At 37.8% G+C, this 57671-nt stretch carries 62 protein-coding genes (1 of these 62 running past the window's edge); 58 read left to right on the forward strand and 4 right to left on the reverse strand.

Annotated features, from left to right (window positions below; all coding sequences use genetic code 11):
- The first annotated feature begins 51 nt into the window (after positions 1-51).
- The 30 genes from folE to B9N79_RS03235 all read left to right on the forward strand — a co-directional run bounded on the left by folE (position 52) and on the right by B9N79_RS03235 (position 24784).
- Positions 52-624 carry a GTP cyclohydrolase I FolE gene (gene folE / locus B9N79_RS03090; protein WP_040056722.1) on the forward strand — a complete coding sequence of 191 codons (573 nt, stop codon included), beginning with the start codon at positions 52-54 and terminating at the stop codon, positions 622-624.
- A gap of 21 nt (positions 625-645) precedes the next feature.
- Complete coding sequence (gene mtrB, locus B9N79_RS03095) at positions 646-870, forward strand: trp RNA-binding attenuation protein MtrB (protein WP_040056721.1); 225 nt, start codon at positions 646-648, stop codon at positions 868-870.
- Positions 871-1130: 260 nt separating this feature from the next.
- The gene (locus tag B9N79_RS03100; protein WP_048896870.1) at positions 1131-1937 is read left to right on the forward strand and encodes a heptaprenyl diphosphate synthase component 1; all 807 of its coding nucleotides are present in this window, start codon (positions 1131-1133) and stop codon (positions 1935-1937) included.
- Complete coding sequence (locus B9N79_RS03105) at positions 1924-2625, forward strand: demethylmenaquinone methyltransferase (protein ID WP_019391679.1); 702 nt, start codon at positions 1924-1926, stop codon at positions 2623-2625. Before B9N79_RS03100 ends, B9N79_RS03105 begins: the two co-directional genes overlap by 14 nt.
- A 46-nt stretch (positions 2626-2671) precedes the next feature.
- Complete coding sequence (gene hepT / locus B9N79_RS03110; RefSeq protein ID WP_019391680.1) at positions 2672-3634, forward strand: heptaprenyl diphosphate synthase component II; 963 nt, start codon at positions 2672-2674, stop codon at positions 3632-3634.
- A 96-nt stretch (positions 3635-3730) separates the two neighbouring features.
- Complete coding sequence (gene ndk / locus B9N79_RS03115) at positions 3731-4183, forward strand: nucleoside-diphosphate kinase (RefSeq protein ID WP_019391681.1); 453 nt, start codon at positions 3731-3733, stop codon at positions 4181-4183.
- Between the two features lie 70 nt (positions 4184-4253).
- Entirely contained in the window at positions 4254-5060 is an 807-nt protein-coding gene (locus tag B9N79_RS03120; RefSeq protein ID WP_040056720.1) for a CheR family methyltransferase, read from the forward strand.
- A 131-nt stretch (positions 5061-5191) separates the two neighbouring features.
- Positions 5192-6364 carry a chorismate synthase gene (aroC, locus tag B9N79_RS03125; RefSeq protein WP_019391682.1) on the forward strand — a complete coding sequence of 391 codons (1173 nt, stop codon included), beginning with the start codon at positions 5192-5194 and terminating at the stop codon, positions 6362-6364.
- Positions 6364-7437: a 3-dehydroquinate synthase gene (aroB, locus tag B9N79_RS03130; protein ID WP_040056719.1), complete on the forward strand. Its 1074-nt coding sequence runs from the start codon at positions 6364-6366 to the stop codon at positions 7435-7437. The genes aroC and aroB overlap by 1 nt, the downstream gene beginning before the upstream one ends.
- A 281-nt stretch (positions 7438-7718) precedes the next feature.
- A complete protein-coding gene (trpE, locus tag B9N79_RS03135) occupies positions 7719-9239 on the forward strand; it encodes an anthranilate synthase component I (protein ID WP_046217820.1) in 1521 nt (506 codons plus the stop codon).
- Positions 9232-10251: an anthranilate phosphoribosyltransferase gene (trpD, locus tag B9N79_RS03140; protein WP_046217819.1), complete on the forward strand. Its 1020-nt coding sequence runs from the start codon at positions 9232-9234 to the stop codon at positions 10249-10251. Before trpE ends, trpD begins: the two co-directional genes overlap by 8 nt.
- Entirely contained in the window at positions 10244-11011 is a 768-nt protein-coding gene (gene trpC / locus B9N79_RS03145) for an indole-3-glycerol phosphate synthase TrpC (RefSeq protein WP_046217818.1), read from the forward strand. The genes trpD and trpC overlap by 8 nt, the downstream gene beginning before the upstream one ends.
- Entirely contained in the window at positions 11001-11627 is a 627-nt protein-coding gene (locus B9N79_RS03150) for a phosphoribosylanthranilate isomerase (protein WP_046217817.1), read from the forward strand. The genes trpC and B9N79_RS03150 overlap by 11 nt, the downstream gene beginning before the upstream one ends.
- Positions 11617-12849 (forward strand): tryptophan synthase subunit beta, encoded by a 1233-nt coding sequence (gene trpB / locus B9N79_RS03155; RefSeq protein ID WP_040056716.1) that lies wholly within the window; start codon positions 11617-11619, stop codon positions 12847-12849. The genes B9N79_RS03150 and trpB overlap by 11 nt, the downstream gene beginning before the upstream one ends.
- Positions 12815-13633, forward strand: a complete 819-nt coding sequence (gene trpA / locus B9N79_RS03160) for a tryptophan synthase subunit alpha (RefSeq protein WP_019391689.1) — start codon at positions 12815-12817, stop codon at positions 13631-13633. Before trpB ends, trpA begins: the two co-directional genes overlap by 35 nt.
- Positions 13634-13638: 5 nt before the next feature.
- Positions 13639-14742, forward strand: a complete 1104-nt coding sequence (gene hisC / locus B9N79_RS03165; protein ID WP_040056715.1) for a histidinol-phosphate transaminase — start codon at positions 13639-13641, stop codon at positions 14740-14742.
- Positions 14743-14848: 106 nt separating this feature from the next.
- On the forward strand, positions 14849-15952 hold the full coding sequence (locus tag B9N79_RS03170) for a prephenate dehydrogenase (RefSeq protein ID WP_040056714.1): 1104 nt from the start codon (positions 14849-14851) through the stop codon (positions 15950-15952).
- Between the two features lie 28 nt (positions 15953-15980).
- Positions 15981-17267 (forward strand): 3-phosphoshikimate 1-carboxyvinyltransferase, encoded by a 1287-nt coding sequence (aroA, locus tag B9N79_RS03175; protein ID WP_040056713.1) that lies wholly within the window; start codon positions 15981-15983, stop codon positions 17265-17267.
- Positions 17268-17398: 131 nt separating this feature from the next.
- Positions 17399-18658 carry a tetratricopeptide repeat protein gene (locus B9N79_RS03180; protein WP_040056712.1) on the forward strand — a complete coding sequence of 420 codons (1260 nt, stop codon included), beginning with the start codon at positions 17399-17401 and terminating at the stop codon, positions 18656-18658.
- A gap of 141 nt (positions 18659-18799) precedes the next feature.
- Positions 18800-19348 carry a ReoY family proteolytic degradation factor gene (locus B9N79_RS03185; RefSeq protein WP_019391694.1) on the forward strand — a complete coding sequence of 183 codons (549 nt, stop codon included), beginning with the start codon at positions 18800-18802 and terminating at the stop codon, positions 19346-19348.
- An 85-nt stretch (positions 19349-19433) separates the two neighbouring features.
- Complete coding sequence (locus B9N79_RS03190; RefSeq protein WP_040056711.1) at positions 19434-19874, forward strand: DUF2487 family protein; 441 nt, start codon at positions 19434-19436, stop codon at positions 19872-19874.
- A gap of 128 nt (positions 19875-20002) precedes the next feature.
- Positions 20003-20515, forward strand: a complete 513-nt coding sequence (locus B9N79_RS03195) for a QcrA and Rieske domain-containing protein (protein WP_019391696.1) — start codon at positions 20003-20005, stop codon at positions 20513-20515.
- 3 nt (positions 20516-20518) lie between these two features.
- A complete protein-coding gene (gene qcrB / locus B9N79_RS03200) occupies positions 20519-21193 on the forward strand; it encodes a menaquinol-cytochrome c reductase cytochrome b subunit (protein WP_019391697.1) in 675 nt (224 codons plus the stop codon).
- A gap of 25 nt (positions 21194-21218) precedes the next feature.
- A complete protein-coding gene (locus tag B9N79_RS03205; RefSeq protein WP_019391698.1) occupies positions 21219-21992 on the forward strand; it encodes a menaquinol-cytochrome c reductase cytochrome b/c subunit in 774 nt (257 codons plus the stop codon).
- Between the two features lie 80 nt (positions 21993-22072).
- Positions 22073-22666 carry a lipoprotein heptaprenylglyceryl N-acetyltransferase LhaT gene (gene lhaT, locus B9N79_RS03210; RefSeq protein WP_046217816.1) on the forward strand — a complete coding sequence of 198 codons (594 nt, stop codon included), beginning with the start codon at positions 22073-22075 and terminating at the stop codon, positions 22664-22666.
- Between the two features lie 70 nt (positions 22667-22736).
- Positions 22737-23144 carry a YlbD family protein gene (ylbD, locus tag B9N79_RS03215; protein ID WP_019391700.1) on the forward strand — a complete coding sequence of 136 codons (408 nt, stop codon included), beginning with the start codon at positions 22737-22739 and terminating at the stop codon, positions 23142-23144.
- 18 nt (positions 23145-23162) lie between these two features.
- Positions 23163-23402 carry a YlbE-like family protein gene (locus tag B9N79_RS03220; protein ID WP_019391701.1) on the forward strand — a complete coding sequence of 80 codons (240 nt, stop codon included), beginning with the start codon at positions 23163-23165 and terminating at the stop codon, positions 23400-23402.
- Between the two features lie 56 nt (positions 23403-23458).
- On the forward strand, positions 23459-23815 hold the full coding sequence (locus B9N79_RS03225; protein WP_019391702.1) for a hypothetical protein: 357 nt from the start codon (positions 23459-23461) through the stop codon (positions 23813-23815).
- A gap of 161 nt (positions 23816-23976) precedes the next feature.
- Positions 23977-24420: a YlbF/YmcA family competence regulator gene (locus B9N79_RS03230; protein WP_019391703.1), complete on the forward strand. Its 444-nt coding sequence runs from the start codon at positions 23977-23979 to the stop codon at positions 24418-24420.
- Between the two features lie 91 nt (positions 24421-24511).
- Positions 24512-24784, forward strand: coding sequence for a YlbG family protein (locus tag B9N79_RS03235; protein ID WP_026009502.1), 273 nt, complete (start codon positions 24512-24514; stop codon positions 24782-24784).
- Between the two features lie 3 nt (positions 24785-24787).
- On the opposite strand, the gene B9N79_RS03240 is transcribed toward B9N79_RS03235, so the two are convergent.
- Positions 24788-25174 (reverse strand): DUF7147 family protein, encoded by a 387-nt coding sequence (locus tag B9N79_RS03240; RefSeq protein WP_019391705.1) that lies wholly within the window; start codon positions 25172-25174, stop codon positions 24788-24790.
- Positions 25175-25559: 385 nt separating this feature from the next.
- Between B9N79_RS03240 and rsmD the strand changes: the two genes are divergently transcribed.
- Both rsmD and coaD read left to right on the forward strand, forming a co-directional pair.
- Positions 25560-26111, forward strand: coding sequence for a 16S rRNA (guanine(966)-N(2))-methyltransferase RsmD (rsmD, locus tag B9N79_RS03250; protein WP_019391707.1), 552 nt, complete (start codon positions 25560-25562; stop codon positions 26109-26111).
- Between the two features lie 32 nt (positions 26112-26143).
- Positions 26144-26626 (forward strand): pantetheine-phosphate adenylyltransferase, encoded by a 483-nt coding sequence (gene coaD, locus B9N79_RS03255; RefSeq protein WP_019391708.1) that lies wholly within the window; start codon positions 26144-26146, stop codon positions 26624-26626.
- Positions 26627-26655: 29 nt separating this feature from the next.
- Here coaD and ylbJ read toward each other — a convergent pair whose 3' ends face one another.
- Positions 26656-27867 carry a sporulation integral membrane protein YlbJ gene (ylbJ, locus tag B9N79_RS03260; RefSeq protein ID WP_040056708.1) on the reverse strand — a complete coding sequence of 404 codons (1212 nt, stop codon included), beginning with the start codon at positions 27865-27867 and terminating at the stop codon, positions 26656-26658.
- A gap of 180 nt (positions 27868-28047) precedes the next feature.
- Here ylbJ and B9N79_RS03265 point away from each other — a divergent pair, with 180 nt between their 5' ends.
- Both B9N79_RS03265 and B9N79_RS03270 read left to right on the forward strand, forming a co-directional pair.
- Positions 28048-28842, forward strand: a complete 795-nt coding sequence (locus tag B9N79_RS03265; protein ID WP_019391710.1) for a patatin-like phospholipase family protein — start codon at positions 28048-28050, stop codon at positions 28840-28842.
- On the forward strand, positions 28832-29857 hold the full coding sequence (locus tag B9N79_RS03270; protein ID WP_019391711.1) for a SepM family pheromone-processing serine protease: 1026 nt from the start codon (positions 28832-28834) through the stop codon (positions 29855-29857). Before B9N79_RS03265 ends, B9N79_RS03270 begins: the two co-directional genes overlap by 11 nt.
- Before the next feature lie 42 nt (positions 29858-29899).
- Here the strand turns inward: B9N79_RS03270 and B9N79_RS03275 are convergent, their stop codons facing one another.
- Positions 29900-31105: a nucleotidyltransferase gene (locus tag B9N79_RS03275; protein WP_040056707.1), complete on the reverse strand. Its 1206-nt coding sequence runs from the start codon at positions 31103-31105 to the stop codon at positions 29900-29902.
- Positions 31106-31264: 159 nt separating this feature from the next.
- Here B9N79_RS03275 and B9N79_RS03280 point away from each other — a divergent pair, with 159 nt between their 5' ends.
- The 3 genes from B9N79_RS03280 to B9N79_RS03290 all read left to right on the forward strand — a co-directional run bounded on the left by B9N79_RS03280 (position 31265) and on the right by B9N79_RS03290 (position 32726).
- Entirely contained in the window at positions 31265-31780 is a 516-nt protein-coding gene (locus B9N79_RS03280) for a YceD family protein (RefSeq protein ID WP_019391713.1), read from the forward strand.
- A 68-nt stretch (positions 31781-31848) separates the two neighbouring features.
- On the forward strand, positions 31849-32019 hold the full coding sequence (gene rpmF / locus B9N79_RS03285; protein WP_019391714.1) for a 50S ribosomal protein L32: 171 nt from the start codon (positions 31849-31851) through the stop codon (positions 32017-32019).
- A gap of 140 nt (positions 32020-32159) precedes the next feature.
- Positions 32160-32726 (forward strand): RsfA family transcriptional regulator, encoded by a 567-nt coding sequence (locus B9N79_RS03290; RefSeq protein ID WP_019391715.1) that lies wholly within the window; start codon positions 32160-32162, stop codon positions 32724-32726.
- A gap of 48 nt (positions 32727-32774) precedes the next feature.
- On the opposite strand, the gene B9N79_RS03295 is transcribed toward B9N79_RS03290, so the two are convergent.
- Positions 32775-33248, reverse strand: coding sequence for an N-acetyltransferase (locus B9N79_RS03295; RefSeq protein ID WP_019391716.1), 474 nt, complete (start codon positions 33246-33248; stop codon positions 32775-32777).
- Between the two features lie 247 nt (positions 33249-33495).
- Between B9N79_RS03295 and B9N79_RS03300 the strand changes: the two genes are divergently transcribed.
- From B9N79_RS03300 to pgeF, 21 genes are all read left to right on the forward strand, one after another.
- Positions 33496-34377 (forward strand): 2-dehydropantoate 2-reductase, encoded by an 882-nt coding sequence (locus tag B9N79_RS03300; protein WP_085117706.1) that lies wholly within the window; start codon positions 33496-33498, stop codon positions 34375-34377.
- A 2-nt stretch (positions 34378-34379) separates the two neighbouring features.
- Positions 34380-34763: a DUF3397 domain-containing protein gene (locus tag B9N79_RS03305; protein WP_019391718.1), complete on the forward strand. Its 384-nt coding sequence runs from the start codon at positions 34380-34382 to the stop codon at positions 34761-34763.
- A gap of 81 nt (positions 34764-34844) precedes the next feature.
- Positions 34845-36455 carry a bacillithiol biosynthesis cysteine-adding enzyme BshC gene (gene bshC / locus B9N79_RS03310; RefSeq protein ID WP_019391719.1) on the forward strand — a complete coding sequence of 537 codons (1611 nt, stop codon included), beginning with the start codon at positions 34845-34847 and terminating at the stop codon, positions 36453-36455.
- A gap of 390 nt (positions 36456-36845) precedes the next feature.
- On the forward strand, positions 36846-37784 hold the full coding sequence (gene rsmH / locus B9N79_RS03315) for a 16S rRNA (cytosine(1402)-N(4))-methyltransferase RsmH (RefSeq protein WP_046217813.1): 939 nt from the start codon (positions 36846-36848) through the stop codon (positions 37782-37784).
- A 31-nt stretch (positions 37785-37815) separates the two neighbouring features.
- Positions 37816-38175 (forward strand): cell division protein FtsL, encoded by a 360-nt coding sequence (ftsL, locus tag B9N79_RS03320; RefSeq protein WP_046217812.1) that lies wholly within the window; start codon positions 37816-37818, stop codon positions 38173-38175.
- A complete protein-coding gene (locus B9N79_RS03325) occupies positions 38175-40394 on the forward strand; it encodes a penicillin-binding protein (RefSeq protein ID WP_040056704.1) in 2220 nt (739 codons plus the stop codon). The genes ftsL and B9N79_RS03325 overlap by 1 nt, the downstream gene beginning before the upstream one ends.
- 171 nt (positions 40395-40565) lie before the next feature.
- Positions 40566-42485 (forward strand): stage V sporulation protein D, encoded by a 1920-nt coding sequence (locus B9N79_RS03330; RefSeq protein WP_040056703.1) that lies wholly within the window; start codon positions 40566-40568, stop codon positions 42483-42485.
- Between the two features lie 203 nt (positions 42486-42688).
- Complete coding sequence (locus tag B9N79_RS03335) at positions 42689-44167, forward strand: UDP-N-acetylmuramoyl-L-alanyl-D-glutamate--2,6-diaminopimelate ligase (RefSeq protein ID WP_040056702.1); 1479 nt, start codon at positions 42689-42691, stop codon at positions 44165-44167.
- 40 nt (positions 44168-44207) lie between these two features.
- A complete protein-coding gene (gene mraY / locus B9N79_RS03340) occupies positions 44208-45182 on the forward strand; it encodes a phospho-N-acetylmuramoyl-pentapeptide-transferase (protein ID WP_040056701.1) in 975 nt (324 codons plus the stop codon).
- Positions 45183-46529 carry a UDP-N-acetylmuramoyl-L-alanine--D-glutamate ligase gene (murD, locus tag B9N79_RS03345; protein ID WP_040056700.1) on the forward strand — a complete coding sequence of 449 codons (1347 nt, stop codon included), beginning with the start codon at positions 45183-45185 and terminating at the stop codon, positions 46527-46529. It begins immediately after the preceding gene.
- 70 nt (positions 46530-46599) lie between these two features.
- The gene (gene spoVE / locus B9N79_RS03350; protein ID WP_040056699.1) at positions 46600-47700 is read left to right on the forward strand and encodes a stage V sporulation protein E; all 1101 of its coding nucleotides are present in this window, start codon (positions 46600-46602) and stop codon (positions 47698-47700) included.
- 197 nt (positions 47701-47897) lie between these two features.
- The gene (murG, locus tag B9N79_RS03355; protein ID WP_048896869.1) at positions 47898-48989 is read left to right on the forward strand and encodes an undecaprenyldiphospho-muramoylpentapeptide beta-N-acetylglucosaminyltransferase; all 1092 of its coding nucleotides are present in this window, start codon (positions 47898-47900) and stop codon (positions 48987-48989) included.
- Between the two features lie 99 nt (positions 48990-49088).
- Positions 49089-49991 (forward strand): UDP-N-acetylmuramate dehydrogenase, encoded by a 903-nt coding sequence (gene murB / locus B9N79_RS03360; protein ID WP_019391729.1) that lies wholly within the window; start codon positions 49089-49091, stop codon positions 49989-49991.
- A 310-nt stretch (positions 49992-50301) separates the two neighbouring features.
- A complete protein-coding gene (locus B9N79_RS03365; protein WP_048896868.1) occupies positions 50302-51090 on the forward strand; it encodes a cell division protein FtsQ/DivIB in 789 nt (262 codons plus the stop codon).
- A 417-nt stretch (positions 51091-51507) separates the two neighbouring features.
- Positions 51508-52830: a cell division protein FtsA gene (gene ftsA, locus B9N79_RS03370; RefSeq protein ID WP_040056696.1), complete on the forward strand. Its 1323-nt coding sequence runs from the start codon at positions 51508-51510 to the stop codon at positions 52828-52830.
- Between the two features lie 36 nt (positions 52831-52866).
- Positions 52867-54039, forward strand: a complete 1173-nt coding sequence (gene ftsZ, locus B9N79_RS03375; protein ID WP_019391732.1) for a cell division protein FtsZ — start codon at positions 52867-52869, stop codon at positions 54037-54039.
- Between the two features lie 183 nt (positions 54040-54222).
- Positions 54223-55134 (forward strand): sigma-E processing peptidase SpoIIGA, encoded by a 912-nt coding sequence (gene spoIIGA / locus B9N79_RS03380; protein WP_040056695.1) that lies wholly within the window; start codon positions 54223-54225, stop codon positions 55132-55134.
- A gap of 25 nt (positions 55135-55159) precedes the next feature.
- On the forward strand, positions 55160-55879 hold the full coding sequence (gene sigE / locus B9N79_RS03385) for an RNA polymerase sporulation sigma factor SigE (RefSeq protein WP_019391734.1): 720 nt from the start codon (positions 55160-55162) through the stop codon (positions 55877-55879).
- A 145-nt stretch (positions 55880-56024) separates the two neighbouring features.
- Complete coding sequence (gene sigG, locus B9N79_RS03390) at positions 56025-56846, forward strand: RNA polymerase sporulation sigma factor SigG (RefSeq protein WP_372450208.1); 822 nt, start codon at positions 56025-56027, stop codon at positions 56844-56846.
- 112 nt (positions 56847-56958) lie between these two features.
- Complete coding sequence (locus tag B9N79_RS03395; RefSeq protein ID WP_019391736.1) at positions 56959-57216, forward strand: YlmC/YmxH family sporulation protein; 258 nt, start codon at positions 56959-56961, stop codon at positions 57214-57216.
- A 91-nt stretch (positions 57217-57307) separates the two neighbouring features.
- Positions 57308-57671 carry the 5' end (the start) of a peptidoglycan editing factor PgeF gene (pgeF, locus tag B9N79_RS03400; protein WP_019391737.1) on the forward strand. Its footprint extends 467 nt past the window's final position, so 364 of the gene's 831 nt are visible here — the first part of the coding sequence; its start codon is at positions 57308-57310; its stop codon lies off the right edge, out of view.

A 57671-nucleotide genomic window follows, 5' to 3' on the forward strand; every position in this document is an offset into this window, starting at 1 on the left:
ATATGAATGACGACTGAACGTCATTGACCGAATATAATGGAGGCTAGTTTTATGTCAGAACAGAATGTTAACAAAGAACAAATTGAGCATGCGGTTCGGCTCATTTTAGAAGCAATTGGAGAAGATCCAAACAGAGAAGGACTACTTGATACACCAAAGCGCGTTGCGAAAATGTATGAAGAAGTTTTTTCTGGTCTAAAAGAAGATCCAAAAGAACATTTCAAAACAATTTTTGGTGAAGATCACGAAGAGCTTGTACTCGTCAAAGATATTCCGTTTTACTCTATGTGTGAACATCACCTTGTTCCTTTCTATGGAAAAGCCCATATCGCTTATATCCCGCGTGGGGGAAGAGTGACAGGTCTTAGCAAGCTTGCTCGCGCTGTTGAAGCGGTTGCGAAACGTCCTCAGCTTCAAGAACGTATCACATCAACAATTGCAAACTCAATTGTTGAATCATTAGATCCACACGGTGTTATGGTCGTTGTCGAAGCAGAACATATGTGCATGACGATGCGCGGTGTGAAGAAGCCAGGCTCAAAAACGGTTACTTCAGCTGTAAGAGGTATACTTGAATCAGATGCAGCTGCTCGTGCTGAAGTGCTATCATTAATTAAATCGTAAAGAGTGAGAGGAGCTAAGAGTATGTCAAAACCAACGGAATATATTGTTATTAAAGCAGAGGAAGATGGAGTAAACGTAATTGGATTAACAAGAGGATCTGATACGAGGTTTCATCATTCAGAAAAACTGGATAAAGGTGAAGTTATGATTGCTCAGTTTACAGAGCATACGTCAGCTATTAAAGTTCGCGGAAAAGCGATTATCCAGTCTCAACATGGAGAAGTGGAATCAGAGACGAAAAAGTAAGCTTATTATGATGTCTCAAGCAAGCGTAAATCTGTTTAAAAAAGTAGAATATTTCCTAGACTAGAATTAGGAATAAACGCAGAGATGAGCAGGAAGTTTCCTGCTTTTCTTTATATATACTATCTATTTTCTGAAAACGAGAACGTTTGAAAAGCATTGTGAAATTAACCGTTTTTTTACGAAAAACTTGTGTTATAATTGACGTTGTCTATTTTGAACGATTATGAAAAGAATAATGAATAATGAAAGGGAGACAAAGGGTGATTGATGTGTCCAACATCTTGGAATTTATAGAGGACGTAAAAGAGCAGCTTACAAATAAATTACAACATAAATACATGAAGAACATAATTTCAACTCCGAGCATTGATGAAGATAAGCTGTTGCTTTTATGTTCTTTTCTAGAGCCGTTTTCAACAGCGGAAAAGCCGTTGCATGCACATGCTGTGTCCGTTATGCTTGTGCAAATTGCATTGGACACCCATGACTTAGTCTCCACTCAAAAAATCCCTAGCGAAACTGCGCCTGAAAAAGAACGACAGCTAACAGTAATCGCTGGAGATTATTATAGCGGTTTGTACTATTTTCTGCTTTCTCAAGCAGGTGACATTATGTTTATTCAGCGTCTTGCTACAGCAATTAAAAAAACCAATATATCAAAGATGTTTTTATATAGAAATGAAGTCAAAACGCTAGAAGAGATGATTGATCACTTCACATTAATTGAAACTGCTGTGTTTACAGCTCTAACGGAATACTTTGAGCAGCCGAAATGGACAAAGCTCTTTTTAAATGTCTTATTAACAAAGCGCTTTTCATATGAGAAGCAATGCTTACTGAATGATGAAAAAACGCTTTTTACAGAAACGTTTAAAAAATATATGAAAAGAAATTCGATTAATAAGCGTGAAGGAATAGCAATGCTCGATTCCTATATAGAAACGAATCGAAACGCTCTTATTGATGGAGACGAGCTTACAAAAAGTGAGGAAATGAAAAAATATATAAAATCACTTTTAATTCATGAAACGAGTATGGGAAGAAGGGTAAACGATGCGAGAATCTAAAGAAGAACGCGTTCATAAAGTATTCGAAAACATCTCAGAACACTATGATCAGATGAACTCGGTCATTAGTTTTCGTCAGCATAAGTTGTGGCGAAAAGATACGATGAAACGCATGAATGTAAAAAAAGGATCTCGTTCTTTAGATGTTTGCTGTGGCACAGCGGATTGGACGCTTGCTATGGCTGAAGCTGTCGGAGAACAAGGGGAAGCAATAGGTCTTGATTTTAGTCAAAATATGCTTTCAATTGGTGAGAAGAAAGTAAAAGCTTCTCCGTATACTAATGTTTCTCTTATTCATGGTAACGCAATGGAGCTACCTTTTGAGGATAATAGCTTTGACTATGTCACAATCGGTTTTGGTCTCAGAAACGTTCCTGACTATTTACAAGTATTGAAAGAAATGCACCGTGTATTGAAGCCAGGGGGCAAAGCAGTTTGTTTAGAAACATCTCAGCCAACGTTAATTGGGTATCGCCAGCTTTATTATTTTTATTTTAAGCGAATTATGCCGCTCTTTGGAAAGCTGTTCGCTAAAAGCTACGAAGAATATTCATGGCTTCAAGAATCAGCAAAAGATTTTCCAGATCGTCGCGCCCTCAAGCGTTTATTTGAAGAAGCGGGTTTTGAGAAAATCAATGTCAAAGGGTATGCAGGCGGAGCTGCTGCAATGCATATGGGGATTAAATAACATCATCAACGCTATTTCGATGAAATTTGTTTAAAAGGTGAAAAGAATGAAATTACAAATGATATATGCCTTTTTACATGGAGATATTTCTCGAATTGAAAAAGAGCTAGAAGAAGCCATTGAAAAAGAAAACACGTCCATTATTTCAGAGGCTTCTCTTCAGCTTTTACAAGCAGGAGGAAAACGAATTCGTCCTGTTTTTGTATTGCTAGGAGCAAAGTTTGGCGACTATGATATCGAAAATATCAAGAATGTAGCTATGGCACTTGAACTTATTCATATGGCATCTCTTGTTCACGATGACGTTGTTGATGATTCAGACGTACGTCGCGGGCAGCCTACAATTAAAGCCAAATGGGATAATCGAATTGCAATGTATACAGGGGACTATATCCTTGGGCGCTCTTTGGAATTAATGACGAAGATCCCGAATGTTGAAGCTCATAAAGTGCTCTCACATGCTATTGTAGAAGTATGTTTAGGTGAGATTGAGCAAATTAAAGATAAGTATGATTTAGAGCAAAATGTTCGAACTTATTTTCGCCGCATTAAGCGAAAAACAGCTTTACTTATCGCTGTTAGCTGTCAGTTAGGAGCTATTGCAGCAGGAGCTGACAAAAGTATTCATGAACGCTTATACTGGTTTGGTTATTATGTTGGCATGTCTTTTCAAATTACGGACGATATTTTAGACTTTACTTCCTCCGAAAAACAGCTTGGAAAGCCGGCAGGAAGCGATTTACTCCAAGGAAACATTACGCTTCCTATGTTTTATGCTTTAGAAATGCCTGAAATGAAAGAACAGGTTGAAAAGCTTTTTGCAGGGGAACATGACCGCATTACAGCTATAATTGAGGATGTGAAAAGATCAGGATCCATTGAGAAAGCAACAAAAGTTAGCGACCTGTATCTTGATAAAGCATTATCCGTTCTTGATGAGCTTCCGCCAAGTAAAGCGAAAAACACATACAACCGAATTGCAAAATTTATTGGAAAAAGAAAATTCTAACAAACTCTCCACCCGACTGTTGTAAAAATTCTGAATTAGTGATATTATTCACTTGTGATGATTGCGTTTTCATAAAGTACATAAAGGGTGGAGATTATGGAAAAGACATTTATTATGGTAAAACCTGATGGAGTACAGCGTAATATTGTTGGCGATGTTGTTACACGTTTTGAAAAAAAGGGTTTCCAATTAGTTGGAGCAAAACTTATGCACGTGTCAGAAGACTTAGCTAAAGAACATTATAAAGAACATAAAGAGAAGCCGTTTTTTGGAGAACTTGTTGACTTTATTACATCTTCCCCTGTTTTTGCGATGGTTTGGGAAGGCGAAAATGCTGTAACAGTTGCTAGAAAGATGCTAGGAAAGACAAATCCTGCTGAAGCAGAGGTTGGCACAATTCGAGGAGACTACGGCTTGCAGGTTGCTAAAAATGTTGTTCATGGTTCAGATTCAAATGAAAGCGCTACACGAGAAATCTCGCTGTTTTTTGAAGAAAGCGAGCTTGTTAATTATACGAAACTAATAAATGATTGGGTGTATGAAGGCTAGCATTATGCTAGCTTTTTTTATATTCTAAGAGATATGAAGCTAATTTGGTAAAGAAGTAAGGATGAATAATGTGAATGATTACGAGCAGTTTATATCAAACATTAAAAAGAAAACAAGGATTGATTTATCACTATACAAAGAAGCCCAAATGAAAAGACGGCTAACATCCCTTTATCAGAAACGTCACGCTTCTTCTTTTATGGATTTTTATAGAGCATTATGCGAGAAAGACGAGCTTTTACAAGAGTTCCTCGATCGTTTTACACTCAATGTTTCTGAATTTTATCGAAATAGAAGCAAATGGATTGAACTGGAGGAGCAGATTTTAGTACCTATGCTTAAGAAAAAGCACTCCTTAAAAATTTGGTGTGCAGCATGTTCGACAGGTGAAGAGCCATATACAATGGCAATGATCTTAGCTCAGTTTTTACCATTAAAAAATATTCGTATTTTAGCAACAGACATTGATGACACAGTGTTAAAGAAAGCGAGAAAAGGTGTTTATGGAGAGAGAGAACTACAAGAACTCCCCTTACATATGAAAATAAAGTATTTTACGTATAGAGAAGGACTTTATTATCTTAGCGAAGACATTAAAAATACGGTTGTATTTAAAAAACATGATCTTCTTCAAGACCCTTTTCAGAATAACTATGATCTTATTGTTTGTCGAAATGTTTTTATTTATTTTACAGATGTAGCAAAGCATGCTCTATATGAAAAGATGAGTCAATCCTTAAAAAAAGGAGGAGTTTTGTTCGTTGGAAGCACTGAACAAATCTTTAATACGGGCTCTTATGGGTTAACGTGTTCCCTCCCCTTTTTTTTATCGAAAAGAATAGAGAAAAAAGACAGACTACAGCTTGAAAATCATTAATAATTTTAAATTGAAAATACTTTAGAGCTTAAAAGCGTTAAAGTTTACGTTCCACAATCCATTTTTTTGTGTTATAGTCATACACAACAGAAAATTTTTTATTAAACAAACATAATAGACGGAGGAGTAAGATGAGATACTTAACTGCTGGAGAGTCGCATGGACCCCAACTAACTACAATTCTAGAAGGAGTGCCTTCAAATCTTCCATTGAAGGCTGAAGATATCAATGAAGACTTAGCACGCCGTCAAAAAGGCTATGGCCGCGGACGAAGAATGCAGATTGAAACAGACGAAGTAGAGATTTTAAGTGGTGTTCGTCACGCTTCAACGCTAGGCTCTCCGATTACGCTTGTTGTTGAAAACAACGACTGGAAGCATTGGACTAAAATTATGGGTATTGAAGAAATTTCAGAAGAAGAGAAGGAAGAAGTAAAAAGAAAAATTACGCGTCCACGTCCAGGACATGCTGACCTTATTGGTGGAATGAAATATGGTCACCGTGATTTACGTAATGTTCTTGAACGTTCTTCTGCTCGTGAAACAACAGTACGTGTTGCAGCTGGAGCTGTAGCGAAAAAGATTTTAAGTGAATTAGGCATTAATGTTGCATCACACGTTCTAGAAATCGGCGGAGTTCGAGCAAATCCTCCTCAATATAAAAATTTAAACGAACTGAAAGATCGTACAAATGAATCTCCTGTGCGCTGCTTTGATCAAAGTGTAGAGCAGGAAATGATGAGCGCTATTGATAGTGCAAAAGAAAACGGAGACTCTATTGGTGGAATCGTTGAAGTAATTATTGAAGGTCTTCCGCCAGGTGTTGGAAGCTACGTTCAATACGATCGCAAACTGGATTCTAAAATTGCTGCAGCGATTGTTAGCATTAACGCATTTAAAGGCGTTGAGTTTGGAATTGGTTTCGAAGCAGCTCGTTTACCTGGAAGCAAAGTTCATGATGAAATTCTTTGGAATGAAGAAGAAGGATATACAAGAGGAAGCAACAACTTAGGTGGTCTAGAAGGTGGAATGACGACTGGAATGCCTCTTGTTGTACGCGGTGTAATGAAGCCAATCCCAACGCTTTATAAGCCATTGCAAAGCGTTGATATTGATACGAAAGAGCCTTTTTCAGCAAGCATTGAGCGTTCAGATAGCTGCGCAGTTCCAGCAGCAAGTGTTGTAGCAGAAGCTGTTGTAGCATGGGAAGTAGCAAATGCAATTGTAGAGCAATTTGGTCATGACCGTATGGATCTTATTAAAGAAAATATCGATCGCTTAAAAAGCTATGCAGGAGAATTTTAATGGAATCCTTGCAGATAAAAACAGCGTCTAAAAAGTATCCCGTTTATTTTGGTGAACGTATATTAGAAAACTTACACAGCGTCATTGAAGATGTATGCCCGTCAGTTTCTAACATCCTTGTTATCTCAGATGAAGCGGTTTATAAACATCATGGTAAGGCGCTGATGAAAGAGCTTCCTAATCAAGCTCTTTCGTATATTTTGCCAAGTGGAGAAGGAGCAAAATCGTTTGAGCATTTTTATAATGTTCAAACATTTGCTCTTGAACACGGTCTTGATCGTCAATCACTCATTATCGCATTTGGCGGTGGAGTTGTCGGTGACTTAGCTGGATTTGTTGCCGCAACATATATGCGTGGCATTCCGTTTATTCAAGTCCCAACAACACTGCTTGCACATGATAGCGCAGTTGGTGGAAAAGTAGCGATTAACCATGAGCTTGGCAAAAATATGATTGGTGCTTTTCATCAGCCAGAAGCCGTTTTTTATGATATTTCACTTTTAGAAACGCTAAGTGAAAAAGAATGGCGTTCAGGATTTGCAGAAGTAATCAAACATGCGCTTATTTATTCTACGACTTTCTATGATTGGTTGAAATCTAGTGTGTCTACTTTTGAAGATTTAAAAGGAGAAACGCTTATTCAGTCTATTAAAGAAGGGATAAATGTAAAAGCTGAAATTGTAGCTAACGATGAGAAAGAAACGGGTATTCGCGCCTTTTTGAATTTTGGTCATACGCTAGGGCATGCAATTGAAGCAGAGCTTGGATATGGGGAGATTACTCATGGAGAAGCTGTTGTGATTGGGATGTGCTTTGCTTTCGAAATTGGAAAAGAGCTTATTGATACAACATTTCCTCTTGAAGAATTTAAAGAGTGGCTACATAAGCTTGGATATCGTACAGATATTCCACAAGGATTGGATAAGAACAATCTTGTAACTAAGATGAAAGCTGATAAAAAGGCACAGCACGGCCAAATTAACATGGTTCTTTTAAAGCAAATTGGAGAACCTTTATTAATGAAAGTCGATGAGAAGACCATTTTATCTCTATTGTCTGAGACTTTAAAATAGAGTTTTAATGGTTGACAGCAAGTATTCTAGGTATTAGAATGTTCTGTAAGTTAGAGTTTTAGAGAGTATAAGGAAACATTGTAGAGCTGAGTATAAGTGAATATAAACTAGGTAGATGAGACGAGTGTAGAGAGAGCAGAGCAGAGGTTAGAAGAGTAGTAGTATATTAAAATGTCTATTTGCCTAAAGTCTTATTTGACTTTGGGCTTTTTTATTATCCCTCTTATCATCACCCACCTCACTGTTCTCATTCTTCACTTACGATATGGAGGAATGAGCATATGAATACTAATTTTACTTCTTTTTTGCAAGCATCATTAAATTATCGAACAATCCCAATTACAAAAACATTTTTAATGGATAACGTTATGCCAGTTGATCTTTTTCAATGTCTCGGAGAAGAAGCAATTTATTTGCTTGAGAGCAGCGATGAGGGCTCACCATGGGCGAACTATTCATTTATTGGTCTTAATCCTTTTTTATATTTAAAAGAACAAAACGGCACTTTCTTTTTAGAGCGCTCAGATGGCACAAAAGTAAGCAGTTCTACTTGTTTAAATGAAGCATTTGAATTAGCAAAAGAATATGTGAAAGCAAAGATTCCAGATATGCCGCTTCCATTTAAAGGAGGAGCCGTCGGATTCTTAAGCTATGACTCCCTATCTCTTTTTGAAAAGGTTCCTGTTCATAAAGAAAATGATTTAGGAATGCCTGCTGTTCATTTTTCTTTTTGTGAAACAATCGCTGCTTATGATCACAAAAATAAGAAGATGACGCTTATTCACTATCTTCAAACACATGAAGAGCAAGATGAAGAAAAGTTAAAAGAGCTATATGAGAACGGAGAAGCAAAAATTCGTTTCTATGTTGAAAAGCTTAGAAAGGACTGTCGCGTAGCGGAGCCAATCATTTTTTCAGCTGAGCGTAAAGAAGTTGATTTTAGCTCTGTCGAGTCTTCCTATACGAAAGAGAAGTTTGTAGAAGATGTTGAAAAATTAAAAGAATATATTCGGAGCGGCGATATTTTTCAAGGTGTTTTATCACAGCGCTTTAAATTGAAGACGGCTCTATCAGGATTGGAAATCTATCGCATTCTGCGTCTTGTTAATCCTTCACCATACTTGTTTTATATTAAGCTAGAAGATGCTGAAATTATCGGGAGTTCTCCAGAACGACTTATTCAAGTTGTGAACGGACACTTAGAAATTCACCCAATAGCAGGTACAAGGAGAAGAGGACGAACAGAAGAAGAAGAAGAAAAGTTGAAAAAAGAAATGCTTCAAGATGAGAAAGAGCGTGCAGAACACTATATGCTTGTTGACTTAGCACGAAACGACATTGGGCGCGTTGCTCGCTACGGAAGCGTTCAAACGCCAGTATTAATGGAAGTTGTTACATTCTCTCACGTTATGCACATGATTTCAAAAGTTACAGGAGAGCTTGATCGTAAATATTCCCCAATTCAAGCACTTCTTGCTGCCTTTCCAGCTGGAACAGTATCAGGAGCTCCAAAGGTTAGAGCTATGCAAATCCTCAATGAAATGGAGCCTGTTGCACGAAATGTGTACGCAGGAACAGTCGCTTACATTGATTTTGATGGAAACATTGATTCATGTATTGCGATTCGCACGATTGTCCTAAAAGACAAAAATGCATATGTTCAAGCAGGAGCTGGCGTTGTGTATGACTCAGTGCCTGATCTGGAGTATAAAGAAACTAAAAACAAAGCAAGCGCCCTTATTCATACGATTAACGTAGCTGAAGAAATCTACGGAAAAGAAGGAGTGAAGTTGCATGTTTAAAGAATACCTAAAAAAATGTCTAAACGGTGGGTTTTTAACAGAAAGCGAAGCACAGCTTGTGATGGATGGCATTATGAAAGGGAATGTATCACAAAGTCAAGTTGCTAGCTTTTTAACAATTTTAACGTATCGAGGCGAAACGGTTGAAGAAATAACAGGCTTTGTTCGTGCACTTCGTGAGAACATGCGTCCTTTTTCAACTTCTTTTCACGATGCTGTTGATACGTGCGGAACAGGAGGAGATGGAGCTTCTACCTTTAATATTTCAACAGCAAGCGCCATCGCAGCTTCCTCTCTGGGGGTGAAAGTAGCAAAGCATGGCAATAGAGCTGTTTCCTCTAAAAGCGGGAGTGCTGATGTGCTTGAGTATCTCGGTATTGATATTGGGTTAACAGAAGAAGAAGCAAAAGAAAAATTAGAACACTATAACATGGCTTTTTTATTCGCTCCTTTTTATCATCCGGCAATGAAAAATGTTGCTTCAACTCGTAAAGAGCTTGGATTTCGGACTGTATTTAATGCTTTAGGGCCAATGGCAAACCCTGCTAATTGTTTAAAACAAGTCATCGGGGTGTACTCTTTTGAACTTTCCCAAAAACTTGCCAAAGCGCTTCAAAAGCTTAATCCCCATCATGTTCTATTTGTAACAGGAAGGGATGGGCTTGATGAAATAAGCGCATGTGCGAAAACGGACATTGTCGAGCTAAAAGAAGGTCAAATTTCTACTTATACAGTTGAACCTGAAGATTTTGGGTTACAACGTGGAACTCAGGAGGAAATTGTTGTAGAAACAGCGGAAGAGAGCGCTCGATTAATTCAAGATATTTTTGCCGACAAAGCGCCGACAACGGCTGTAAATGCGGTTGTTTTAAATACAGCAGCAGCCCTCTATGTAAGTGGCAAAGCACTGTCTATCGAAGAGGGAGTACGTATTACAGAGGAAGCAATTAAAAGTAAAACCGTTCAACAACATTTTAGACATATGACAAAAGAGGTGAACCTTCATGCTTGAGAAAATTTTACAAACGAAACGAGAAGAGCTAAAAGAAATACAGTTAGGACAGCAAGAGGATGTTCAAAAGATTTCATTTTATCAAGCGTTACAAAATAAAGCACGTCCTGTCTCATTGATTGCTGAAGTGAAAAAAGCTTCTCCTTCAAAAGGATTGATTAAAGAAAGTTTTAATCCTGTTCAGATCGCAAAGCAATATGTGAAAGGAGGGGCAAATGCCTTATCTGTCTTAACAGATGAAACGTATTTTAAAGGTCATCATACGTATCTTACAAACATTAAGAAGGAAGTCTCCATTCCTGTTCTTCGAAAAGACTTTATTATCGACTCTCTTCAAGTAGAGCAAAGCGCTCGCATTGGAGCAGACGCTATTTTACTCATTGGTGAGGCGATGAGTCCAGAAAAACTGTATGAATTGTATTTACAAGCAAAAGAACTTCATTTAGATTGCTTAGTCGAAGTACATAGTAGGGAAGTACTTCAAGGCATTTTAACTATTTTCACACCAGAAATTATCGGAATTAACAACCGTAATTTGCACACCTTTCAAACAAAGCTTCAGCAAACAGAGGAAATCAGTCAGTTTGTTCCTAAAGAAAGCCTCATGGTAAGTGAAAGTGGGATTTTTACTTATAAAGATGTACAAACCGTAAAAAAAGCGGGCGCAAATGCCATTCTTGTAGGTGAATCATTAATGCGTCAAGAAGATCAAACTACAGCTATTTATGATTTATTTGGTGAAGAAGTTTATGAAAATTAAGTATTGTGGAGTTAAGAATGATAGAGAATGGAAGCTTGTAACAGAAAGCATGTGTGATTACGTTGGGTTTATTTTTACTTCTAAGAGTAAACGTTATGTCTCACCAGAAGATGTTGAAAAATGGGCTGTTTCTTCTAAAAAAAGAGTAGGTGTTTTCGTAAATGAACAGTTAAGCATAATCGAAAAAGTAGTGAAAAAAGCAAAACTTGATGTTGTGCAATGTCATGGAGAAGAAACGAAGGAAGACCTTTTTCGCATAAAAGAGGCAACAGGGAAAGAAATATGGAAAGCTTTACCTCATGATAGAGACACCGAAGAGAATATGATATTGTATAGCGAGGCTGTAGACGGATTTGTAATTGATGCAAAAGTAAAAGGTTCGTTTGGCGGAACAGGAACGACATTTGACTGGAGCGCTATTCCGAAATATACAAATAAAGCAGAGGATTTGCAAAAACTGTGCTTTATCGCGGGAGGAATCCGCCCGGGAAATATTGAAGATCTTTTAACATATAGCCCACAAGCTGTTGATATCTCAAGTGGGATTGAAGAGAACGGAAAAAAAACGAAAACATTGATGAGGGAATTAGAAAGGAAGATGCAGAATGAAATATAGCTACCCAGACAGTTTTGGCCGATTTGGAGAATATGGAGGGAAATATGTACCTGAAACATTAATGTACCCTCTGGAGCAACTTGAAGAAGCATTAGATAAAGCAATGGAAGATGAAAATTTCAAAGAAGAATATGCGAATTTGTTAAAAGAATATTCAGGTCGCCCAACGGCTCTTACGTATGCAGATCAAGTGACTAAAAAGCTTGGTGGAGCTAAAATCTATTTAAAGCGTGAGGATTTGAATCATACAGGAGCACATAAAATTAATAATGCGCTTGGTCAAGCACTGCTTGCAAAGTATATGGGGAAAACCAAGCTTATTGCGGAGACAGGTGCAGGACAGCACGGCGTTGCTACAGCAACCGTTGCAGCTAAGTTTGGTATGGAATGCAAAGTGTTCATGGGTGAGGAAGACATTGAACGTCAAAAGCTGAACGTATTCAGAATGAAGCTTCTTGGTGCAGAAGTTATTCCCGTTTCTTCAGGAACAAAGACCCTGAAAGATGCGACAAGTGAAGCCATCCGTTTCTGGGTTTCACATTGTGAAGACCACTTTTATTTACTTGGCTCTGCAACAGGACCACACCCTTATCCAAAAATGGTTCGTGACTTTCAGAAGATTATCGGTATTGAAGCGAAAAAGCAATTTACGGAAAAAGAAGGGCGTTTGCCTCATACTGTGATTGCGTGTGTTGGAGGCGGAAGCAATGCAATTGGAATGTTCTACGACTTTATCGGTGATGAAGACGTTAAATTAATTGGAGTTGAAGCAGGTGGAAAAGGGCTTGATTCAGGCCTTCACTCAGCTAAGATGGCTCGTGGAAGCAAAGGGGTTTTACACGGCACACTCACAAACTTACTGCAGGACGAGCATGGTCAGATTACAGAACCATATTCTATTTCAGCTGGGCTCGACTATCCTGGTGTTGGACCAGAACACGCACTGCTTTCAAGCATCAACAGAGTCGAATATAAAAGTGCAACAGATCGTGAAGCACTTGATGCATTTACACTTTTAACTAAAACAGAAGGCATTATGCCTGCTATTGAATCATCACATGCGCTTGCTGAAGCTTTCAGGCTTGCTCCTTTAAAATCAAAGGATGAAACAATTCTTGTATGTTTATCAGGCCGTGGTGACAAAGATGTAAATTCACTAATTCGTTTATTAGAGGAGGAAATGGACAATGAGCACGTTCAAAGAGAGACTACCAAAGCATAAAAAATTATTTATTCCCTTTATTACAGCAGGAGATCCTACAGAAGAAACGACAGTTGAGTTAGCATACAGTCTTCAGAAAGTAGGAGCTTCAGTGCTCGAACTTGGTGTTCCATACTCAGATCCTCTTGCAGATGGACCTGTGATTCAGGCAGCTTCAAGCAGAGCGTTAAAATCAGGAATGACTATTACAAAAGCGATCAAACTTGTATCAAAAATGAGAGAAAGAGGCGTTGAAATTCCGATTATCCTCTTTACCTATTTTAATCCTGTGTTACAATTGGGGTACAAAAACTTTTTCGCTTTAATGCGACAAAATCAAGTTGATGGTTTTCTTCTCCCAGATCTTCCATATGAAGAAAGTGAAGAGCTTCGTTCCCTATCAAAAGAGAATGAAGTAGCTCTTATTTCTATGGTTGCTCCAACATCCAAAGATCGCATTCAAAAAATCGCTGCATCTGCTGATGGATTTTTGTACTGTGTATCTTCTCTTGGTGTAACAGGTGTGAGAGATAAGCTTCCTGAAAATGTGCATGAATTCTTAGATGAAGTGAAACGATACGCAAAGGTCCCTGTAGCAGTTGGGTTTGGCATTTCTAAAGCTGACCAAGTGCAATTGCTTATTGATCATAGCGATGGAATTGTTATTGGAAGTGCACTTGTTCACAAAGTAGGAGAACTAGAAGATGCTTTAAAGGGGAGCAAAGAGGAGAAGAGAGAAGCCTTAACAACTATTGAGAATTATATTGAAGAGATTATCTCTCCTATATCACTTTGTGAGGTGTAAAAAGCGTGGAAGTCAAAAAACAGCTTCTTTCACTAACTCCTTATAAGCCGGGAAAACCGATTGAGGAAGTGAAAAAAGAATTTGGATTAGAGAAAGTTATTAAACTAGCATCAAATGAGAACCCGTATGGTTCTTCACCTAAAGCTGTTGAAGCTATTAAACAGGAAGCTTTAAAGTTAACGCTTTATCCAGATGGCTATGCGAGCGAGCTTCGTACAGCAGTAGCAAACTTCTTGAATGTTAAAGAAACAGAGATTTTGTTTGGAAATGGTTCAGATGAAGTAATTCAAATTCTTTGTCGTTCACTTTTAACAAAAGATACAAATACAGTGATGGCGACACCTACTTTTTCTCAATACAAGCATAATGCCGTAATTGAGGGAGCCGAAATTCGAGAAGTTCCCCTTGTTGACGGTCAGCATGATTTAGATAAAATGCTTGAATCTATTGATGATGAAACACGAATTGTGTGGATTTGCAGTCCAAATAATCCAACTGGAACGTATGTTAATAAAGATCGTCTGCACGTTTTTTTACAGCGCGTCCCAGAGACAACGCTTGTAGCCATTGATGAAGCATACTATGAGTATGCAACAGCATTGGACTATCCGGAAACTATTCCACTTTTAAGTCAGTATAAAAATTTAATTATCCTTCGTACGTTTTCAAAAGCTTACGGACTTGCGGCCCTTCGCGTCGGGTACGGAGTAGCGAATACGGAGCTTTTACAAAAGATCGAGCCTGCGCGCGAGCCTTTTAATACAAGTCGTTTAGCACAGGCAGCTGCTTGCGCTTCAATTGAAGATCAAACGTTTATCGAAGAATGCCGAAAGAAAAATACAAAGGGTCTTCAACAATATTATGACTTCTGTGAAGAGCACAAGCTTTCTTATTATCCTTCAGAAACCAACTTTATTTTGATTGATTTTAAACATTATGAAGGAGATGCTATTTTTAACTATCTTCTTCAAAAAGGTATTATCATTCGATCAGGAAATGCGCTTGGTTTCCCAACTTCTATTCGTATCACAGTTGGATCAGAAGAGGAGAATAAGGAAATCTTGGAACACCTTCATACGTTCTTACAAGAACATGCAGTGCAGAGCTAACGGATAAAGATGAAAATGAAAGGCCAAGATGAGGCACACATAGACGTGGGCTTCATCTTGGCTTAAAATATAGGGACAAAGTTTTAGTATTAATGAGGTGGAAAACGTGACAAGAAATATTGCTGTCATTGGACTAGGATTGATAGGTGGTTCACTTTCTTTAAACATAAGAGAAACGCAAGAAAACGTACATATGATTGGATATGATATAAACAAAGATCAGCTTCATCTTGCCAAATCATTAGGTGTTATTGATGAGGAAGCTTCTTCTATCGAGTGTGCATGTGAAAAAGCAGACATTATTATTATTGCGGTTCCTGTTACACATGCTGTTGCCTTATGTGAGAAACTAGCTTCTTTAAAACTGAAAAAAGGCGTTATTATTACAGATGTCGGAAGCACAAAAACAAAAATCGTTGAGACAGCGAACATTTTTGCACATCAAGACGTTCACTTTATTGGAGGACATCCAATGGCTGGATCTCACAAAAGCGGCGTAGCTGCTGCAAAGGTTCATTTGTTTGAAAATGCTTATTATATTTTAACTCCTTCTGAACATACGGCAGAGGAAAAGGTTAGCGAGCTTAAGCAGCTTCTTCAAGGAACAAAGTCACAGCTTATCGAAATGACGCCTTCTGAGCATGATAGAGTAGCAGGAGTTATTAGTCATTTCCCTCATATTATTGCGGCAAGCCTTGTTCATCAAGCTAAAAAATATAAAAAGCAAAATGAGTTAACCTCAAAGCTTGCGGCAGGAGGCTTCCGAGATATTACGCGTATCGCTTCAAGCAGTCCTGTTATGTGGCGAGATATTTTAATTCATAATCAACAATCAATGCTTGAACTTTTTGATGAGTGGGCATTAGAGATGGAAGAAATTAAAGAAATGGTACGTTCGCTTGATGCAGAAGGAATTTTTAATTATTTCGAAGAAGCTAAAAATTTCCGAGATGGCCTTCCTGTAAAAGAAAAAGGAGCAATTCCTTCTTTTTACGATTTGTATGTGGACGTGCCAGACTATCCAGGGATTATTTCAGAAGTAACAGGCTACTTAGCGGAAGAAAGAATCAGTATTACAAATCTACGCATTTTAGAAACACGTGAAGATATTTATGGAGTTCTTCGTCTTAGTCTTCAAAAAGAAGAAGATCGTGAAAAGGCTAGAATATGTTTAGAGAGTCATGGATATGGAACATTTATTCCATCTTAAAATAGAAAAAGGAGCAGGTGAATAAACAATGACGAAAGTGTTGGAAAGTCAGAAAGTAAGTTTAAAAGGGGAAATTGCCATTCCTGGTGATAAATCAATCTCGCACAGAGCCGTAATGTTCGGCTCTATTGCAGAAGGAAAAACAACCGTTCATAACTTTTTAGAAGGAGAAGATTGCCTAAGCACAATTGAATGTTTTCGAGCGATGGGTGTTGAAATTAACCGTACAGAAGATGTTGTGGAAATCAACGGACGCGGTTTTAATGGTTTAAAAGAACCAAGTCAGCTTCTTGATGTTGGAAACTCTGGCACAACAACAAGACTTATTCTTGGTCTTCTAGCTGGAACAGACTTTCACAGCTGCCTTATCGGAGACGACTCGATTGCTAAACGTCCAATGGCTCGTGTAACTGTTCCGCTTCGCTTAATGGGAGCAAAAATTGATGGACGTGAAAATGGTCAATATACGCCGCTTGCTGTGCGTGGACATGCATTAAAGGGGATTACATATGAATCGCCTGTTGCAAGTGCTCAAATTAAATCGGCTATTCTCTTAGCAGGCATTAATGCAGAAGGAAAAACAACGGTAAAAGAACCTCATAAATCACGTGATCATACAGAAAGAATGCTTGGCGCTTTTGGAGTAGAAGTGGAAAGCGATGAAACGAGTGCTTCTGTTGAAGGTGGACAAACGTTAAAAGGAACAACAGTAAACGTGCCTGGTGACATTTCTTCTGCTGCATTTTTCCTTGTTGCAGGAGCGATTGTACCAAACAGTCGTATTCGCCTCCAAAATGTTGGATTGAATCCAACCCGCACAGGTATTGTTGATGTATTAGATATGATGAATGTTAAATACAAAATTGAGGCGGAGCGTGTTGAAAGCGGAGAACCTGTTGGTGATTTCGTTGTAGAAACGTCTGATATTAAAGGAACAGAAATTAGTGGAGACTTAATTCCACGCCTTATTGATGAAATTCCGATTATTGCTCTTCTTGCAACACAAGCAGAAGGAGAGACAATTATTAAAGATGCAGCAGAGCTGCGTGTAAAAGAAACAGACCGTATTTCTACTGTTGCAACTGAACTAAATAAACTTGGAGCAGATATTACACCAACAGAAGACGGAATGATTATTAAAGGAGGCACTCCATTGCATGGAGGAAATATTGATAGTCATGGTGACCATCGCATTGGTATGATGCTTGCTGTTGCATCTCTTATTACTTCTTCGAAAGTAGAGCTGGAGCGTCCAGAAGCAATTAGCGTTTCATACCCAACTTTCTTTGAACATTTAGCAAAACTGTCACGCTAACAGGAGAGAACCATTTCTGGTTCTCTCTTTCTGTTGCTTAAAACCGAGTAGATTATTTGAAACATTTTTCATTGTCCTTTATCATGGAGTATACTAGATAAAAGTAAGAAGGATGTAAAAGGAGATTATATATGACAGAGCTTGAACAAGCTATAAAATATATTGAAAGCAATGAAGTTGAAAAAGGTTTAAAACTTATCAGCGAAATAAAAGATGTTGTTGCAGATGACGAGAAACTCCTCATTCTCGAATGTTTTCAACAGTGGGGTCTTATTGATGAAGCGCTTGCAATGGCAGACAAGCTGCTGGAGCTTTACCCAAACGAAGCAGAGCTTCTTGTTATTAAAGCAGAGCTTTATATTGATGTAGAACAGGAAGAGAAAGCACTTGAAACATTAGAGAAGATTTCGCACAGCCACCCGGTTTATGCTCAAGCATTACTTTTAATGGCTGATTTATATGAGATGCAAGGTCTTCCTGAAGTAGCAGAAGCTAAATTGCTTAATGCAAAAGAGCTTTTGCCTGATGAACCTGTCATCGACTTTGCGCTTGGCGAATTCTTTCTTAGTCAAGGAGAATTTAAAAATGCACAAAAGTACTATAAAAAACTGTTGAAGACAGAAGAGGACTTCAATGGAACAAACTTACACCACCGTTTAGCTGAATCACTTAGCGGTCTTGGTCAGTTTGAAGAAGCACTTCCACATTATGAGAAAGCACTTGAGAATAAGCTTGAAATTAATATTTTGTTTGAGTATGGGGTAACAGCTTATCAAGCAGGTCAGCATACAACAGCAATTGCAAGGCTAACAGAATTAAAAGAACTTGATCCGCAATATCATTCTGTATATCTTCCACTTGCTAAAGCATATGAGCAAGAAGAAATGTTAGCAGAAGCACTTCAAACAGCAAAAGAAGGAATAAAAGATGATGAATTCAATAAAGAGCTTTGGTTTTATAGTGGAAAGATTGCTCTTAAACTTCAAAACGAGGAATGGGCAGAGAAAGCTTTCCGTGAAGCTTTAGCTCTTGATCCAGGCTATTTAGAAGCCCTCTTAACTCTTGCCAAACTTCTTCTACATCAAGAACGATTTGAAGATGTTATTGAGCACTATGAACATGCAAAAGAGTTTGGAGAGGACGATCCTCATTTTGAATGGGACCTTGCTAAAGCGTACGAAGGTGCAGAAGAATACAAAAAAGCATTAAATGCTTACGAAGCTGCATATAGTTTCTTTAAAGAAGATATTTTATTTTTAGAAGACTACGGTATGTTTCTCATGGAGGAGGGAAAAAGAAGAGAAGCGCGCACAATGTTTGAAAAAATACTCTCAATTAACCCATCTGCAACAGACATACAAGAAATCTTATGGCAATTAGAAGATTTGTGAAGGGAAAAATCCTTATAGTGTTGAAATAATAGACAAAGCATTATACTACAATCACCCCGTTTTCTATCCTGTAGGAATGGGAATATAGAACGCAAAGGAGAAAATCTCTATTGGTAAAAAAGAGGAGGGAAGTGAAAGTAGATGGCGATCCCAGTATCTATAGATGAAAAGAAAGAATTTATTCGCTGGTTTTTAACAAATTATCAACTAAAAAGACGTGAGTGCGTTTGGATTTTAAATTATTTAATGAGCCATGATCAACTAATGAAGAAAGTTCATTTTGTAGAGAAAGCTCAGTTTTGTCCTCGAGGATTAATTATGTCAACACATTGTGTTGACGATCCGTCATTTCGATTCTATAAAGAGAACGTGATGACAACAGATGCGGAAAAATCATTTCATGATATTCGTTTGAACAGGGATGAAGATATTTACATTCAGCTAAACTTTCGCTCATCGTATCTCTCACCGCAGTATGTTGCTGTTTTAGAAGATAATCCTTACATTCCTAAAAACTTAGAAGTAAACGAAAAAGATCGGTTGCTTGCTGAAAAAATGTTAGACGATTCTATTAAGTCTTTCCATAAAGCGAAAATTATGGAGCTCATCGATAAAGCTCTCGATGAAGGAGACAAAGAGGAATTTTATCGTCTAACAGACTACTTAAAAAAATATGAAGAAAGTCAATAAGAAATACGGAGAAAACCTTGTCAAGTGACGAGGTTTTTTCTATGCTTAATATAGTCGAAAATTAGAGAAGGAATTGGAGGGGGCAATGTTGAAATGGAATAGTAGTGATGTCGGAATTTATCTTGCTCAAAAGGAATACATTGATACAATTATCATTCCGCTTCACGCCGTCAATTTTGTGGACGAAGTCAAGAAGAATGGTTTTTTATGGGAAAACATGATAGCGATTACAAATGAAATTGAGCACAGATTTAAAGGGAGAGTAATGTTATGTCCTCCTTTCACGTATCATAGTAAAGAGCCCTCAGTAACCGCGCGTCTAGAGCAATGGATTGAAGACTTCTATGATGGAGAAGCAAAGCATATTCTCTTTCTAACTAGTGATAAAGCGTGGCAACAAGAACAAGTGAAAGGATCGGTTGTTTTTGTCCCTTTTGAAATGCAAGAAACAGAGAAAGGAAAGAAAGAAGCAATCAAGATTCAAGTTGAAAAGGTAACAAAAAGTCTTTTAGGAATATGGAAGTGAAAAATGGCCTTTAATTAAGTTTTCTATACCTAAATTAATTGGAAAATTTAAAATATTTTGACGTGAATTGTCGAAACGAGGCCTTTTTAGTAGAAAATGTTCCTTTAAAGGATTAGGGAGGGAAAGCGATGGAGGAAAGAGAGCATCGTGTGTCACGCCGTCAGTTTTTGACTTATACATTGACAGGTGTAGGAGGGTTCATGGCGGCTGGAATGCTAATGCCAATGGTTCGTTTTGCAGTTGATCCGGTTCTGAAAAAAGGGGCTGGCGAAGAAATGGTTGCTGTTGCACAAGTGAAGGAAATTACAACAACACCCCAGCGGTTTGAGTTCACTATTGATCAAGTTGATGCATGGCATGAATCGGAAGAGCCAAGAACAGCGTGGGTATATAAGGACAGCAAAGGAGAGATTGTGGCTCTTTCCCCAATTTGTAAGCATCTCGGCTGTACAGTAAACTGGAATGGAGATAAGAAAAATCACCCAAACCGGTTTTATTGTCCATGTCATAACGGACTTTACGAAAAAAGCGGAAAGAATGTGCCAGGTACTCCACCAATGGCACCGCTCGATCTTTTCCACATGGAAGTGAAAAAGGGAACTTTATATTTAGGGAACGTCAAACCACGGGGGGAAGTGTAGCGTATGTTGAATAAAATATATGACTGGGTAGATGAGCGGTTGGATATTACGCCAATGTGGCGCGATATTGCTGATCATGAGGTTCCAGAACATGTCAACCCAGCCCATCACTTTTCTGCTTTTGTATACTGCTTTGGTGGCCTTACTTTTTTTATTACTGTTATTCAAATTTTGTCTGGTATGTTTTTGACGATGTACTATGTGCCAGATATAAAAAATGCATGGGAATCTGTTTATTATCTCCAAAATGAAGTTGCATTTGGCCAAATTGTTCGTGGCATGCATCATTGGGGCGCAAGTTTAGTCATCGTGATGATGTTTTTACATACTCTACGCGTTTTTTTCCAAGGTGCATACAAGAAACCAAGAGAATTGAACTGGATTGTAGGGGTACTTATTTTCTTCGTTATGCTTGGTTTAGGATTTACAGGTTATTTATTACCATGGGATATGAAAGCGCTATTCGCTACAAAAGTAGGACTTCAAATCGCAGAATCAACCCCGCTTATTGGAGGACAAATTAAAACGCTGCTTGCAGGGCACCCAACGATTGTGGGAGCCCAAACCTTAACAAGATTCTTTGCTATTCATGTCTTCTTCCTGCCCGGCGCTTTGCTAGGATTAATGGGTGCACACTTTATCATGATTCGAAAACAAGGTATATCAGGTCCGCTTTAAAAGTTGAAAAGAGGAGGGAGATAAAATGCATCGCGGAAAGGGAATGAAGTTTGTTGGAGATTCGCGCGTACCAGATAAAGAAAGACGCAATATTCCAAAAGATTATTCGGAATATCCAGGGAAAACAGAAGCATTCTGGCCTAACTTTTTACTCAAAGAATGGCTTGTTGGCGCTGTCTTCTTAATTGGATATCTATGTTTAACAGTTGCCCATCCTTCACCACTTGAACGAATGGCGGACCCAAATGATGCAGGATATACGCCATTACCAGACTGGTACTTTCTATTTCTCTACCAGCTCCTAAAATACACGTATGCTTCAGGTCCATATAACGCAATTGGCGCTTTTATTATTCCAGGAATTGCGTTTGGCGCATTGCTACTTGCACCATTTCTTGATAGAGGACCTGAAAGAAGACCAACGAAACGCCCATTTGCAACAGGGTTCATGCTTTTAGCTGTAGCAGGAACGTTCTACTTAACATGGGAATCTGTAAAAGCAGTAAATTGGGAAGAACGTGAAGCCCAAGGTGAAATTAAAAACGTTGCAGAAGTTGACCAAGAAGCAGAAGGGTATAAAATTGCGAATGAGCAAACCTGTTTGCAATGTCATGGGGAAAACCTTGAGGGAGGAGCAGGAGGACCTGCATTAGCAGAAACAAAGCTCTCAGCAGATGAAATTGCAAAGATTGCAAAAGAGGGAAGAGGAAATATGCCTTCTGGAGTTTTTAAAGGATCAGATGAAGAGTTAAAAACGCTCTCTGAATATATTGAGAGTGGTGGGAAGCCCAAAGAATAAGAAATAAGGAAGCCGGTTCCTAGTAGCCGGCTTCCTTATTTTATTTGGACACCTTATAATGAGAGAAAGGAGGTTAGGATATGGAGTATTTTTCTATTGTTTTAAAAGATCGACGTTTTTTATTTTTATTGCTTATTATTAATATTTTAGGAACAGTTTACGGTTACTACTGGTATGGAAATCAGCTTGCACATACGCCAGCTATCTTTTTACCCTTTGTACCAGATAGTCCAACAGCAAGCTTATTTTTTGTTTTTGTGTTAGTTGGATTCTTACTAAATCGAAACTTTAAATTATTTGAAGCACTTGCTCTCATTACTCTTTTTAAGTATGGAGTTTGGGCTGTTGTTATGAATTTATTAACATATGGCGTCACTGGATTTTTTAATGGAGCGATGCTTATGCTCGTGCTTTCACATTCAGGAATGGCACTTCAAGGTCTTCTTTACGTTAAAGAATATCGTTTTAAGATGATTCATCTTGTTATTGCAGGGATTTGGACTTTACATAATGAGATCATTGATTACGTTTTTGGCATGATGCCAACATATAGCATGTTAAATAATTATATGAAGGAAATTGGTTATTTTACATTTTGGCTTAGTATAATTAGTATTTTACTTGCTTATTTTCTCGTTTTACATAAAGATGCTTCTCATACGAAGAAAGTATAAAAATGGGCGAACGAAACGACACCTCCATACTTACAATAGCTAGTAGGCTATATATACGAGGTGAAAGAACGTGGCGCAAACGAAAAAGAAACTTCATCCAAAGGTCCAGGAGTTTAAAGCTTTTGTGAAGAAAAATCCCAAACTAATTGAGGAAGTTCGCGCAAATCGCAAAACATGGAAAGAGTTTTATGAAGATTGGTATTTGCTTGGTGAAGAAGACGAAGTTTGGAATGCTTATAAAACAGGTGATGAAGAAACAAAAACTGAATCTTCGCAGCGTGATTTTATTAGCGGGCTGTGGAGTCAGCTTAAAAAAATGGATATGAACCAAGTTCAGCATTATATGTCAAACGCAAACGCGGCTATTTCTAGCTTGCAAGGATTAATGCAGGAATTTAGTTCAAATACTCCGAAAAGCAATGCCCAGAAACAACAAGGAGGAGGGAACGCGTCTCCATTTTGGTTCAAAAAAGACTAAAATAGTTGAGGTGGCAGCATGCGCCAAGAAGTGTATGAATATATACAAGCAAAAGATAAACTACGTGATTTTATTAGGCAGCAGCCTATGTGGTATCGTAAATTAACGCGTAATCCACATGCCCTGAACGATTTTGAACTAGCGTCTTTAAACTACTACAAACAGACAATTCCTCATAAAGTTGAGAAGTTTTATAATTCCGTTGAGATGGCAAATATGATGCTAGCAATGTTTCAAGCAACAAGAAGCGGAGATTAAAAAGAGTAAAGAATGAAAAAACGCAAACACTATTCCTAAAAAAGGAGGAATTGAGTTTGCGTATTTTATTACTTGTGTTCGCTCTTTTGAGTCCGACGGCTGCACATGCTGCTGAGAAGCCAACGCTAGATGTGAGTTATAGTGTGAAAGAAGGAGCCGTATATATTGATTGTCGTCTTCACAACTTTTCATTTGTGCGAGATGATGAAAATAAAGGTGTGCTCAAAATAACGATTGATGATAAAAAGACAATCTTTATTGAGCAGGCTGCATTTGTGATAAGAGGATTAAAAGGTGGAGAGCATAAAGTTCAGATTGAAGTGATGAAAAATGAGGAAAATAGCTATGGCGTAGAAAAAGAGATTTCTTTTCAAGTAAAAGAGGAAAAAGAACAAGAGCCTATAACTGAATAGGAAAGAAAGCATAAAATCACATTTTCTCATCTTCGCGCTTTTTATTACAAGACCATTCATGGTAGAATGGAAAAGGGTAATAAAAAGCGTTATTTTTATGTTTTCTTTTGAAAATGCCCCATATAACGCAATCTGAAAAAGAAAAGCGGAGGTATAGATGAATGTTTGCAACGATGGAAACTATTCATTTGTTAGAACAGGCTGACGAGCTATCCGCCATGATTATCCATTCAGAAATCGGCGACGATTATCGAACAAAGTTAAAAGAATTAGAGGAAGATAAGGAAGCGCAAGCTCTAATTAGCGAGTTTGTGAAGATGAAAGAACGCTATGAGGAAGTTCAGCGTTTCGGAAAATATCATCCAGATTTTAAACTTGTTACAAAAGAGATTCGTCGTTTGAAGCGAGAGGTTGACTTACATGGTACAATTTGGGCGTTCAAGCAAGCTGAGAAAGAATTGCAAAATGTGCTTGATGAAATAAGTGTAGAGATTGGTAGTGCTGTTTCAGCTCAAATTAAAGTACCAACAGGTAATCCGTTTTTTGATACGATGTCAAGCTGTGGCGGTGGCTGCGGCGCTGGTGGAAGCTGTGGATGTAGCTGACCTAATATAGATTTTAAGGCGTGTTACAGTTTAGTAACACGCCTTAGCATTATACATAGTACAAGCAATAAAGGGGGAAGCAATGGTGATCATGACAGAGCGACAAGGCCTTGTCGTTTATTTAAACTCTGTAAAGCAAGCAAAAGCTTTAAGAAAATATGGAAACGTTCACTACGTTTCAAAATCGCTTAAATATGCGGTTTTATACTGTGATAAAGAAAAATCAGAAGGCGTAATGACTAAATTAAAGAGCCTTCCATATGTGAAGAAAGTTCTTCTATCTTATAAAGGATCTCTGAAAACAGAGTTTGAAAATTCAAGACCTGATAAAGCAAAAGAATATGATTATAAAATTGGATTATAAAATTTAGCTTAAAGGTGGAATATAGCGATTCATTCGCAAAATGCCGATTAAATGCTGGAAGTAAAGTTCCTTTTCACCAAAGAAAGTGGAGGGTTTTACATCAAGCGTTATAATGGTTTTTCCTAAGTCTTCAGCAAGCGCTTCGAACAGTAGAAGTCGCTTGCTTTTTTGATCTGTAATAGCAATACCTTCGCGACAAATATAAAGAGGTTGAAAAGAACCAACAGAAGTAGGCTCAAGAATGACAAGAAAGGAAGAGAGCTTTCTTCCCTCTTTTTCTGTATTTAAAATCATAAGATGGCGTACACGGTGTGATTGATTTCTCGCCATTTCTAATAGTTCATAAAGATCTGAATAACCTTCCCCAAGTTCAATGAAACGTTGAATCATCTTCTTTTCTCCTTTAATGTTTTATAATAAGAGCTAAGCTTACTCTACCAAAAAAGACAACATAAAAAAACCCTGCAATCACTTGATTGCAGGGTCCTTCTATAGCAAGATTAACATTCCCGTATGTTTGTTAATCAAGATAAGAAGGCAAAGGGAGAGGAGAAACCGGAGGAAGAACTTATGGGGAACGTAAGTCTTCTCCGCGGTTGGCAACAACATCTCATCAAGATGTTGCTAATTGTCAGTTTATCCAAATCTAAAAAAGTTATACAAAAGGCCACAAAAAACTTTAAAAGAAAGTGAGCTTGTTTTACGTTTGGATAAGAATTTGATAAGATAAGTGAAATGAAGTATACATATCTTGACAAGCCGAGGTTGAAAAATAATGAGAGTAGTATCAGGTGATAAAAAAGGACTAAGTTTAAAAGCTGTTCCAGGCACAACAACTCGCCCGACAACAGATAAAGTAAAAGAAGCGATTTTCAATATGATTGGACCCTATTTTGATGGTGGGATAGGGCTTGATTTGTTTGGAGGCAGCGGTGGTCTTGGAATTGAGGCGCTAAGTAGAGGGCTCCAAAGCATGATTTTTGTAGACCGAGATGGGAAGGCCATTCGGACCATCAAAGAAAATCTAAATTTCTGTAAGCTTACAGATCGTGCTGAAGTGTATCGCAATGATGCAGAACGAGCGCTGAAAGCTATAGAAAAACGAGAGCTACAGTTTGATTTAATTATACTTGATCCGCCATATAAAGCGCAGAAACTCCTGCATCTTATGGAGGAAATTCAAAAACGTCATTTGTTAAAAGAAGAAGGAATTATAATGGCGGAGCATGAGAATAATGTTGAACTTCCAGAAGTGATTGGTAAGCTGCACTGCGTTAAAAAAGAAGTATATGGATTAACAGTTATTTCGATTTATAAACATGGATAAAACAAGTTTTAGGAAGAGAAGGGAGCAAAATTATGGGGAGCATTGCAATTTGTCCAGGCAGCTTTGATCCTGTAACAAATGGCCACTTAGATATTATTACAAGAGGTGCAAAAGTGTTTGATACGGTTTATGTATGTATCTTGCACAACTCTGCCAAAAAACCGCTTTTTTCAGCTGATGAACGAGCAGAATTATTAAAAACAGTTACAAGTCATCTGCCAAACGTTAAAATCGAGATTCATACAGGTCTTTTAATGGAGTATGCAAAACAAAAAGATGCAAGCGCTATTTTAAGAGGTTTGCGAGCGGTCTCTGATTTTGAATATGAAATGCAAATTACTTCTGTAAACAGAGTACTTGATGACAATATTGAAACATTATTTATGATGACAAACAATCAATATTCTTTTTTAAGTTCAAGCATTGTAAAAGAAGTAGCCAAATACGGAGGAAACATTTCAGAACTTGTGCCAGCGCCTGTTGCAGAAGCACTTAGTCAAAAGTTCAAAGAGTAAAAAAAAGCGATAGCGTTATCGCTTTTTTTTTATAACTTATACTTTATTTTACGACTATAAAGATAAGTATATATAGTAAGCATGGCAATAGTGAAGAGCGGACCATATGTAATGCATATTTGCCACCATTCTGTGAAAAAGAGCGATAAAACACTTTGAGAAGGTTCACCGCTTCCACTTAGTGTTGTAACATGTTCGCGAAGCGGATTCCATAAAAGGAAAATAAGGAAAACGGAAAACCCAGCATGAAGGATACGGGCCATGAAAAAGGGTGAAAAGCGAATATCAGTATCTGCTAAAAGACTTGCTACTTGGGCTTGAACAGACAATCCGCTAAATGCAAGAACAAATGACGCGAGTACAACTTGTTGAAATAGTGGTGAATGAGTTTCACTAATAAGCTGGTTTCCGAGCGTAATTTCAAAAATTCCTGAAATAAACGGCAAACTTAAAGATGTTGACAATTCAAGGGCTGAAAAGATAATGCTAAGTCCTTCTCCAATGAGAGACGTAATATTGGTTACATAAAGAAGCCTGTTTAACACAGAAAAAATGATCATAAATCCGCCGATCATAAAGAGCGTTTGCACAGAGGACATAATTGCATCACCAAGCAGTTTGCCAATCATTCGTCCATCTTCTATTCTGGCTTTATGCATTTCTTTAAAAGCAATAAGGGGTGAAAAAGAGCTCTTTGGTTCTTTAGTACGGTAATCTCTCTCTTCCTTTCGGCCGTAGAATCTCATCGCAATGCCAACGAGCAAATTTCCCCCGTAGTGAGCGCAAGCAAGTAACACTCCTAAATGAGGATTATGAAAAAAACCGACAGACACGGCTCCGAAAATAAATACAGGATTTGAAGAATTCGTAAAGGAAGCAAGACGTTCTGCCTCAATTCGGGTTAGCTGACCTTTTTTACGCATGTTTGCGGATAGCTTGGCTCCTGCTGGAAATCCTGAAGCCATTCCCATTGCAAGTACAAACCCACCGATACCCGGAACACGAAAAACGGGGCGCATCAAAGGTTCAAGTAAAATACCAATAAAGCGAACAACTCCAAAACCAATCAGCATCTCAGAAATAATAAAGAAAGGAAGAAGAGAAGGGAAAACAACTTCCCACCATATGTTGAGGCCCCGTAAAGAGGCATCAAAAGCTTGTTTTGGATACATAATAAGAGTACTTGCTAGCATAAGAGATAATAAAGAGAGAAGACCAGTTTTTATAAACGATGTTTTCACACTTTTCCTCCTTTGGCTATCATAGATTACATTTGGGTTAAACATGCAACAAACAGGGAGACGTGATAAACTATTTTTAACGATTTCGTCTCCAAAGTGAAGGTTGTACATATTCTAATATACGAGCATTGGGGGATTATTTAGACCAAAGAATTCATAAAGGATAATGGGGTGAAGGAGATGAATCGCCCGAAAATTGGTATTGCTCTAGGCTCTGGAGGTGCGAGAGGATTTGCGCATCTTGGAGTTTTAAAAGTCTTAAAAGAAGAAAATATAGAAGTTGACTATTTAGCAGGAAGTAGCATGGGAGCGCTTGTTGGTGCCTTTTACGGAACTGGGCTTGAAATGGAACAGCTTTATCGCATTGCGTTTGCGTTCAAGCGTAAATATTACACAGACCTTACGCTACCTAAAATGGGCTTTATTGCAGGGGAACGTGTGAAAGAACTTGTGCGTATGTTTACGAAAAACAAGAATATTGAAGACTTAAATATCCCTTTATCAATTGTGACCACAGATATTAAAACAGGAGAAAAAGTAGTATTTGATAAAGGACCAATTGCTCCAGCTGTAAGAGCAAGTATTTCGATACCAGGCATTTTTGTGCCTGAAAAAGTTGATGGCCGTCTTCTTGTCGATGGAGGAGTTGTTGATCGCATCCCAGTCTCCGTCGTAAAAGAAATGGGAGCTGATATTGTTATTGGTGTGAACGTTTCACGTGTTAAAATGGATGCTGAGATTGGTTCGATTTTTGACGTTATTTTGCAAAGCTTTGATATTTTGCAGATGGAACTTGTTAAAAACCGGGAAACAAATTGTGACATTATGATTCGTCCACGCGTTGAAAAGTTTAGCTCAAGAGCTTTTACAAACATTAAAGAAATTATTGAACAAGGGGAAGCAGAAGCAATAAAACAACTTCCCGCTATTAAGGAAAAGATCGAGACGTGGAAGGAGTCATTTTATGAAAAGTAGCAGCAAAAGAGTTATATGGTTTATCATTGGAGTTCTTGTTATCTTCTCCATTACGTTCATTCCATTGCCATACTATATTACGAAGCCAGGACTTGCAGAAGAGTTAGAACCGATTGTGAAAGTGGAGGGCGGCTATAAAGAAGAAGGGTCCCTTATGTTAACAACGGTTCGTATTGGAAAGGCAACGCCACTTTCTTATGCACTTGCTCATTTTCAAGACTTTAGTCACCTTTATAAAGAAGAGGAAATACTGGGTGAAAATGAAAGCAATGAAGAGTATAACACTCGTCAGCTTCATATGATGGAAATGTCTCAAGAATCTGCGATTGCCATTGCCTACGAGAAAGCGGGCAAAGATATAGAGTATAAATATGACGGTGTTTATGTAATGGCAGTTGCTCCAGATATGCCAGCAGACGGCGTATTAAAAACAGGTGATATTGTAACAAAGGTAGACAACAAACTTGTAAAACGCAGTGAAGATCTTATCTCATATGTAGAAGGAAAAAAAGCAGGAGATAAAGTAAGCGTTACATTTAAGAGAAATGAAAAAGTCAAAACAGAGACTATTACGCTAGAGCAGTTAAAAGTGTTGAACAACCGAGTTGGAATGGGAATTTCACTTGTAACAGATTTTGATATCTCTGTTAATCCAAAAGTCAAAATTAACTCAGAAGAAATTGGAGGCCCCTCAGCAGGACTCATGTTTTCACTTGAAATTTATAATCAGTTAACAAAAGATGATTTGACAAAGGGACGTCAAATTGCTGGAACAGGCACAATCAATGAAAAAGGAGAGGTAGGAGAAATTGGTGGAATTGAGCAAAAGATTGTGGCAGCTGATAAAGCAGGAGCGGAGATTTTCTTTGCGCCAAACAATCATGGAGCAAAAAATTCTAACTATCAAGATGCCCTAAAGGCAGCTAAGCAAATTGATACAGATATGAAAGTTGTACCTGTTGATACGTTTGACGATGCTGTTTCCTACTTAAATAAGATGCCTGAAAAAGAATAGAAAAGAGCCGTTTTCCGTATGATACGGGAAACGGCTCTTTTTTCATAGTTGAATAGGTGGTGTTGTATATTCTTGCTTGAAAAAGCGCTGACGCACCTTTATATCTAAAGGTAGGCTATATACTCTAGTTGCTTTTATATCCATATTTAAAAGGGGATGGTCCATTTTAGATACGGCTGAAACAAGGGGAACTTCGAAAGTTTTTTTCATTGTATTTAAGTAGTTTTTTCCTTGCTTTGTCATTCCTAGAAGTCTTGCATATGGAGGAGGACTGTTTAGAAGAGCTTTAGCTTCCTCTTTATTTGTATTCATTAAAATATGTAGGCACATGCGTTGAAGTCTTGTCCATGTGTAACGTTTGTTTTTAATAAGAGTCATCAATGTTTGGAAGGAGTCAGCTTCTTTCATCATTTTTAAGAAGCGGTATTCCATTCCTTCTTCCATTTCATAATGACTTTTAAGCTCAGAAGCCGAAAGAATGAAAAGTTGATGCTGTAAATAGGAGAAATAGGCTTCCCAATTATGCAAAAGTTTATATGTTTTTTTATACTTTTGCAGCTCATCAACTGTAGAAAGTGGTGTGAAAGAAGAAAGACTTTCAATAGTTGTTTGGTTTGAGAATAGGTTTTTTCGGATGCTTGTAGCACTTGCAATAGGACCGCTTGGAAGACTTTCATCATGATAGTCTGCACTTTTACGCTGAATTGTAAAAGGAGTTAGCTTAGCACCAAGTTTCTGAATTTCTTTTACGTAAGAAAAACCAAGGATATTGTTTGGTTGTGATAAATCTAAATCAGTTTTAAAATGAGTTAAAGCATTTGTTACTGCGTTTGGATAGCTACTTCCTTTTTTCATTTCAGCTTTAATATTTTCTTCGATAAGAGGTTTGTTTGCACGTGCAATTTCAGCTGCTTTTAGGAAGGCAGAGATATCTCCATGTTCACTTCCAAAGCAAAGAGACGAAACAGACAGGGATTCTAGAAGGTTTATAGCACCATATGCAAACGTATCAGCGTGTCCTACAGCAAATAAAAATGGAAGCTCAATCACAACATCTGCTCCTGCTTTTAAAGCCATTGCAGTGCGAGCCCATTTTGAAACAAGAGCAGGTTCCCCGCGCTGGAGAAAATTCCCGCTCATAATAACGACTGCACAATCTGTATCACTTTGCTTCTTTGCTTCATTTATATGGTAGAGGTGCCCGTTATGAAACGGATTATATTCCGCGATAATACCTACTGTTTTCAAGCTTTTTGCCTCCTTTTTAAACTTTTCTTTTGCAATTTATAAAAAAAATGATAAAGTGGATATACGATAACGATTACCAACATTATAGTGTAAAGAAAAAATATTGACAAATAGCTTTGTGAAGGCTATAATTACTTTTGTTGCTTTGAGGTGATAACGTTGAAATGGTCAGTGCACCAACTGCGTAAATTACAAAGTAAAGGTTTAAATATAGATGAGAAAGTAGATCTGTCTGACATCGTAAAACGAGATGGAGAGATTCGTGATATTTCTCCTGTTCATATTACGGGAAGAGGAGACATTTTCTCAACACATGTTACCTTTCATTTAAGAATACAAGGGGAACTTATCTTGCCTTGTGCGAGAACACTTGTTGATGTTCCTTATGAATTTGACATTGAAACGGATGAAACCTTTATTTTAACGTCAACAGATGAAGAAACAGGAGAAGATGTTCATTACATTGAACAAGATATCGTTGATTTACAGCCGGTAGTGGAAGAACTTATCGTCCTTCAAGTACCTATCCAAGTTTTTAGTGACGAACAGAATCCAGAAGGGGCTGCCCCTCAGTCTGGTCACGATTGGCAGGTTATTACAGAGGAAGATCAAGAACAAAAAGTAGATCCACGTCTCTCTGTTCTTCAGGATTATTTTAAAGACAAGAAAGACTAACAACCTTTAAGAAGATCCGGCTTAACCGGCCTTCATATGATGTAAATCCTTTTAAGGAGGTGGGAAGAATGGCTGTACCTTTTAGAAGAACTTCTAAAATGAAGAAAAGAACTCGTCGTACGCATTTCAAACTACAAGTTCCTGGTATGGTAGAATGCCCAAATTGTGGCGACATGAAGCTTGCACACCGCGTATGTAAAGCTTGTGGAACATACAAAGGAAAAGAAGTAGCAAAATAATAAAAAAACAGTGCATTTTTGCACTGTTTTTTTATTTGTCTTGAAAAAGAAGAGTTTAAAAAACAATCATGTATTTCTTCTAGTCTATCTTCCCTATTAGCTGCATACGTATATAGTAAACAGAATAGGGGGGATTAAAGATGACATCAACAAGGCAGGATGCATGGACTAGTGATGAAGATTTATTGTTGGCGGAAGTAGTCCTTCGCCATATTAGAGAAGGTGGGACACAGCTAGCCGCTTTTGAAGAAGTAGGAAGAAAGCTATCAAGAACATCAGCTGCTTGCGGATTTCGTTGGAATTCCTATGTGCGCAAGCAATATAAAACAGGAATTGAAAGTGCTAAAAAACAGCGGAAAGAATTTAAGTCTTCAGCTGTTCCGGCACCGATTTTTGTACAAAATGCTTCTGAGGAAGGAACAGGGGTTAAAACGTTAACGCTTGATGAGATTATTAGCTATCTGCAGAATCTTAAAAATGGAAATGGTGGTTCTTTGGAAGCTGCAGAAGAAAATAAAAAGCTTAGTTTGAAAATAAAAGAGTTAGAAAAGAAAGTAAACAGGTTGGAGCAGGAAAAACAAATGCTACAAACAAATTTAATTGTTGTAAGAGATGACTATAAAGCGCTTATTGAAATTATGGAAAGAGCAAAAAGAGTTGTTTTAAGTGACTCAACTGTAAAGGAAAAAGTGGAAGAAGTGAAGTAAAAGACAAGAAGGGGAAATCCCTTCTTGTCTTTTTTATTTATAAGGTTGTTAAGCTTTTTGAGAAACACCAGCAGGCTGCCACACAAGTGGATTCTCGCCTAAGTCTCGATCCATATCGTATTTTACAGGAGTGAAGCCCATCTTGTTCCAGAATTCACTTGACTTAACACGTGGACTTGTTTTAATAGGTAAGTTAAACGATTTTGCAAACTCGATAAGAGCTCTTCCATATCCTTGTTGTTGATAGTCTTTCAGCGTTTCAAGTTTCCATATTTCAAGATATTCTTGAGAAGGTTCAAAGTATTGATCATATTTCTTTCCTCGCTTGTATAAACTCATACGTGCGACTAAACTATCTCCTAAATAAATTCCAAAGAAAGGTGACTCTATTTCATTTTCTGAGATGTTTGCTTGTAAATCTTCTAACATGGAGAGCTCTTGTATGCCGTATTCTTTAAATTTCTTAAATTCTTCGAGCGTCTTGTAGTTGATTTTTAGCCTCTTTACATCTTTGTTATACATAAAAAATCCCCCTTGTAGAAATAATAAAGAACCCCTTGTTTTTATTATATACTAAATTATTAGAAAATTGCTCGTACAATGCTTAGGAAATGTTCTTCAGGAGGGTAAAGAGAGCACATGATGAACATTAGGGGAAGAATAAAAATGAGACTTTTGCCCCTCTTCGGCTCTTTTTTTTCTTTCCTTCTGTTGGTACAATACAAGAGAGAAAAGACTTTTAAAGGAAAAATGATAGAAGGAGAGCAAAATGGAGAAACTAGATGTAATTGGTGGGGGAAGCCTTGGATTATTATATGCAGGGTATTTATCAGAACAATGGGATGTTACTTTATACACTAAAACAGAAGAACAAGCAAATGCTATTAAGCAAAAGGGGATTTTAGTTTATAAAGAAGCTTCTCTTCGCTTTTTTCCAAAAGTAAAACCAATCTCTTCTTATGTGGATAAAGGTCATCTCGCTATAGTAACGTTAAAGGAATATCAGCTCTCTTCAATTATGCCCATTTTAAAGGCTACATGCCGTCCTCTGCTCTTTATTCAAAATGGTATGAATCACTTAAAAATGCTTGATAAATTAACAGCTGAAAATGTTTTTCTAGGAGTTGTGGAGCATGGAGCATTGCGGCTTAATGAAAATACCGTTCATCACAAAGGAGAGGGAAAAACAAAAGTAAGTGTATGGAGAGGGGAGAAAACATTCCTTTCTTCGCTTTTGACATATAACAAACAATTTCCATTTGTTTATGAAGATGATTGGAAGGAAATACTTCTTGGGAAACTTGTCATAAATATACTCGTGAACCCCTTAACAGCTCTTTATAAAGTGGAAAATGGAGTTCTCTTAGAAAATCCCTACTTTCTTCAAAATATGAGAGCTTTGCTTAATGAAGTACATAATGTGTTAGAGTTAAAAGATGTGGAAAGTACTTTTAAAAACGTATTAACAATCTGCAAAAACACCAAAGATAACCGTTCTTCAATGCTTCAAGACTTGCAAAATAAAGGTATAACAGAGATTGATGCAATCGTTGGTTACGTGTTGGAAGAAGCGGAGAGAAAGAAAATCGAGACGCCTCTCTTATCATTTTTATACGCTTCTATAAAAGGATTAGAAAAGGGGGAGAGTTAAGGATGGGAAGCATCTTTTCAGCGATTTTAGCAACGCTTATAACGCTTCCTTTAGTGGCGTTTATTCTGTTTTATGCTGTGCTTCGCAAGGTTTTGGGAAGCAATCGAAGAGCTTTTCATCTATCAATTGATATTACAACCATTATCCTTATTTTCTCTGTATACTGCCTATCTGCTGTTATTTGGGAAGGCTCATATTTATGGCTTATTTTACTCATCCTTTTAACTATTGCAGCTCTCACGACATTGCTACAGTGGAAGAAGACGAAAGACGTCCAATTTAAAAGAGTTTTAAAAGGATTTTGGAGAGTGAGCTTTCTTCTTTTTTTTATTGCACATTTAGCTCTTTTTATATATGGGATTTTTAGTCGTCTTCAAAATATTTAGCTGAGGCTATTTACTAGACGAATGAATGCATAGCATTGATAATGGGAAGTGTGAATTCGAGTACAGAAAGGAAGTTCATCAATGGAACTTATAGATTATGCGGGAAAACTTCTTAATCCACTTATGAACGATTATGTGAATGGAGATTCTTTTATTGGAGAATATTTTCATTATGATGTTTTATCTCCAAATGTTTATAAAGAGCGAAAAGAGGACTTAATGCTTCGCTCGTTACCAAGAGAGGCATTAGTAAATCATTTGCTTTCATATAACGAACATTTAGGTGCCTGTAAAGAAACACTAGCAAGCATTGAGACTTTAAAAAACGCGGAAACAACGGTTGTTGTCGGCGGACAGCAAGCAGGTCTCTTAACAGGCCCGCTTTATACGATAAATAAAATTGTTTCTATTCTTAAATTAGCAAAAGAGCAGGAGGAAAAGCTAGGTTCGCGCGTTCTCCCTGTCTTTTGGATTGCAGGAGAAGATCATGATATTGCTGAGATTAACCATATTTTTGTTGAAGGAAACGGAATGAAAAAACACGTCTACAAAGATGGGGAACAGAAAATGGCTTCTGAGGCAGTACTTCATAAAGAAACCCTCCAAAAATGGGTGAAGGAAGCTTTTCAAGCATTCGGGGAAAAGGAATATTCTAAAAAAGCAATATCGTTTGTTGAAACCTGTTTGCAAAGTGCGACAACGTACGTTGACTTCTTTGCTCTCCTCATTACAAAGTTATTCAGCAAACATGGCCTCATTTTAATTGACTCAGGTTCATCATCTTTAAGAAAAATTGAAGCTGATTTCTTCACACAACTTATTAAGAAGAATGCTAAAATTAGTGAAGCTCTTGAAGAAACGCAAGGGAAACTTCGTCACCGCTATAAAAATGCTATTGAAACAGACATTGCTAATGCTCATATTTTTTATTCAGAAGATGGACATCGCGTATTGCTTCAAAGAAATGGAGCCAAATTTTACGGGAAAAATGGAAGCATTAAACTTTCAGAAGATGAGCTTTTAACGATTGCTGAAGTAAAGCCCGAACTTTTAAGCAATAATGTAGTAACTCGTCCTCTTATGCAAGAATATTTGTTCCCAACGCTTGCTTTTATCGCAGGACCCGGGGAAGTAGCTTATTGGGCTGAACTTGGGGACGTTTTTGGGACTTTTGATATGAAGATGCCTCCTGTTGTTCCAAGACTCTCTTACGCAATTATTGAACGTGGAATTGCGAGAGATATGGAAAAGTTAGATTTATCGTTAGAAGACGTTTTCTCTGGTAACGTTGCTGTACGTAGAGATGAATGGCTAAAAGAGAGTGGGCAAGGAGCATATCTTTCTCATATTGAGTATTTAGAAGAAGAAGTAGAAAAAGTCCATTCATTATTTCGTGATAAAGTATTGCAAGAAAATAAAAATTATGTTGATCTCCTTCATAAAAATCGACAGCTTATTATGAGACAAATATCCTCTATTAGCCAAATTATGGAGAAAGATCACTTGAAAAGACATAGTGCGACTTGGAATAAATATCTTTCGATTGAAAATGCTCTAGTCCCACAAAATGCGCCACAGGAAAGAATCTGGAACGTTTTTTACTACATAAATAAATATGGTTTTACATTTGTAGACGAACTTGTAAGCTGTTCTGTCGAGTTTGATCATAAATTGAAAATCATTTATTTATAAGAAAATCCTGCCACTAGCAGGATTTTTTTTTGACCAAATAGAATTAAAATTATAAAGAAAAACATTTTATGAAAAAAACATTTTTGTTTGTAAGAAAGAAGTCAAGTCGGAGATACTAATAAAGAAGAACAATTTCAAAAGAAAACACATCAGGACTTTTCAATCTTAAAATGTGAACATTATAATGCAACAGGAAGCGTTTTTTTAGCCTTCAAACTGTGGGAGTAATTGGATGTTTTTTTTCATGTTTTACAATGACATAATAAATTGACAAAATTCGTCGATAGTTTGTAGAAAAAGCTAAAAAAAACAAGTAATTTAATATATAATAAAAAAAGCATCCTAAATTAGAGGGTGTAATAGTTTAGGGAACAAAAAGTAGGTGCTAGCATGTTCAAACATAAGACAGTTTTATTAGAAGAAGCAGCAGAGGGATTACATATTAAACCCGACGGCATTTATGTGGACTGTACCCTTGGTGGAGCAGGACACAGTGAATATATTTTACAACAGCTATCATCAGAAGGTCATCTTATTGCCTTTGACCAAGACGATGTAGCATTAGAAAATGCAAAAGAAAAGCTAGCTTCTTATGAAGGAAAAGTAACATTTGTAAAAAGTAACTTCCGCTTTTTAAAAGAAAAGCTAGCAGAACTTGGCGTTACGAAAGTTGATGGAGTTTTATTTGATTTAGGCGTTTCGTCCCCACAGCTTGATACCCCTGAAAGAGGATTCAGCTATCATCATGACGCTCCGCTAGATATGCGAATGGATCAACAATCAAAGCTAAGTGCATTTGACGTTGTAAACGAATGGCCGTATGAGAAACTTGTGAAAATTTTCTTCCAATATGGAGAAGAAAAATTTTCTAAGCAAATTGCGCGAAAAATTGAAAGTTATCGAGAAACGAAAAAAATTGAAACAACAAGTGAGCTTGTCGAACTAATTAAAGAAGGAATCCCAGCTCCAGCCCGTAGAAAAGGCGGACATCCAGCAAAACGGGTGTTTCAAGCTATTCGAATTGCTGTCAACGATGAGCTAGGTGTTTTTGAAATGGCGCTTGAACAAGCAATTGAGGTTGTGAGAAAAGGCGGACGTATTAGTGTTATCACGTTCCACTCATTAGAAGACCGCATTTGTAAAGCAAAGTTCAAAGAAAAAAGTTCTTTACCAGACTTGCCCCATGGGTTACCTATCATTCCAAAAGAATATGAGCCAGCATTAAAGCTGATTACAAGAAAACCAATTCTTCCGAGTGAAGAAGAGCTTAATGAAAACAATCGTGCACGCTCTGCTAAGCTACGTATAGCTGAGAAAGCAAAAGAATAAGAAGGTGCGATAAAAAAAGGGAGGGGTTACATTGAATAATTTAGCGTATAAATTAAAGGAAAAAGAAAGAGAAGTTGTCCAGCACGAAATTAAACATGTAACAAAAAAGAAAAAAGTACGTCTTCCTTTAGGTGAAAAGCTTATTTATGTAACGTTTTGTGGGTTTATGCTGTTCGGTTCGATTCAGTTTATTTCGAATCAAGCTGCTCTATATGAAGCAAATGCGAGTGTGCAAAAAGTAGAAGAAAAAGTAAAAGCTCAAAAAACAGTAAATATGGATTTAAATGATCAAGTAAAAGAGCTTAGTCAATATGATCGCATTTTAGAAAAAGCTAAAAAACTCGGCTTAGAAATGAATGCAGACAATGTGAAAGTTGTGAGTGAGAAGTAATGTCGAAACAAAACAATCGATCAATACGAAAAGGGGCAGCGATATTAATTTTAATATTTGGTTCGCTCTTTTTTGTGTTAGCTGGTCGCTTTTTTTATATCGAAGTCACAGGAAAAGCAAACGGTCAGCTTTTAGCTTCACGAGCTGAGAAAGCTCATACGCATAAAAGCACAATTGAAGCTCATCGGGGCACAATTTATGATCGAAAGGGTACTGCTGTTGCCGAAGATACAACAGCGTATACCGTGATTGCTATTTTGGACAAAGATTATGAAGACCATGTCAAAGATCCAGAAAAAACAGCAGAAAAGCTTGCCCCTCTTCTTGATATGAAAGAAGAAAAGCTGCTTTCGCTCTTAACGAGAAAAGGAGCGTTTCAAGTTGAGCTTGGCCCAGGCGGACGTAATATTAATCATGAGCTTCGAGCAAAGATTGAAAAGTTAAATCTACCTGGAATAGGATTTAAAGAGAGTTCCAAACGCTTCTATCCAAATGGGGAGTTTGCTTCTCATATCATTGGGTATGCTCAAAAAAATGATAAAGGTGAAACTGTTGGAATGATGGGGATTGAAAAGCAGTTTAACGACGCTTTAACAGAAAAGGATGGCTATATGACGTATGAAAGTGACTCCACGGGTTTAAAGCTTCCTAATCCAAAAGAATCCATTGTTGCACCTAAGCAAGGAAAAGATGTGTATTTAACAATCGACCAAAAAATTCAAGTCTTTTTGGAAGAGTCAATGAGCGAAGTGCAAAAAGAGTATGAACCATCAAGTATTATTGGCATTGTAGCAAATCCTAAAACAGGCGAGATTTTGGCTATGTCAAATAGACCTGGATTTAATCCAAATCAGCGGAACATCCAGAACTTTGGAAACAGTGCTATAAGCTCTCGGTTTGAGCCTGGCTCAACAATGAAGATTTTCACCCTCTCAGCAGCTGTTGATGCAGGAGTATACAACGGAGATGAGCTGTATAAATCAGGAAGTTATAAAGTAGGCGGCAGTAAAATTGGCGACCATAACAATGGTGTTGGCTGGGGGCCTATCACATATAACGAAGGAGTACAGCGTTCTTCAAATGTCGCTTTCGCAAAGCTTGCAATGGAGAAAATTGGTCCTGATCGACTTATGGAATACTTTAAGAAATTTGGTCTTGATAAAAAGACAGGAATTAATATCCCTGGCGAAGTAGGAAGTAAATTTGTGTACAATAAACCGCTTGAACAAGTTACAACAGCATTTGGACAAGGCTCAGCTATTACAGCTATTCAACAAATCCAAGCTGTAACGGCAGTTGCCAATGACGGAAAAATGATGAAGCCGTATGTTGTGAAAAAAGTGGTTGATTCTCAAAAAGATAAAGTGATTTCAGAAACAAAACCAGAAGTAGTAAGCAAACCAATCTCTGCTGAGTCTGCAAAGGAAGTACGTAAACTGCTTCGTACGGTTGTTACAGGCGAGCATGGAACAGGGGCTGCTTACGATATTGATGGATATGAAGTAGCAGGGAAGACAGGAACAGCACAAATTGCGGGAGAGGACGGTAAGTATCTGACAGGCCGTGAAAACTATACGTTTTCATTTATGGGAATGGCTCCAGCAGATGATCCTGAATTAGTGATGTACGTTGCTGTTAAGCAGCCTCATTTGAAAGCATATGAAACAGGTGGAAAGCCAGTTGCAGAAGTGTTCAATCCGACAATGCAAAAAAGTTTGCAGTATTTACAGGTGAAACCTAGTGAAGAAGAAAAAGAGAAAACAAAATCTAGTGAAACAAAGTATGGAAACACGCTAGATTCATATGTTGGTTCTTCTGTTGAGGAAGCAAAGAAAGAATTAACAGGAAAAGGGCTATCTCCAGTTATTATTGGGAACGGAGAAACGATTGCAGAGCAGCAGCCTGCTCCAGGTTCGAGAATCATTTATGGAAACAAGGTTTTCCTACAAACAGATGGTTCACCAACAATGCCTGATTTGACCGGATTTTCTTACCGTGATGTGCTCGAAATTAGCGAGCTGCTTAATTTAAAGACAGCTATTAGCGGTCACGGATATGTAGCAAAAGGCAGTCAAAGTATTAAAAAAGGTGCCTCATTGGAAAATAAAAGTCTTTTAAGCGTGGAACTTCACTCAGCAAAGAAAGCAGCTGAAGAGAAGCGAGAAGATAGTGATGAAGAACAAGAAGAATCAAGTGACAGCAACGCACCGCTTGATTAATAGATTAAAAGATTATGGTTTTCAATAAATCCAATGTTCTCACAAGTAAGAGCGTTTAATTCTTATTTGTGGGAACTTTTGCTTGTGAATAGGCCTCCTCTGTTCGTTCTATATGAGAAAGTACAAGCATATAGTAGAGAACGAGCTTAAACGTAGGGGAGGAAACGTAATATGCGCGTGTCTGGAGTTACCGTTCGAAAGCGACTGTTAATCGTCCTTTTTGTCGGGATTCTTATCTTTTCGATTATTAACGTTCGCTTAGGATACGTTCAGTTTGTATTAGGAGACACATTAACAGAGCAAGCCAAAAGTTTGTGGAGCCGAAACATTCCGTTTGAGCCAAAACGTGGCGAAATTCAAGACCGAAATGGAGTAGAGCTTGCAACAAATAAAAGCGCCCCTTCTGTTTTAATTGTCCCCAGACAAATTGAAGATCCTGTAGAAACTGCAGAAAAGCTTGCTGCTGTACTTAATATGTCAAAAGAAAAAGCATACAAGCATGTTACAAAGAAAGCAGCAAGTGAACGAATTAATCCAGAAGGGCGTAAAATCTCTCATGAAAAAGCAAAAGAAATTCGCGCGCTTGGATTAAAAGGAGTTTATATTGCGGAAGATTCTATTCGTTATTATCCATTTGGAAGCTATTTATCTCACGTATTAGGGTTTGCAGGAATTGATAACCAAGGGCTAACAGGTCTTGAAGCATATTATGACAAGCAGCTTAGCGGGGAAAAAGGAGCAGTTGAATTTTACTCTGATGCAAAAGGTAAAAGAATGCCTAATATTGCAGATGACTATACGGCCCCTGTAGATGGACTAAATTTAAAGCTGACAATTGATACAAAAGTACAAACTATTTTAGAACGGGAACTTGACCTTGCTGATTCTAAATACAATCCTGATGGAATGATTGCCATTGCAATGAATCCCAAAAATGGAGAGATTCTAGGCATGTCAAGTAGACCGGATTTTGATCCAACAAATTTTAAAAATGTACCTGCTGATGTGTACAATCGAAATTTACCGGTTTGGAGCGCTTATGAGCCAGGATCTACATTTAAAATTATTACGTTAGCTGCTGCTCTTGAAGAGAAAAAAGTAGATCTTGCTAAAGATACGTTTGTTGATGATGGATCAATTGAGGTAGGAGGCTCAACTCTTCACTGTTGGAAGAGAGGCGGACATGGTGAACAAACATTTTTAGAAGTTGTACAAAATTCCTGTAACCCAGGTTTTGTAGAGCTTGGAGAACGTCTCGGCAAAGAGAAGCTTTTTGATTATATTAAAGACTTTGGCTTTGGACAAAAAACAGGAATTGATTTACAGGGAGAGAGCAAAGGGATTTTATTTAATCTTGACCGCGTTGGTCCTGTTGAACAAGCAACAACAGCATTTGGTCAAGGTGTATCTGTAACGCCTATTCAACAAGTTGCAGCTGTTTCTGCTGCAGTAAATGGTGGTACTCTTTATACGCCACATATTGCCAAAGAATGGACAGATCCTGTTACAGGAAAAGTCGTGAAAAAGCAGGCACCTGAAGCGAAGCGTAAAGTTATTTCAGAGAAAACGTCTGAGCAAATACGCTATGCACTTGAAAGCGTCGTTGCAAAAGGTTCTGGTAAAGGTGCATATGTAGAAGGGTATCGAGTTGGAGGAAAAACAGGAACAGCGCAAAAAGTAAAAGATGGAAAATATCTAGAAAATAATCATATTGTTTCTTTTATCGGCGTAGCTCCTGCGGATGACCCAGAGCTTGTTGTATATGTAGCTGTTGATAATCCAAAAGGAACCGTACAGTTTGGAGGAGTAGTAGCAGCTCCGATTGTCGGAAACATTATGGAAGATAGCTTGCGAGCAATGGGAGTTAAACCGCGTAAAGATCAGATTGAAAAAGAACTAACATGGCTTGACACACCAATGATTGAAACACCAGATTTAGTAGGTCTAGATAAAAAAGACTTACGCGAGCAGCTTGTTGATTTAAAAATAGATGCAAGCGGAAAAGGAGATGTTGTTGTGAAACAGTCTCCAAAAGCTGGAACAAAACTTAAAGCAGGGTCTACGGTTAGAATTTATTTAGGAAAAAAATAAACTCTACGGGCAATTTTATAAAGGTTAGCGTATGCTTAGCGGATTTGGAAATGAAATTATTTCAAGAAATAAGCCTTGGGGAATTCCCCCGTGGCTTATTTTTCTGTAAAATGGGAAGAGGAATGACGCAACTAACCCTTATATTGAGTTTGTGGACATAAAAAGATACAAGAATGGTTTAGGTAAAGGAAGGTTTGAATACAATGAAACTAACAGAATTAATTAACGTTTTGCCAAAGTGGCAGTTCAACGTTACAAGTAACGAAAATCCAGAGATTACTTCTCTTAAGATGGACAGCCGAGAAGTTGAAGAAGGCTCCCTGTTCTTCTGTGTGAAAGGGTATACGGTTGACGGACATGACTATGCCAAAACAGCAGTTGAAAAAGGTGCAGTAGCTCTTGTAGCAGAACATGAGCTAGATGTTGATATTCCGGTTGTGATTGTTAAAGACACAAGACGAGTTATGGCTTTGCTTGCTAACTTTTTTTACGGACAACCAACTGAGAAGTTAAAGCTTATTGGCGTAACAGGAACAAACGGAAAAACAACAGTAACGCATTTATTAGAAGCTATTTTTCAAGAGAAAAAACAAAAAACAGGTGTTATTGGCACAATTGAAACAAGAATTGGTTCCGAAGTTTATCCTGTTCAAAACACAACTCCTGAATCGCTTGCCCTACAAGGTATTTTTAGCAAGATGGCTGATGAAAATGTCGAAGTTGCAGCAATGGAAGTTTCATCACATGCGCTTGATTTAGGACGTGTTCACGGTTGTGATTACGATGTAGCTGTATTTACGAATTTAACACAAGATCACCTTGATTATCATCATACAATGGAAGAGTATCGCTATGCGAAAGGTCTTCTTTTCTCTCAGCTTGGAAACCGATTTGAGGAAACGTCTCCTAAATATGCTGTCCTAAATGCTGATGATGCTTCATCAGAACTATATGCCAAAATGACAACTGCTTTTCTACTAACGTATGGTATTCATGTGGAAAGCGACATTATGGCTCGCAATATTGAAATGACAAGTAGCGGAACAACGTTTGAGCTTGTAACGCCTCTTGGAAATAAGACAATGCACGTTAATTTAATTGGTGAGTTTAGCATTTATAATATTTTAGCTGCAGCATCGGCTGCATTTGCGCTTAATGTAGATTTAGAAACAATTGTAGCAGCTCTTTCTAAAGTAAAAGGCGTTGACGGTCGTTTTGAGGTTGTCAATGGAGGACAAGACTATACAGTTATTGTCGATTATGCTCATACACCAGATAGTTTAGAAAATGTGTTAAAAACGGTCAAACAATTTGCCGAGCAAAATATATATGTTATTGTTGGGTGTGGTGGAGACCGAGATAAAACCAAACGTCCAATCATGGCCAATGTAGCTGTGTCATATAGTACAGAAGCAATCTTTACTTCTGATAACCCGAGAAGTGAAGACCCAAAAGAAATTCTAAACGATATGACAACAGAACTCACAGAAGAAAACTTTACAACAATTGAAGACCGTCGTGAAGCAATTCAGTATGCGATCAACAAAGCGCAGGCTAAAGATGTTATCGTAATTGCTGGTAAAGGTCATGAAACTTATCAAATTATCGGTGGAACTGTTAATGACTTTGATGATCGCAAAGTTGCACTAGAATCTATTGAAAGCAAAACGAAGCAGGCATAAACCTTAGATCTGTTTTTTGATGTTAAGAGGAGGAAATCACGTGTTTGAGCAATTGATATTAGTAACAATTTTGGTGGGGTTTTTAGTAACGGCGGTTTGTTCCCCTTTCTTCATCCCGTTTTTAAGACGTTTGAAGTTTGGCCAAAGCATTCGTGATGAGGGACCAAAATCACACCAGAAAAAAGCTGGAACGCCAACAATGGGCGGAATTATGATTTTACTTTCCATCGTGATCACAACGCTTGTGATGACAAATATTTATCTAGAACCAACAGTTGAAACATTCTTACTTCTATTTGTAACAATTGGATTTGGTTTATTAGGCTTTTTAGATGACTTTATTAAAGTGGTTCTAAAGCGTAACTTAGGATTAACGTCAAAGCAGAAACTGCTTGGGCAAGTTGTTATTTCCGTTATTTTTTACATTGTAGCGCGTTCAGCTAATCTATCAACAGCGGTGAATATTCCGGGTACAGATGTAGAAATCGAGCTTGGTATTTTTTATGTTATCTTTCTAATTATTTGGCTTGTTGGGTTTTCAAATGCCGTAAACTTAACAGACGGGCTTGACGGTCTTGTATCTGGAACAGGAGCGATTGCATTTGGAGCTTTTGCTGTGCTTGCTTGGTATGCAGGGCAGTTTAACGTAGCTATTTTCTCTGTAGCTGTTGTTGGAGCTTTACTTGGCTTCTTAGTTTTTAACGCTTATCCAGCAAAAGTATTTATGGGAGATACAGGTTCACTAGCGCTTGGAGGCGCTATTGCTACAATTGCCATTTTAATTAATGCTGAAATTCTGCTCATTATTATCGGAGGCGTATTTGTTATTGAGACGCTATCTGTTATTATTCAAGTTATTTCATTTAAAACGACAGGACGACGCATCTTTAAAATGAGTCCTCTTCATCACCACTATGAGCTTAGCGGATGGAGCGAATGGCGCGTTGTTATGACGTTCTGGACAGTTGGTTTACTATTTGCGATTTTAGGCATTTATATTGAGGTGTGGATTTAAGTGAAAACAATCAAAACATATGAAAATCAAAATGTGGTTATTTTAGGATTAGCCAAAAGTGGGCTAGCCGCTTCTAAACTTCTACATAGACTTGGAGCTAATGTAACGGTAACAGACCGTACAGAACCAGAAGAAGAAGTAAAAAGAGAACTAGAAAAAGAGGGGATCTCTTCTGTATTTGGAGAGCACCCTCTATCCCTTTTAGATAATGCTTATATGGTTGTGAAAAATCCTGGAATTCCATATCGCATTCCTTTTCTCCAAGAAGCTTTAAAAAGAGAGATTCCTGTGATTACAGAAGTTGAGTTAAGCTATGAGCTGTCAGAAGCTCCAATTATCGGAATTACGGGAAGCAATGGGAAAACAACGACAACAACTCTCATCTATGAGATTTTAGCAGCAGCCCAAAAAGAACCCCTCATTGCAGGCAATATTGGAACGGTTTCTTGTGAAGTTGGAGCTAAAGCAGAAAAAGACCAAGTTATTGTTACAGAGCTTTCATCTTTTCAGCTTATGGGTATACGAGAATACAAACCTAAGATAGCTGTATTATTAAACATTTTTGATGCTCATTTAGACTATCATTCTTCAAAAGAGGAATATGTTGAAGCGAAGTTTAATTTATTTAGCCATCAGGATGAAGAAGATTACGCAGTTATCAATGCTGATGACCCTGTCATTTCTGCTAATCTCGGGAGTATCAAATCAAAAGTTGTCCCTTTTTCACGTCATAAAGAGCTGAAAGAGGGAGCTTATTTATCAGGAAATAAACTGATGTTCCAAGAAGAGGAAATTATTAGCTGGGATGATGTTTTATTAAAAGGGGAGCACAATATTGAAAATGTTTTAGCAGCGATTGCTACATGCAAGCTTTACGGAGCAAGCACAGAAGCGATTGTAAGTGTTTTGAAAACATTTACAGGTGTTAAACATCGAATGCAGTACGTTACAAATATTCATGGCCGAGCGTTTTATAATGATTCAAAAGCAACGAATATTTTAGCAACAAAGGCAGCACTTTCTGGTTTTAAAGAAAACGTCATTTTATTAGCTGGCGGTCTTGATCGTGGAAATGGATTTGAAGATTTAGAAGATGCGCTCTCATGTGTAAAAACGCTTGTCACATTTGGAGAAACAGCGCCAAAGCTTGAAGAGACTGCAAAAAATGTGGGAATACAAACAATCAAATGTGTCGATAATGTAGAGAAGGCTGTTGCAGCAGCATATAAACTGTCAGAAGAAGGAGACGTTATTCTTTTATCACCTGCATGCGCAAGTTGGGATCAGTTTAAAACTTTTGAAGAGCGCGGTGACATGTTTATTAATTGCGTGCATAAGCTAAAATAGGAGCTTGTCTCAAAAACTGTTCACACCTTAGGAAGAAGCTCTGAATTCTTGTAGTCAGAGGTGTGCTACATTGTCAACTAAAAAAACAACGCCAGATTTCATTTTAATTGTATTAACTCTTTCATTGCTTACAATTGGACTCATTATGGTGTACAGTGCAAGTGCTGTATGGGCTTCGTACAAGTTTGATGATTCGTTCTTTTTTGCTAAAAGACAGCTATTGTTTGCAGGGCTTGGGGTATGTGCCATGTTTGTTATTATGAACATTGATTACTGGACATGGCGGAAATGGTCAAAATCCCTTATTATCATTTGCTTTGTGCTTCTTGTACTTGTTCTCGTTCCTGGAGTAGGGATGACACGAAACGGCTCTACAAGCTGGATTGGCGTTGGAGCTTTTTCCATTCAGCCTTCAGAGTTCATGAAGCTTGCGATGATTGCGTTTCTTTCCAAATATCTAGCAGATAATCAAAAGAAGATCACTTCTTTTAAGAAAGGACTAATGCCTTCTCTTGGGCTTGTCTTTCTAGCATTTGGCATCATCATGCTTCAGCCTGACTTAGGTACTGGCACAGTAATGGTTGGAACATGTATTGTGATGATTTTTGTGGCAGGAGCCCGAATTAGTCATTTCGCTTATTTAGGACTTGTTGGGGTAGCAGGCTTTGTTGCTCTTGTTGCCTCTGCACCGTATCGTATTAAGCGAATTACGTCTTTCCTTGATCCTTGGGAAGATCCGCTAGGAAGTGGATTTCAGGTTATCCAATCACTCTACGCCATCGGTCCAGGCGGCTTGCTTGGGATGGGACTTGGCCAAAGTCGACAAAAGTTCTTTTACTTGCCAGAACCTCAAACAGATTTCATTTTTGCTATCTTAGCAGAAGAGCTTGGTTTCATTGGAGGCTCAATTGTGCTCATTCTGTTTGCTCTCCTTCTATGGAGAGGAGTAAGGATAGCGCTTGGAGCTCCTGACCTGTACGGTAGTTTTCTAGCTATTGGGGTTATTTCAATGGTTGCTATACAAGTAATGATTAATATTGGAGTTGTGACAAATTTAATCCCTGTCACAGGGATTACGCTACCGTTTTTAAGTTATGGAGGATCTTCCTTAACACTTATGCTAGCAGCTGTTGGAGTGCTGCTAAACGTTAGTCGACATTCTCGTTACTAAAAAAGAACTGCTACAATTGTAGCAGTTCTTTTTTTCTATCTCTTATTATTTTTGGTAAAATAGTTAGGAATGTCTCTATAATAGAAATTTCATGCAATAATAGAAGAGAAAATGTTTAAAAAACGTAAATTTCATATCATCTATGTAATATAATTTTATGGTATGATTTAAAAAGTTGTGCAGATGAGGTGAAAGATATGAAAGTAATCGTAAGTGGAGGCGGAACGGGTGGACATATTTACCCGGCTTTAGCCCTTATTAGAGAAATTCAAAAACAAGAAACTAATACAGAAGTCTTATATATAGGCTCAGAAAAAGGACTTGAAAGCGATATTGTGAAAAGAGCAGGTATTCCTTTTCGAGCAATTGAAATTTCAGGGTTTAAGAGAAAGCTATCTTTTGATAACGTAAAAACAGTAGCCCGCTTTTTAAAGGGTGTATCTAAAAGTAAAAAGTATATTAAAGAATTTAAACCAGATGTTGTAATTGGAACAGGAGGATACGTGTGTGGTCCTGTTGTTTATGCTGCTTCAAAGCTTGGGGTGCCAACGGTTATTCACGAACAAAACAGCGTTCCAGGTTTAACAAATAAGTTTTTAAGCAAATATGTAGATAAAGTAGCTGTATGCTTTGAACAGGCAGAAGCTTTTTTCCCTAGTGAAAAAGTGGTTATGACAGGAAATCCCCGTGCTTCTGAAGTACTTAATCAAGACGGGGTAAAAGGAAAAAATGATGTTGGGCTTAGCTTAAATAAGAAAAGTGTACTTATTGTGGGAGGAAGCCGAGGAGCTCGCCCGATTAATGATGCCCTGTTAAGCGTTATAAAGGAAGCGGGTCAAAAACCGTATGAGTTTTTATATGTGACAGGTGATGTGCACTATGAGCGAGTTGTGAAGCAGCTTGAAGAAGCGGGAGCGCAAGGAAATGTTGTTGTTAAGCCTTTCTTACATAACATGCCAGAAGTCCTTTCTGGTGTTGATTTGATTGTAGCGAGAGCAGGAGCAACAACTCTTTCAGAAATTACCGCGTTAGGGCTTCCGAGCATTTTAGTCCCAAGTCCGTATGTAACAAATAACCATCAGGAAAAAAATGCACGTGCACTAAGCGACAATGATGCAGCAACGCTTTGCTTAGAAGCTGATTTAACAGGCGAACGCTTGCTTGAGTCCATTGATGAAATTTTACTTAATGAGCAAAAGCTGAAAGATATGAGAGCTGCATCGAAAAAGTTAGGTATGCCAAATGCAGCAACCGTTCTTTATGAGCTTTTGAAGAACTTGACAAAATAACTTTTGTCACCTTTAATAAAATGGTCAAAATCACTATTAGGTCAATACCCACATATAATAAAGTGGACGTATATAGCTAGATAAACGTAGGAGGATTCTATGGAACGGTTAGCGCAAGAACTAAAAGAAAATAATGTAGGAAAAGTGCTTCAGCATGAGCCTCTCGCACATCACACAACGCTTAAAATTGGCGGCCCTGCGGAGCTCTTTATTGAGCCAAATAGCGTTCAAGGTCTTGAGAAAGCAATGACTCTTATTAAGAAACATAACATTCCATGGCGAGCAATTGGTCGCGGCTCTAACTTGCTTGTATCTGATGAAGGAATTAAAGGAGCAGTTATTAAGCTTGGTCGAGATATTAGCGATCTTACAGTTGAGGAAACAAAGGTAAAAGTCGGAGGAGGATACTCCATTGTCGCACTTGCAACACAGCTAAGCCGTAAAGGGCTTACAGGGCTCGAGTTTGCTGCGGGAATTCCAGGTTCTGTGGGCGGCGCTGTCTACATGAATGCAGGAGCCCACGGTTCTGATATGTCCAAGATACTGGAAAAAGCGCTTGTTTTATTTGAAGATGGAACAATTGAATGGTTAACAAACGATGAACTTCAGTTTTCATACCGCCACTCTATTCTTCAAAACGAACGTCCTGGTATTTGTATCGAGGCTGTATTATCTCTTGAAGAAGGAAATCGCGAGGCAATTGTTGAAAAAATTCAAAAGAACAAAGACTATCGTAAAGAAACGCAGCCATGGAATTTTCCCTGTGCAGGAAGTATTTTCAGAAATCCGCTTCCAAACTATGCAGGAGAGCTCATTGAAAAGAATGGCTTAAAAGGATATGAAATCGGTGGAGCAAAAGTAAGTGACCTTCATGCGAACTTTATTGTGAATACAGGAAGTGCAACAGCACAGGATGTTGTGGATCTTATCACGTATATTCAAAAGACAATAAAAGAAAAAGAAGGCATTGAAATGCACACAGAAGTTGAAATTGTGAGCTAAATCATTTACCGTAACAAAAGGAATAAAGACATGAGAAAAGCTGTTTGAAAGTGTGAAAGAAAGGGAAAGTGAGTAATTGGCTTTCCCTTATATCGCAAATTAGAGGGATGCAACTTTTTAATTCTTTTGATCACTTGAAGAAAGTGGTCTTTTTCCTTGCTCTAATAAAGGAACAAAACACAATCCTTTTCTTACACGTACGAAGAATCGATTGCGAGAATATCGTTTTTAGGCGTGCTGTATGTGCTATAATGTTAGTAATATGTACAGGCTCTTGCTTGTATGACTAAGCTATATAGGGTGAATGAACATGGATAAACGCAAAGTAGTAAATTTGGAAGATCGTTTACCTAAGCTAAAGGAACAAAGAAAATCAAGAGCTAATCGGAGACTTATTATATATATGTCCGTTTTTTTTATCCTGATCTTGTTTATTCTTTACACACAGTCGTCGCTTAGTAACGTGGCTAAGATTAACGTCGAAGGAAACGAGTACACATCCAAAAAAGAAATTATTAAAGCGAGCGATTTATCAACACATACGAGCTTTTTTAGCGTTGATTCAGATGATGTTAGCAAAAAAATTAAAGAAAATACGCAAATTAAGAGTGCTTCTATTGAGAAGGCTTTTCCTAACAAAATCAATATTCATGTGAAAGAGTATGATCGTGTTGCTTACGTAGCTGATGACGGGAAATTCATCCCTATCTTAGAAAACGGAGAGATCTTAAAATCTAATCAAGGGGAAGATACCCATGGGGATGCACCGCTCTTAGTAGGTTGGAATAATGGCGAACGTTTGGAAGAAATGATCAAAGAACTGATTAAGATTCCAGACAGCATTGCGCATTCAATTTCAGAAATTGAGTATACTCCAACAGATGTAAACAAAATGTTTATCACGCTTTATATGAATGATGGTTTTGAAGTAACGGCAAATATTGAAGATTTATCAAAGAAAATTTTAGCTTATCCACAAATCGTTAGTGAGTTAGGACCAGAAGCGGCAGGAGTCATTGATTTTGAAGTATATGACGGACTTTACGACCCATACTTTAAAGACGATAAAAAAGAAGATGAAGCAGAAGAAGCCCAGTAGGAAAAGTGAAACCTTTTAAAGGGAGTATCGTTCTATAATTAGCTCGTTATAACTACTGTTTCTAAGGGAACAAAATAAGTGAAGAGATCTGGGAAAATGCGGTAGATTTATTTTTCGGTGTTTTTTACTCTTTCTTTGTTTTATAATACCCAATTGGGCGTAAGTTACACTTTTCTAGCCGTTCATATTAGTGTAGACTAATATTTAATAGGTTTACGAATCTTTTACACTTATTTAATAGTAAATTCTTGTTATGATCTAACTCTATTAAAAATAACGGTTATTTAAACAAAAAAGATAAAAAAATTCAATTCACAAAAGGGAAAAAGAGCTATATGTTGAATAGTTTCATATGATAAATATAATTGTTGTTCTCCTAAAAAAGTAGGATTGAAGTGTTAAGGGAGGTGCCAGAGAATGAACAGCAATGAGATTTTCGTAAGTCTTGACATCGGTACATCCAGTGTGAAAGTAATCATCGGTGAAATGAGTGATGATTCACTAAATATCATTGGTGTTGGAAACGTGGAATCTAGTGGACTTAATAAAGGGTCGATTGTTGATATAGATGAAACCGTTCATTCGATAAAGAAGGCTGTCCAACAAGCAGAGCGTATGGTAGGTATGGAGATTCATCGCGTTGTTGTTGGCGTTAGCGGAAACCATGTAAGATTACAAGATTGTCACGGAGTTGTAGCTGTTTCAAGCGAGAATCGGGAAATTATGAATAGCGATATTGCACGTGTTATTGACGCAGCGCAAGTTATGTCTATTCCTCCTGACCGTGAAATTATCGATGTTATTCCAAGACAGTTCATTGTAGACGGACTAGAGGGGATTACAGATCCTAGAGGAATGCTAGGCGTCCGTCTTGAGATGGAAGGCACGATTATTACGGGATCGAAGACCGTGTTACATAACTTTTTACGCTGTGTAGAGAGAGCAGGACTTGAGATTACGGATATTTGCTTGCAACCACTAGCAGCAGGTTCAATTGCTCTTTCTCGGGATGAAAAAAATCTTGGTGTCGCAATGATTGATATGGGAGGCGGATCAACAACCGTTTCTGTTTTCAGCAAAGGACATTTACAAGCTACAGGAATTATTCCAATTGGTGGGGAACATATCACAAAAGACCTTTCAATTGGTCTTAGAACTTCAACAGAAGATGCAGAAAAAATTAAGCGTGCTCACGGCCATGGATTTTATGATCATGCATCAGAAGAAGAAGTATTCAGTGTACCGATTATTGGAAGTGATCAACATCAGCAGTTCAACCAACTAGAAATCGCTGACATTATCGAAGCGAGACTAGAGGAAATCTTTGATATGGTTGTCCAGGAAGTAAACAATTTAGGATTCAAAGATGTTCCAGGAGGATATGTACTAACAGGTGGTGTCGCTTCTATGCCGGGAGTTCTTGAACTGGCAGAAGTGGTACTTGAAAACAATGTAAGACTTGCAATGCCTGATTACATTGGAGTAAGAGAACCACATTTTACAACAGGTGTTGGCCTAATAAAGTTCGCTTATAAAAATGCAAAAATTCAAGGACGGGATATTAGTACACCTATTCAAGAAGAAATGGTTGAGGAAGAAATAATGGTTCCTCAACAGCCAAAACCAAAACCAAACGCAAAAATAAACTCAAACCCAAACTCAAATTCAAAGCAGAAGCCGAAAAATGAAAAGAACTTATCAAATCGGATGAAACGATTTTTCGGATATTTCTTTGATTAAAAGCAACGTAATTTCTAGAATTAGGAGGAACTTAAGATGTTGGAATTTGATACAAATGTGGATCAATTAGCAACAATAAAGGTTATCGGTGTAGGTGGCGGCGGTAACAACGCTGTAAACCGCATGATTGAACACGGTGTACAAGGTGTAGAATTTATTGCTGTTAACACAGATTCTCAAGCCTTAAATCTATCAAAAGCAGAAGTAAAAATGCAAATCGGTGCAAAGTTAACGAGAGGATTAGGAGCTGGAGCTAATCCTGAAGTTGGTAAAAAAGCAGCGGAAGAAAGTAAAGAGCAAATTCAAGAAGCGTTAAGAGGCGCTGATATGGTATTTGTTACAGCTGGTATGGGTGGTGGAACAGGAACGGGTGCTGCTCCTGTTATCGCTCAAATCGCAAAAGAAGAAGGTGCTTTAACAGTTGGTGTTGTAACACGTCCATTTACGTTTGAAGGAAAAAAACGTGCAACACAAGCTGCAGGCGGTATTCAATCAATGAAAGAAGCGGTAGATACGCTAATTGTTATTCCAAATGACCGTCTTCTTGAAATCGTTGATAAAAACACGCCAATGCTTGAAGCATTCCGTGAAGCAGATAACGTACTTCGTCAAGGTGTACAAGGTATCTCGGATTTAATCGCTGTTCCTGGTCTTATCAACTTAGACTTTGCAGACGTAAAAACAATTATGTCTAACAGAGGATCTGCTTTAATGGGTATTGGAATTGCAACAGGAGAAAATCGTGCAGCGGAAGCAGCGAAAAAAGCGATTTCAAGTCCGCTTCTTGAAACATCTATTGATGGAGCGCAAGGGGTTCTTATGAATATTACAGGTGGGACAAACTTAAGCCTTTATGAAGTTCAAGAATCCGCTGATATTGTTGCTTCTGCATCAGATCAAGAAGTAAACATGATTTTCGGATCGGTTATCAATGAAAGCTTAAAAGATGAGATTGTTGTTACAGTTATTGCGACAGGGTTTGATGATTCAAATCTTACAAAAGCAGCACAGCAATCACGTCCACCACTATCTCAAAAATATGAGCGTGAACAGCCGAAGCGTGAGCCTTTAAAACGCGAGCCTGCGCCAAAGCGTGAAGAACAGCCAACTTCTCAACAAGAGTATAGCCGTCCTTCTTCACAGCCATCTCAATCTGATGATGCGCTAGATATTCCGACATTCTTACGAAACCGTAACCGTCGTCGTTAAGCATAATAAAAAAATCCCGAGAGGAAATCCTCTCGGGATTTTTTTATTTGAGAAGAAAACAAAATGAGCAAAAAAACGTCAAAATTACTTCTTTCTCTCATCATGAACTGACAGACTTTGGTGGGACAGTGTTTTATACTAATTCATAACAAAAGAAGAATAAGAGGGAGGAGTGGAACAGAGTTGGCCATTTATCTTGATTTAATATGGCTGCTAAACTTTCTATTTGATGCGCTACTTCTGCTGCTTTGTGCGGTTCTTTTAAAGAGGTCTTTTAAATGGTGGAGACTGCTTCTTGGAGCTTTTATTGGATCATTGATTGTCATTCTTTTATTTACAGATGCAGCTCCTTTTGCAGAACACTATGGGGGAAAACTCACTTTTTCGGTTGTAATGGTCCTTGTTGCTTTTGGTTTTGTTCGCCTCCGCTACTTGATTGAGAGTTTATTAACATTCTATTTTGCTACTTTTACGGTTGGAGGAGGATTGATGGGTCTTCACTTTATGTTCTCAGACACGCTTATTTTCCAAGCTGCTGCAGCTCCTCATTCAGCAAGTTTTGGAGATCCTGTGAGTTGGGTTTTTATTGTTCTCACATTCCCTGTTCTTTTTTATTTTTCCAAAAAGAGAGTAGAAGGATTGCAAACGAGAAAAGTGCTTTATGATGAATTGATTCCAGTGACAATTCATATTAATGGACAAAGAGTAGAGGCAAAAGGGCTGATTGACAGCGGAAATCAGCTTACAGAACCGTTGACAAAAACGCCTGTTATGATTGCTGTAAAAGAGCTAATGAGTGAAATCGTCCCTTCAAAGCTTCTTGAGTTAACATCAAGTCTTGATGAAGATCATCTTTATGATGAACTACCTGTAGAATGGACAAACCGTATTCGCTTTGTTCCGTACAGAAGTGTTGGTAGTTCGAGTCAGCTGTTGTTAGCTTTAAAGCCTGACTTTGTAACCTTTCAATATCAAGATGAAGAAATGAAAGTAAAACGAGTTCTCGTTGGCATAAGTCCTGTCGAGCTTTCACCTGAAAAAGCGTATGAATGTATTGTTCATCCAAAAATGATTGTTGTATCAAACGTTTCTTAATTTGAGAGAAGAAAGGGGCAAAAAAATGGCTACATATAAAATTCGCTTGCGATTATGGTGGTACAAACTCTTAATTAAGCTTGGTTTAAAAACAGATGAAGTCTACTATATAGGGGGAAGTGAAGCACTACCGCCTCCACTTTCTAAGGAAGAAGAAGCTGTTTTACTTACAAAGCTTCCGAATGGAGATGAAGCAGCCCGTTCGATTCTTATTGAGCGTAACTTGCGACTTGTTGTGTATATCGCTCGTAAATTTGAAAACACAGGGATAAATATTGAAGACTTAATAAGCATTGGGACAATCGGCCTTATTAAAGCAGTTAACACATTTAATCCAGAAAAGAAAATTAAGCTTGCCACATATGCTTCACGCTGTATTGAAAACGAAATTCTTATGTATTTGCGACGTAATAATAAGCTTCGTTCAGAAGTATCGTTTGACGAACCATTAAATATTGATTGGGACGGTAATGAACTTCTTCTCTCTGATATTTTAGGAACAGAAGACGATATTATTACAAAGGATTTGGAAGCAACCGTTGATCGGAAACTGCTTTTAAAAGCTCTTCATCAATTAACAGATCGAGAGAAACAAATTATGGAACTTCGCTTTGGTTTAAGAGGAGATGAAGAAAAAACCCAAAAAGATGTTGCTGATATGCTGGGGATTTCACAGTCCTATATTTCAAGACTTGAGAAGCGAATAATTAAAAGGTTGCAAAAAGAATTTAATAAAATGGTGTAGCGAGAGGGAATTAAGCCTTCTCGCTTTTCTTTTAATATTTCGAAATTTAGAAATAAAAACAGTGGAATGTATATATAATGCCCTTTTGTTCCTTGTTCTCATTTTTCGTACCATCCCTACGTGCATATTTTTTCCTTTCAAGGAGATACTGAATTTTGAACATCATCTCCTGATAGGAGGGTCACCATTGGCAAGAAACAAAGTAGAAATATGCGGCGTTGATACTGCAAAACTACCTGTACTAAAAAATGAAGAAATGCGCAAGCTTTTTAAAAGCATGCAAAGCGGTGATACTAGCGCTAGAGAAACGCTTGTAAACGGAAATTTGCGCCTTGTGCTAAGCGTCATTCAACGGTTTAACAATCGTGGTGAATATGTCGACGATTTGTTTCAAGTTGGATGCATCGGTCTCATGAAATCTATTGATAATTTTGATCTTAGCCAAAACGTTAAGTTTTCCACATATGCCGTACCGATGATTATCGGGGAGATTCGTCGCTACTTGCGCGATAACAATCCGATACGGGTTTCAAGATCACTGCGTGATATTGCGTATAAAGCGTTGCAAGTGAGAGAGAAAATCATTGGTGAAACTTCTAAAGAACCAACAGCAGAAGAAATTGCAAAAGTGCTCGATGTTTCACATGAAGAAATTGTTTTTGCCCTTGACGCGATTCAAGATCCTGTCTCGCTATTTGAGCCAATTTATAACGATGGGGGCGACCCAATCTATGTAATGGATCAACTTAGTGATGACCGTAACAAAGATACAAGCTGGATTGAAGAAATTGCCCTTAAAGAAGGAATGAGAAGATTAAACGAGCGTGAAAAATTGATTTTGCGCAAGCGGTTTTTTCAAGGGAAAACTCAAATGGAAGTTGCTGAGGAAATTGGGATCTCGCAAGCTCAAGTTTCAAGGCTCGAAAAAGCAGCTATTAAACAAATGAACAAAAATATTCAGAACTAAGTGCAAAAAAAGCGGTTAAGACTAGTCTTAACCGCTTTTTTTATCGGATTAACTTCTGTTTTTACAACGCGTCCCATATATATAGTAAAAAGGGTATAAAGGGGAGAAAGAGATGATCCGAATCTCAGAATTTCAGACAAAAGACGTTGTGAACGTATCAGATGGAAAGCGGTTAGGGAACATTGGGGATGTGGATATTGACGTTTCAACAGGGAAAATCTATTCGATTATTATTCAAGGTTCAAATCGAATGTTAAGTATGTTTACAAAAGAAGAGGAAATTGTTATTCCATGGCGAAGTATAGTAAAAATTGGCTCAGATGTTATTTTAGTTCGCTATAAAAAAGCCTCTGAATTTCCTAGTGAATAGAGCGCACTTTTTAGTCAACAGATGATAACAAACTGTGTTACAATGAGAAAAAGCTATGCTTATAATAAGGGGAAGTGTGGATTGATAATAAATGGAACCGTTTGTAAAAAGTAAGAAAGAAACCCTTTTATCGTTAGAGCCGTGGGAAAGTAAGTATGCCAACTTAACGGCTGGATTTACAACAAAAAAGGGTGGAGTAAGTTCTCCCCCTTATGAGAGCTTAAATCTTGGTCTACATGTGAATGATAGTGCAAAAGACGTTGTTAAAAATCGTCATATTGTAGCAGAACAATTGTCATTTCCACTCGAAAGCTGGGTATGTGCAGAACAAGTTCACGGCACAACTATTCAGAAAGTAACGATGAATGATAAAGGTAAAGGAACACAAAGCTACAGTGACGGCATCGCAAAGTGTGATGGTATTTATACAAAAGATCCATCTGTTTTACTTTCGC

Origin of the sequence: Priestia filamentosa (genome assembly GCF_900177535.1) — a bacterium.
Lineage (GTDB): Bacteria > Bacillota > Bacilli > Bacillales > Bacillaceae_H > Bacillus_I > Bacillus_I filamentosa.

What these genes read in the sequence shown, in the direction of transcription:
- folE (WP_040056722.1), top strand. Translation starts at nt 52, where the DNA reads ATGTCAGAACAGAATGTTAACAAAGAACAAATTGAGCATGCGGTTCGG.
- mtrB (WP_040056721.1), top strand. Translation starts at nt 646, where the DNA reads ATGTCAAAACCAACGGAATATATTGTTATTAAAGCAGAGGAAGATGGA.
- B9N79_RS03105 (WP_019391679.1), top strand. Translation starts at nt 1,924, where the DNA reads ATGCGAGAATCTAAAGAAGAACGCGTTCATAAAGTATTCGAAAACATC.
- hepT (WP_019391680.1), top strand. Translation starts at nt 2,672, where the DNA reads ATGAAATTACAAATGATATATGCCTTTTTACATGGAGATATTTCTCGA.
- ndk (WP_019391681.1), top strand. Translation starts at nt 3,731, where the DNA reads ATGGAAAAGACATTTATTATGGTAAAACCTGATGGAGTACAGCGTAAT.
- aroC (WP_019391682.1), top strand. Translation starts at nt 5,192, where the DNA reads ATGAGATACTTAACTGCTGGAGAGTCGCATGGACCCCAACTAACTACA.
- aroB (WP_040056719.1), top strand. Translation starts at nt 6,364, where the DNA reads ATGGAATCCTTGCAGATAAAAACAGCGTCTAAAAAGTATCCCGTTTAT.
- trpE (WP_046217820.1), top strand. Translation starts at nt 7,719, where the DNA reads ATGAATACTAATTTTACTTCTTTTTTGCAAGCATCATTAAATTATCGA.
- trpD (WP_046217819.1), top strand. Translation starts at nt 9,232, where the DNA reads ATGTTTAAAGAATACCTAAAAAAATGTCTAAACGGTGGGTTTTTAACA.
- trpC (WP_046217818.1), top strand. Translation starts at nt 10,244, where the DNA reads ATGCTTGAGAAAATTTTACAAACGAAACGAGAAGAGCTAAAAGAAATA.
- B9N79_RS03150 (WP_046217817.1), top strand. Translation starts at nt 11,001, where the DNA reads ATGAAAATTAAGTATTGTGGAGTTAAGAATGATAGAGAATGGAAGCTT.
- trpB (WP_040056716.1), top strand. Translation starts at nt 11,617, where the DNA reads ATGAAATATAGCTACCCAGACAGTTTTGGCCGATTTGGAGAATATGGA.
- trpA (WP_019391689.1), top strand. Translation starts at nt 12,815, where the DNA reads ATGAGCACGTTCAAAGAGAGACTACCAAAGCATAAAAAATTATTTATT.
- aroA (WP_040056713.1), top strand. Translation starts at nt 15,981, where the DNA reads ATGACGAAAGTGTTGGAAAGTCAGAAAGTAAGTTTAAAAGGGGAAATT.
- B9N79_RS03180 (WP_040056712.1), top strand. Translation starts at nt 17,399, where the DNA reads ATGACAGAGCTTGAACAAGCTATAAAATATATTGAAAGCAATGAAGTT.
- B9N79_RS03185 (WP_019391694.1), top strand. Translation starts at nt 18,800, where the DNA reads ATGGCGATCCCAGTATCTATAGATGAAAAGAAAGAATTTATTCGCTGG.
- B9N79_RS03190 (WP_040056711.1), top strand. Translation starts at nt 19,434, where the DNA reads ATGTTGAAATGGAATAGTAGTGATGTCGGAATTTATCTTGCTCAAAAG.
- B9N79_RS03195 (WP_019391696.1), top strand. Translation starts at nt 20,003, where the DNA reads ATGGAGGAAAGAGAGCATCGTGTGTCACGCCGTCAGTTTTTGACTTAT.
- qcrB (WP_019391697.1), top strand. Translation starts at nt 20,519, where the DNA reads ATGTTGAATAAAATATATGACTGGGTAGATGAGCGGTTGGATATTACG.
- B9N79_RS03205 (WP_019391698.1), top strand. Translation starts at nt 21,219, where the DNA reads ATGCATCGCGGAAAGGGAATGAAGTTTGTTGGAGATTCGCGCGTACCA.
- lhaT (WP_046217816.1), top strand. Translation starts at nt 22,073, where the DNA reads ATGGAGTATTTTTCTATTGTTTTAAAAGATCGACGTTTTTTATTTTTA.
- B9N79_RS03220 (WP_019391701.1), top strand. Translation starts at nt 23,163, where the DNA reads ATGCGCCAAGAAGTGTATGAATATATACAAGCAAAAGATAAACTACGT.
- B9N79_RS03230 (WP_019391703.1), top strand. Translation starts at nt 23,977, where the DNA reads ATGTTTGCAACGATGGAAACTATTCATTTGTTAGAACAGGCTGACGAG.
- B9N79_RS03235 (WP_026009502.1), top strand. Translation starts at nt 24,512, where the DNA reads ATGACAGAGCGACAAGGCCTTGTCGTTTATTTAAACTCTGTAAAGCAA.
- B9N79_RS03240 (WP_019391705.1), bottom strand. Translation starts at nt 25,174, where the DNA reads ATGATTCAACGTTTCATTGAACTTGGGGAAGGTTATTCAGATCTTTAT.
- rsmD (WP_019391707.1), top strand. Translation starts at nt 25,560, where the DNA reads ATGAGAGTAGTATCAGGTGATAAAAAAGGACTAAGTTTAAAAGCTGTT.
- coaD (WP_019391708.1), top strand. Translation starts at nt 26,144, where the DNA reads ATGGGGAGCATTGCAATTTGTCCAGGCAGCTTTGATCCTGTAACAAAT.
- B9N79_RS03265 (WP_019391710.1), top strand. Translation starts at nt 28,048, where the DNA reads ATGAATCGCCCGAAAATTGGTATTGCTCTAGGCTCTGGAGGTGCGAGA.
- B9N79_RS03270 (WP_019391711.1), top strand. Translation starts at nt 28,832, where the DNA reads ATGAAAAGTAGCAGCAAAAGAGTTATATGGTTTATCATTGGAGTTCTT.
- rpmF (WP_019391714.1), top strand. Translation starts at nt 31,849, where the DNA reads ATGGCTGTACCTTTTAGAAGAACTTCTAAAATGAAGAAAAGAACTCGT.
- B9N79_RS03290 (WP_019391715.1), top strand. Translation starts at nt 32,160, where the DNA reads ATGACATCAACAAGGCAGGATGCATGGACTAGTGATGAAGATTTATTG.
- B9N79_RS03295 (WP_019391716.1), bottom strand. Translation starts at nt 33,248, where the DNA reads ATGTATAACAAAGATGTAAAGAGGCTAAAAATCAACTACAAGACGCTC.
- B9N79_RS03300 (WP_085117706.1), top strand. Translation starts at nt 33,496, where the DNA reads ATGGAGAAACTAGATGTAATTGGTGGGGGAAGCCTTGGATTATTATAT.
- B9N79_RS03305 (WP_019391718.1), top strand. Translation starts at nt 34,380, where the DNA reads ATGGGAAGCATCTTTTCAGCGATTTTAGCAACGCTTATAACGCTTCCT.
- bshC (WP_019391719.1), top strand. Translation starts at nt 34,845, where the DNA reads ATGGAACTTATAGATTATGCGGGAAAACTTCTTAATCCACTTATGAAC.
- rsmH (WP_046217813.1), top strand. Translation starts at nt 36,846, where the DNA reads ATGTTCAAACATAAGACAGTTTTATTAGAAGAAGCAGCAGAGGGATTA.
- B9N79_RS03325 (WP_040056704.1), top strand. Translation starts at nt 38,175, where the DNA reads ATGTCGAAACAAAACAATCGATCAATACGAAAAGGGGCAGCGATATTA.
- B9N79_RS03330 (WP_040056703.1), top strand. Translation starts at nt 40,566, where the DNA reads ATGCGCGTGTCTGGAGTTACCGTTCGAAAGCGACTGTTAATCGTCCTT.
- B9N79_RS03335 (WP_040056702.1), top strand. Translation starts at nt 42,689, where the DNA reads ATGAAACTAACAGAATTAATTAACGTTTTGCCAAAGTGGCAGTTCAAC.
- murG (WP_048896869.1), top strand. Translation starts at nt 47,898, where the DNA reads ATGAAAGTAATCGTAAGTGGAGGCGGAACGGGTGGACATATTTACCCG.
- murB (WP_019391729.1), top strand. Translation starts at nt 49,089, where the DNA reads ATGGAACGGTTAGCGCAAGAACTAAAAGAAAATAATGTAGGAAAAGTG.
- B9N79_RS03365 (WP_048896868.1), top strand. Translation starts at nt 50,302, where the DNA reads ATGGATAAACGCAAAGTAGTAAATTTGGAAGATCGTTTACCTAAGCTA.
- ftsA (WP_040056696.1), top strand. Translation starts at nt 51,508, where the DNA reads ATGAACAGCAATGAGATTTTCGTAAGTCTTGACATCGGTACATCCAGT.
- ftsZ (WP_019391732.1), top strand. Translation starts at nt 52,867, where the DNA reads ATGTTGGAATTTGATACAAATGTGGATCAATTAGCAACAATAAAGGTT.
- sigE (WP_019391734.1), top strand. Translation starts at nt 55,160, where the DNA reads ATGGCTACATATAAAATTCGCTTGCGATTATGGTGGTACAAACTCTTA.
- B9N79_RS03395 (WP_019391736.1), top strand. Translation starts at nt 56,959, where the DNA reads ATGATCCGAATCTCAGAATTTCAGACAAAAGACGTTGTGAACGTATCA.